The sequence below is a fragment of the Acinetobacter sp. 24-47-66 genome, assembly GCF_056779755.1.
The window spans coordinates 1-57,671 of the sequence record NZ_JBWYIL010000014.1; the positions used below are offsets into that span (position 1 = coordinate 1).

A 57,671-nucleotide genomic window follows, 5' to 3' on the forward strand; every position below is an offset into this window, starting at 1 on the left:
GGCTGGTCGTATGCCTGGTCACATGAACGTTCTTTTAGCTGAAGCAGATGTTCCGTACGAAGACATCTTAGAGATGGATGAGATTAATTCAGACTTCCCAGCAACAGATGTGGTATTGGTCATCGGTGCGAATGACGTCGTTAACCCTGCAGCGAAAGATGATCCAAACTCACCAATTTATGGTATGCCTATTCTTGAAGCACATAAAGCTCGTACCATTATGGTGATCAAGCGCTCTATGGCGACAGGTTATGCGGGTCTTGATAATGACTTGTTCTATAACGACAAAACAATGATGATCTTTGGTGATGCGAAGAAAGTTGTTGAAGATATGACGAAAGCCATTAATGGTACAGGTCACTAATTCATAGCTTGTTTTTAAAAAACCACCTTCGGGTGGTTTTTTTATTTTTCATGTGTAGGTTTTCGCCACATTCCCCAAATTTCAGGTGCATCGTAGGGCAGATCGCGAAGGTGAAAGATCACTTCAAATCCATAATGACGATAGAGTCCAACATTGCTTGGTGTTGCAGTTTCTAAATAACATGGGATACCGTGTTGATCGCTCTTTGTGAGAATAGGTGTTAAGACTTTGCTGGCTAAGCCTTGTCCTTGGTGGTCAGGACTTACACCTATGAGTTGTAAATAATAATGCGCCTCACTGGGATGATGTTTCTGCACCAGATTAATGATGTGAATAAATTTCACCAGTTGTCTTAAACCGATAATCTTCGTTAATTGAGGGAGTAGTTTAACCTGCTGAATGAGGTTTAAATCCCACTGATTTGGCGGAATCCAAAGTGCAGCAACTGAGCGATCGGGATTGGTATAGACTTCATCATATGGTTGAGCGATATCTTTCAATTGAATACTAAAGAATTGCTCTAGTTTTTCATGTTTTTGTTGGAAACTCAGTTTTTCAGCTTGGATCGCCCAGTTGCAAAACTCTTCGTTCCAAAAGGATTGCATTAATGTTTCTACTAATGCATCGTGATCTGTTCTTGTGGCTTTTATCATGGTCATATCAAGGTAAACCAAATTAGTGAGTTCTTTTTTGTTGGCTTTATTGTTATAAATTTAAAATGCACAGTATAAAAAAGCGACCAAGAAGGTCGCTTTAATATGTTTATGCTACAGAATCTGTAGTTGAAGCATTACGCCATAAGTTTTCTAGATCATAAAACTTACGTGCTGTAGGTAACATCAGATGTACTACAACAGTGCCAAGATCAACAAGGATCCATTCTGCATCGCTTTCGCCTTCAATACCGATAGGGCGAAAACCTGCTTTACGTGCTTCATCAGCGACGTTGTTTGCAAGCGCTTTCACGTGACGTGTAGAAGTACCTGAAGCAATGACAATTGCATCTGCAACATTGCTCACTTCGCTAACATCAATCGTTGTGATTTCTTTTGCTTTAACGTCAAGCAATGCTTCTTGAACAACTTTTAAGCAAGCTTGAACGTCTTGTTTTGGAGAATTCAAAGAGAGTTCGTGAGAATTAGAAGCGCCGGGCGATGGTTCTAAATTCATGAGAAGTGTATTTTCCTGACTATAACTCATCTTTCACTATAGCGCTTTCTGCTTGAAAATTCAAACTTTGAACAAATTTTATACCACAATATGATGATATTAAAGAAGTTTATTTTTCCATTCGAAAGAATCTGTTGAATGAGATTGGGGGCGATATTCGGCTGCGACAAATCCTTCATACATGCTATTTGCAATGCATTCAAAAATAGCGGGATAGTCAATTATCCCTGTGAGTGGTTCATGTCGACCTGGTACATCTGCAAATTGGATATGCCCAATGTGTTGCATATTTTCTTTGAGTGACAGAATCAGGTCTTCTTGCATTCTAGCCATGTGATAGCAATCGAATTGCATTTTTAGAGCTGGATGATTAACGTCTTTCAGTAACTCTTTGGCTTGATGCATTGTTTGAATCATGAAGTTGGGCATATCAAAGCCATTAATCATCTCAAAAACGGGTTGAATCCCATGCGCTGTGAAGATCTCGCTGACAAATTTAAGATTTGAGACTAAGGTTTCATAGCAGACCTGATATTCAACATTATCTGGTTGCTTGCCAGCCAAAATATTCACTCGAGGTATATTGAGTGAGCATGCATATTCAATCGCTAAGTCAACAGCTTGTTTGAATTCATCAGTTTTACTTGGGCTACTTGCTAATCCGCATCCGCCTTGCATTAAATCTCCGGCAGGAACGTTGATGAGACACAAGCTAAGTTGATGTTCATTGAGTTCATGCTGAATTTGATTAATACTCAGCTCATATGGAAATTGAATTTCTACATGTTGGAACCCATATTCAGCAGCCAGCGCAAAGCGTTCAATGAGTGGAACTTCTGTAAAGATCATCGATAAATTGACAGCGAGCTTCATATTGAATGCGACCTATTTATTGTTTTGTTCAACTTGCAGAATGACTGAGGCAAGGTCTGATTCAGAAAAGCCGTTGGATTGATGCGCTTTCAATTGTTCTAAGGCTTGTTGAGCGACAGGAATATTAAGGTCAAATTGTCGAGCCAAACTCAAGGCGTTATTTAAATCTTTAGACAGGGTCTGAACTTTCCATTGCACAGGCTCAAACTCGTGCGTTGCCATACGTGGTGTTAAAATTTGAAAAGGTTTAGAGTCGGCGAATCCACCTGCTAAGGCAGGTGCAAGCAGTTGAGTATCAACACCCGCCTGATCTGCTAAAGCAACAGCTTCTGCGATGAGTGTGCTATTTGCAGCAACGATGAGTTGATTACAAATTTTGGTGGCTTGTCCTGTTCCAGTTCCACCCATACAGGTTACACGTTGTGAAAGAACTTGATACATTGGTTGTAAAGATTCGATGATGCTCGATGGTCCGCCAGCAAAAATAACTAAACTGCCATTTTCAGCACCAGCTGTTCCACCTGACACAGGAGAATCTATCCAATGCGCTGATTTAGCAGTTGCACGTTGTGCAAGATTTTTAGTTTTATCCACAGATAGACTCGAGAAGTCCACAATAATCTGCTCGGGTTGAATCAGTGATTCAATTTGAGAAAAAACAGCCTCTACCGCATTGTCATCGGCTAAACAAGTTAGGATCAGATCAAATTGTGCTATCTCAGAGAGTTGAAGGGGATGTGCCCCAAGCTGGATTAACGGCTCACATGCGTTTGGACTTCGGTTCCAGACAGCAGTGTAAAACCCAGCCTGTATCAATCGAGTCGCCATTCTGCTACCCATTAAACCCATACCTAAGAACGCGATTTTAGTTTGATCGTTAATCATTACTGAAGCTAATCCCTGATCTAAGTTTGAAAACCAATTTATTTAAATTGACGTGGTAAAAATTCCAAATCTGGATTTTTATCTTTTTTACGCGCGATTTGACTGTTTTTGCCCAGGAGTAATTTGAGTTGCCAAATTTTCTCAAGACGAAGTGATTTTTGGGGTGCGTGTTCCATTGCATCTAAGACTTGTTTGACTGCGGCTAAGGCATCTGGTGAGCGTTGCAACATTTCTTCGGCAAGCTGTTGAGCTTTTTGCATCGGCTTGTCATCAACATGCGTGATCAATCCAATTACTTTGGCATATTCACCATCAAATACACGTGCTGTTAATGATAATTCTTTGGCTAGGTCGACTCCAATAATACCTTTGATTGAGCGCGTTAACCCCATATCTGGAACTAAGCCCCAACGGGTTTCCATGATCGACATTTGGGTATTGGGGTGAGCAATTCGAATATCAGCCGCTAAAGCCAATTGCATACCTGCACCGAAGCAATACCCATCAATAGCTGCAATGACTGGAACAGGGAGTTCTTGCCAGATTAAAAAAGCTTTTTGAAATAGACTTTGACCAGGCTTAATGAGTTCCCATGCGGCATAAGCACGATTTTGTGGATTATTCAGGTCTGTTAAATCAATACCTGCACTAAATACGTTGGCTTCACCAGTGAGAATCACACAGCGGATAGTACGATCAGATTTAATTTTTTTTGCGACTTGCACCAACTCTTTCAAAAGTTGAAAGCTCATCGCGTTACGTTTGTCGGGACGATTCAGAAAAACCGTCGCAATTCCATTATTTTTTTCTACACGTATTACAGCCATTATTGTGACTCGAGTTTATTGTTTCTTGTTTTAAGCATAACATGTCCAAAATAGACTGTCGTGACAGTAGAGTCATCACGTATTGCCTAATACAGTGCGTTGATCGTCTATTAATGATTCAAAATAGACTCGGCTGCTTCTTTTACTTGTACAATCGCATCTTTTAATTCATCCAGCCGTTTCATCACATTTTCAATAAATTGCTCATCTGCTTTTCTACGCTCTTTACGCAGCGTTGAAACGAACTGTTCAAATTCACCTGTGATGCTTTGTAAATTCGGAGTGCCGACGTAGCGTGTTGCCCCATATAAACGGTGTAATACATGTTCGAGCTGCGGATAATCTTCAAGTTCGATGAGTTGTTCTATTTCAGCAAGTTCATTTGGGAAACTATCTACCAGCATCTTCAATAAATCTTGTGCTAAATCTTCTTTATTCGCTGCCAATTGAACGCACTGTTTCCAATCTAAAACCTGATGATCTAAGGTTTCGATACGTAAAGTTTTTTCTTGGGATTTAATTGGATGAATAAACTTATCACTGCTCCAATGGGTCAGAATTTGAATAATCTGATCCATTTGGATTGGTTTGGTGACATAGTCATCCATGCCGACTTTAAGCAACTTTTGTTTCTCATCTGCTAAAGCATGTGCTGTAAGTGCAATGATCGGTGTGTGACGTCCCTCGATGGTGGATTCTAGTGACCTGATCGCACGAGTCGTATCGATGCCGGACATCACTGGCATTTGAATGTCCATAAATATCAGATCAAACGGCTTTTCATCATTTTGAATCTGTTGTTGTAAAATTTGTAGTGCCTCTTGTCCACTTTGCGCTTTAGTTGTTTGAACATTAATTTCGCCGAGCAAAGCTTCTAAAACGATTAAGTTTGGTAGATGATCGTCTACTGCAAGTACATGTAAATTAAGGGCTTTAAAGTTATCATGAGGTTCTACTTCAAATATTGGCTGATTTTCCAAAAGCTGAATTAATGATGAACGGCTCAGAGGTTGATACAGTGGTCTCGCTTTGTATTCATTCAACATGTTGAGGTCGAGCGCCATCTGATAGCCATATACGGCTAAGTGACCTTGATAACGTCCGCGAATCTCTTTTAATAAAGCCTCTGGATCACCACTGTGATCTACAATCAACCACGTATTTTCAGGTTGATGTGTCAAACCATTTAGACGGCTGAATAAATCTAGAATGGATTGAGCTTCTGTGTGTTCAACACCATAATTTTCTAAATAATGACGTAAAACATTCGCAGTTGCAGGGTGGGCTAAATAGGAGATGACACGCATGTCATGGAATTGCGGATGAATAATTTCATATTCATCAACCGCAAATTTCGCAGTAAACCAGAATGTTGAACCCTTTTCAGTTGGGGCGCGTTCTTGGTTATCTTCAAAGCCAATTTGGCCATGCATCAGATTAACCAATTGTTTTGAGATTGCTAAGCCTAAACCTGTGCCACCAAATTGACGAGTGACGGAAGCATCGCCTTGAGAAAATGATTCAAATAACCGTTTTCGGTCTGTACCACTTAACCCAATACCACTATCTTGAACACTAAAATGCAATAGGCAATGTTCTAGATCGTCATGCTCCATTCGAACACGTACAATAATTTCACCATCAGGGGTGAATTTAATGGCATTTGAAATCAGGTTAGTCAAAATCTGTTTACAACGTAAAGCATCGCCAATCACATACTTTGGAATGTTATCGGCATAGTAGAAGGCCATATCGATATTTTTTTGGGCGGCTAATGGCGACAACATGTCCATAACATCGAAGATCGCTTCTTCTAAATCAAATGATGCGGTTTCTAGTTCAAGTTTACCGGCATCAATTTTTGAAAAGTCCAAGACGTCATTGATCAGTGCTAAAAGATGTGCTGATGATTTGCGAATCGTTTGCAAATACAGGCTTTGATCATTGCTGAGATTCTCTTGGCGCAATAACAAGTGAATAAAACCATCGATACTATTCAGCGGGGTACGCAACTCATGACTGATATTGGCAAGAAAAACAGATTTTGCCTGATTGGATGAAATGGCCTGATCGCGTGCTTGTTTATAAGTAATATTTTGCACTTCAAGTGTATCAAGCGTACGTCTTAAATCGTCTTCGGTCTGCTCGGTATGTTCCTTCAGCTCTAAAAAGCTGAAATGTAGACGCTTCACGACATTCGCAATATCGCGTTGGAGTAACCTTAACTCGCCAGTACTATTGATGACCATGTGTTGGTCGAGTGTGTCTGCATTGAGTCGCTGTAATTGCATACGTATTTCGTACATAGGTGCAATCCAACGTCGTGAATAAAAGTTCAAGCACAGTAATAAGAGTAAAAGTGTCAACAAACCCGTCGTGATCAGTACAATGAAAACACGATATTGAGAGATGGCGAGAGGTTGATTATCTAGCTCGATAACAAGCCATTTTTTACTTTGATCAGGCGTATTTAATGCTAAGCCATAAATATGATTATGTTGATCTTTAATCGGACCAAATGTTTGTACATTGGTCGGGAAGCTAGGCCAAGGTTTTTCATTGCGATAGCCTAACCCAAAATAAGGTTTTTGTTGTTGGTTTAGGACTGCGACACTGAGTAAATACTTTTCATTAAACATCTTTTGTAAGATGCTTTTAGCGCGGTCTTGTTGCGCTTGTGAGGGGTTTTTTTCAAGCGCAATAAGTAGGTTTTCTGTCGTGTATTTATAACGACTTAAAATTGCATTTGCGGCAAAGCGTTGTTCTGATTTTGCGGAATTAGACGTTTCTGTGAGCACCAGTGCAGAGCCGACGCTTGCCAGTACCGCAATGGGTACAAAAATGAGGGCAATCAATTGCCCATAAGCATGGTTTAGTTTTAAGCGATTGAAGATTTTTTTATTCAAATTCGACATGTGCAGAGTGACTCATTCCCCATGTTGGGCATATTAGCACGCTTTAAAAAAATGATGGTGCTTTAATCACCCTCATTAAAAAGCCTTTGAAATTGATGCAGTGAGATACTTTTTTTCATACAATACCTGCACCTCAATATGGGTGCAAATAATGAGTAATACACAAGTAGATTTTCAATCAGACGATTTTTTATTAGACCACTATGTGGGTAAAACCCCATTGGTTAGGTTACAGCGTCTGGCAAGTCATACTCAAGCGACTGTATTGGCAAAACTGGAAGGGAATAATCCAGCGGGCTCTGTCAAAGATCGCCCAGCATATAACATGATCATGCAAGCTGAAAAACGTGGTGACATTAAGCCAGGTGATACGCTGATCGAAGCGACTAGCGGTAACACAGGTATTGCATTAGCCATGGTTGCGGCAATGCGTGGCTATAAAATGAAATTGATTATGCCTGCAAGCTCTAGTCAAGAACGCAAAGATGCAATGCGTGCGTATGGTGCTGAGCTTATTGAATCCGAGAATATGGAAGAAGCTCGTGATATCGCATTGCAAATGGAAAAAGATGGTCTAGGTTTGGTGCTCAATCAGTTTGGTAATCCAGACAATGTCCAAGCACACTATTTGACAACTGGTCCAGAAATTTGGCAACAAACTGGTGGTAAAATTACGCATTTTGTAAGTTCGATGGGAACAACGGGAACCATCATGGGGATTTCAAAATACCTCAAAGAACAAAATCCAGATATTCAAATTATTGGTCTACAGCCATCTGAAGGATCGAATATTGCAGGTATTCGCCGTTGGCCTCAAGAATATTTGCCGACGATTTTTGATGCTTCTCGTGTTGATCAAATTATGGATATTCCACAAATTGAAGCTGAAAAAATGGCTCGTCAATTGGCACGTAAGGAAGGAATTAGTGCTGGTACTTCTTCTGGTGGTGCAGTTTGGGCATCAATAAAAATCGCTGAACAACATCCTGGTGCTGTGATTGCATGTATCGTGTGTGATCGTGGTGATCGTTATCTCTCTACGGGGTTATTCTCTGTAGAAGATGAACAATAAATTCGAGTAAATCTATATGCGCTTACCTGTTTTAGTGTTTGATATTGAAACATTGACCGATCTTAAATCAGGAGCGCATCTATATGGCTTAGATTTACCAGAAGATAGTATTGAACAAGCGCTGAGTAAGTTAAGACGTCAAGAAGCGGGCACTGACTTTCAGCGACTTGCTTTACATGAAATTGTCTGTATTTCAGGACTATGGATTGATGAAAAGGCAGGAATGAAATTATTTTCATTCAGTCGTGAACATTATTCAGAACCTGAAATTTTACAAAAATTTCTATCAATTTTTGATAAACGTAATCCGACTTTAGTCAGTTGGAATGGCTCCCAATTTGATCTGCCTGTTATTATGTATAGAGCAATGTATCATGGGTTGTCTGCGCCAAGTCTGTTTGATCAAGGCGAAATTGATACGCAAAAGCGCTATAATAACTACCAGAATCGTTACCATCATCGTCATATTGATTTGATGGATTTTATGGCAATGTTTAATGCGCGTCACTTCCAAAAACTGGATGATGTCGCCTATATGCTCGGTTACCCGGGTAAGCGCGGAACACCAGGTTATTTTATCCCTGAATATGTTCGTAACAATAATTGGATAGAATTAACCAGTTATTGTGAAGGGGATGTTTTAAACACATGGTTAGTCTATCTGCGCTATGTATTGTTAAAAGGACAGATTTTCCCTGAAGATCATCGTCTGTGGATTCAAGCGACGATTCATTATCTTCAAGGTCAACCCCAGCAAACAGAATTTTTGCGTATTTGGCAAGAAACTGCTGAAAAAACTGACTTCACCGCTTCTGATTTTAAATCAACTCAACATTAGGTTATCTCTTTGAAACAACGTGCCGCACATCGCTCATCTCAACTTCCTCGTTATACATTTACAGTTGAGAGACTTTCACATGAAGGGCGAGGGATCGCACATTTTCAAGGACAGGAACATCCTCAAGACAAATTGGGTAAAAAGGTTTTTATTCGTTTTGCACTGCCAGGAGAAACAGTAGAAGCTCAAATTACCCATCAGGCAAAAAAATTAGAAGAAGCTGATTGTGTGCAGTTGATTGGGGCGCCGAGTCCAATTCGTACACAGCCAGTTTGTCCACATTTTGGAAAATGTGGAGGCTGTAATATGCAGCACATAAAATTAGATGAACAAATTCGTTTAAAACAATCAGTTTTAGAGTCGCATCTCACCCACTTTGCAGGTGCTCTTCCAGAGTCGTGGCTAGAACCATTGCGTTCGTTACGTGAAGATTATCGTCACAAGGCTCGTATTGGCGTTCGCTACATTGCTAAAAAAAATAAATTAGTCATGGGTTTTCGTGAGGCTCAATCTAATCAGCTTACTGAAATTAAAACCTGCAAAATTTTAGATGCAGAGCTAGATGCTGCGTTACCTCACCTCAAGGTACTCCTTGAAAATCTAAAAGCAAAAGCAGATATAGGTCATATTGAATTGGCGAAAGGAGATCAAGAGGTTGCACTTTTGATACGTCATACCAACAAATTACCGCAAAATGATGTCAACCAACTGCGTGAATTTGCGTTAGAAAGATCATGGCAGCTTTATTTGCAACCAGCTGGTGTAAGTAGTGTTCATCGTGCGGATGGTGACCTATCTGAGCGATTACATTACTCACTACCTGATTTTAACGTGACGTTTGGTTTTAAACCGACTGACTTTACTCAGGTGAACCCCACCATTAATCCACAAATGGTGAAGCTGGCATGTGAATTGCTTGACCTGAGCGGAAATGAGCGTGTTCTTGATTTATTCTGTGGTCTAGGGAATTTCTCATTGCCACTTGCACGTTCTGTAACACGGGGTGAGGTCGTCGCGGTGGAGGGAAGTGAGGAAATGGTGATGCGTGGGACAGAAAATGCACTGAAAAACGGCATCACAAACGTAAAATTTTATGCTCAGGATTTAACGCAAGACTTTTCGCAACATTCTTGGGCAAATCAAGGGTTCGATGCACTCTTAATAGACCCACCACGCGCTGGAGCTGAAGAAATTATGCACTATGTGCCAAATTTTGGTGCAAAAAAAATCGTCTATGTTTCCTGTAATCCTGCTACATTAGCACGTGATACAGGGATTTTAGTACAACATGGCTATCAGTTGAAGAAAGCTGGTGTGATGGATATGTTCAGTCATACAGGCCATGTTGAATCTATTGCTTTATTTGAAAAAAGCTAGTGCTAAGTGTTGATTTAATAAAATGAAGATTAGATTTAAAAAAGGAGAAGGGTATGGTCACAGTACGTGAGCAGTTACCTGGACGACTGACTGAGTTGTCTGAGGAAACGACTGTAGAACATGCCGCTGAAGCGCAACTTGGTTTAGCAACTTGGCTAGACCGTGCGCGGATTATTTTAGACGGTGCAGAACTTAAAAAATTAGAAGAAGTCGCTCTTAGTGTTTTAAAAAAAGAACTGACTTCTGATCACCATCATAAAACCAATACCTTCGCGACTGGCTTAGGTATGGCAGATATTTTGGCTCACCTACATGTTGATGAAGATACTTTGTCAGCAGCGATGCTTTATCGTAGTGTGCGTGAGGGCATGACGTCGCTTGAGGAGATTCGTAAAAGCTTTGGTGAAAGTGTCTACAATTTGGTGAAAGGCACTTTGGCAATGGGTAAGTTGTCAGAGCTGATCGAAAAAAATAAACGTTTAGAAGATCACTTCAATAATAATCAGCGTGAACATTTAACTGGGATTTACAAGATGTTGATCTCAGTAACAGAGGATGTTCGCGTTGTATTAATCAAGTTGGCTGAGCGTACGCTGGCTTTGCGTGAGTTGGCAAACTCTCCAAAAGAGCGTCAAGAGCGTGTCGCACGAGAAATTTTGACCATTTACTCGCCCTTGGCGCATCGTCTTGGTATCGCGCAGTTAAAATGGGAACTTGAAGATCTTGCGTTCCGTTATTTAGCACCAGAGCGCTATAAAGAAATTGCATCTTTACTCAATGAAAAACGCTTAGAGCGCGAACAATATATTCAATTCGTGGTCGATAAGCTGAAAAGTGAGTTGTTGAAGCATGGCATTGAGGCTGAAATCTCAGGTCGTGTGAAACACATTTATTCGATTTATCGAAAAATGAAAAGTAAGAACTTAAGTTTCGATCAGCTATATGACATTCGAGCTGTTCGTGTACTGGTTCAGAATGTATCTGAGTGTTATCACGCTTTGGGGATCGTACATCAAATCTGGCGTCATATTCCCCATCAGTTTGATGATTACATCACTAACCCAAAAGCCAATGGCTACCGTTCTTTACATACTGCAGTGATTGCTGAAAATAAATCTTTAGAGATACAAATCAGAACCACTGAAATGCATGAAGAAGCTGAGTTAGGCGTTTGTTCTCATTTCAATTATAAAGAAGGTGCGAAAACTACAGATTATTCATTTAATCATCGTTTGCACTCTTTACGTTCCGTGCTTGAACATTATCAAGAACGAAATGAAGCAGGTGCGCATCCGAATGAAGACGAAACTGAAAATTTCAATCAGCTTCAAGATTTTGAAGATTTTGAAAAAATTTATGTTTTTAGTCGTGATGGTGACATTAAAGAATTACCGCGTAATTCAACCGTTTTAGATTTTGCATATCATGTGCATACTGAGGTTGGTAATAAGTGTTATGCAGCACGTGTGAACCAACGTTATGTGCCACTGACTTATACATTAAAAACAGGTGAACAAGTCGAGATTCTGACCAAGAAAGATCGTGAGCCAAATCGTGATTGGTTGGTGAACTCTTTAGGTTATATCAAGACAGCACGTGCAAGAGACAAGTTGCGCCATTGGTTCAGACAGCAAGACCGTAGTAAGAACTTAGAAGTCGGTCGAGAGATTCTCACCAAGGAATTATCACGTCTTGCAATTCACCCAAAAAGTATTGATTTGAGTGATTATTGTGCTCACTTTAACGTTAAAACAGGTGAGGACATTCTTGTATCCTTGGTGAGTGGAGATATCAGTCTTCATGCATTGATTAATCAAGTCAATCGTCATATGCACTTGGATCAAGATGAGCCTGAGTTAGTGCTGAAGCCAGCATTAAATCCACGGGCGAGTCATACATTATCAGCGCATGGGATTCTGATTGACGGTTTGGATAATGTTGAACTACATATTGCACAATGTTGTCAGCCTGTTCATGGTGAGTCGATTGCTGGATATATCACACTCAATCGTGGCGTGAGTATTCATAAGGTGGCTTGTCCGGATTATGTGCGTATGATCAGCCAAGAACCTGAACGCGCTGTTGAAGCAGATTGGGAAATGCAACCCACAAGAGGGCAGAGTGTCCAAATTGTGGTTGAGGCTTATGATCGTCGAGGACTGCTGAAGGATCTAACCCAAGTGATTTTTTCAGATCAGATTAATATTCGCCAAGTGAATACTATTTCGGAAGCGGATGGTATTGCCAATATGAAACTATTGATTGAGGTCAAAGGTTTGGCTCAATTGTCTCGCTTGTTGGCTCGATTGGAACAGCAACCAGGCATCATTAGCGCAAGACGTTTGGTTCAAGGAAATTAAAAAAAAGCCTGCTTTAGCAGGCTTTTTTATGACTGATCACTCAAATAGAGTTAAATCAGATTTTGCATTTTTTAGAACCTTGATAGATTCCAATATTATCGATGTTTGCTTGCGATGCAGCTTTGATCTGTTGCTGTAATGGAATATTTGCAGCATCAGAAGTATCGCTTTCACCCGCTACAGAGTTTGCAACTTGCCCCATTTTTGTTGCTTTTTCTGAGTTGCCACCGAAAGTAGATAATGCATTACCTGCCATACCCGCCCATTTGCTCAATGATTTAGCTGGCGTTTGGGTTGCAGCAGCTGCAATATTTTTATCAGCATTTTCTAAGTTACGCTTAGCATTGGCTTTTTCAACAGCTAGTGTTGCACAATCCATTGCCTTGAGTTCAGCAGTTGAGTGTTGTTTCGTTGGTAGTTCACCCGAAGCTTGAGCAAGAGTCGTTGTTAAAGCAGTAGCGATAGCTAAAGTTAAAATTTTTTTCATTATATATTCTCATTTGTAACGCATTGTTATAAATGCCCCTGTTGGGGCGAGAGAATATACACAAATGTGACTAATTTGTCATTTCTTTTTACTTAATATTAAATTTGTCACTCTATTGATCAATTGAGGACTGAATCTTGACAGGTGATACATTAGTTCAGTTTTGATGCCAACAGTATGGTGAGTCACGGTTAAGTGATGGCTTTTTAAACGTGCGACACGGTAAATTTCCTGAGCAACGTCTTGGGCGCTGAGACTGACTCCCATATTTTGAATCGTACCCGCATCCATGCCTTTTACCATGGCAGTCTGAACAAATAATGGCATGATGTCTAATACGCGTATTCCATATTTTTGCCATTCAACATCAAGACCTTCTGTAATGCCGCGAACAGCAAATTTACTTGCTGAATAGGACACTAAATCAGCTTGACCATAGATAGCAGAAGCAGAGGACATATTGATGATACGTGCGTGGGAGGCCTGTTTTAAGAAAGGGAGCGCAGCATGACAGCCATTGAGAACGCCGTTAACATTGATATTAAATGTTCGATGATGCGATGAGATATCTGTATTTTCGAATGCCCCTGAATATAAGATGCCAGCATTATTTAATAATATATTTATTTCACCAGCCCATTCGTTGAACTCAGTTAAAGCACTTTGCCATTGGTCGTATTGGGAAACATCTAGCAAACCCGCTTTAGCATTTGGCCCTAAAGATTGAGCCAATTGTTCAGCTTGTTCGAGATTGATGTCATAAATACCGACTTTATAACCTTGCTGATAGAATAGTTTTGCGGTAGCTGCGCCAATCCCTTGTGCTGCGCCACTGATAAAAATACTAGATGTCATCGAAAATCCTTGTTGTTTTACATCATTTTATGTTCCTAGTTGAGCATAAGATTGTTCATTGAATCAACAATATCTTTAAACTCATCATTCACTAGAGATCAACTTTCATGGAAAAACTTTTAAATATCATGCAAGAGCTTCGTGCGAAATGTCCATGGGATCAAAAACAAACGCCTGAAAGCTTGACTCGCTATGCGATTGAAGAAGCTTATGAGGTTGAAGAAGCAGTTCGATCACAAAATACAGCGCATATAAAAGAGGAATTAGGAGATCTTCTGCTGCAAGTTGTATTTCAAGCGCAAATGTATAGTGAGCAAGGAGCATTTAATTTTCATGATGTGGTGGAAACGTTGTGCGACAAGTTGATTCGAAGACATCCTCATGTCTTTCAATCGGCTCAATTTGAACAACTGAATGAACAGCAGGTGAGTGAACTTTGGCAAAAAATTAAGGCTGAAGAGAAAAAAGACAAAACTAAATCACGTTTAGATGAAATTAAAGCGGGTCCTGCCTTAGATCAAGCCGAACAAATTCAAAAAAATGTAGCTCAGATTGGATTTGATTTCGAAAATGTTGAGCAAGCGTATGAAAAGTTAGATGAAGAGTTATCTGAATTGAGAGAGGCGCTCAACCATCAAAATTCCGACGAAATACAAGAGGAGTTTGGAGATTGTTTATTTTCTTTAATCAATGTTGGACGTAAAATCGGCATTTCAAGTGAGATGGCTCTACTTGGAACCATCCACAAATTTAAACAACGTTTTTCATACATTGAGTTGCAGGCAAAAAATAGAAATACGCCCATTGAAAATATGAGTCTCAAAGAAATGGACCAATTGTGGGGTCAGGCAAAAGTGTATCTAAAGCAACATAACAATAACATTCAGGTTCAACATGAATAGCATCATTTCTTTTCTTCTTCTGATATTTACTGCATGTGTGAGTTTAATCAGTTCGGCATATCCACAACAGTTTGATCAATCTTACTTAAAATGGAAAGCAGAGCAAGAAGCTCATGATCAACGACTTAACCGGCAAAGTGCGAACCATTATTTATCTCGACCAGCCGTAAATACATCATCAAAGCAATCAGCTGGTGGTGTCGGGCAATCAACTAAAGTTCGTCTTAATACGGCTTCAATGGTTGAACTACAAATGATTAAAGGAGTGGGTGAGAAGAAAGCTGCTGCAATTATTGAGTATCGGCAAAAGCATGGCAGTTTTAAGTCAGTAGATGAACTTCAAAATGTCAAAGGAATAGGTCCAAAGTTTATCGAAAAGAATCGCAACCAGTTAGCCCTCTAACACATTTTTATAGAGGTCAAATGGCACTAAGGGGTGTTGAAATTTAATCAATTTTGACGGTGAATCTTGGAGAATAAAATTGCCCTTTGATTGTGTTAGAGCTATGATTAGCACAATTATGATTTTACGTTCTGACGTAGGAGACAGCGTCTTTTGCAAACTTTGCACGCGTCAAAGTGCGGTTTATCCACTGCACAATTACCTTCTTCCATTTTAGATGTTATTGATTCTTTAACTAAAGCCGGCTATGAAGCTTACATCGTCGGTGGTGGTGTCCGTGATTTGATGCTTGGACTTGCGCCTAAAGATTTCGATGCTGTAACCAATGCGACACCTTCACAAATTAAAGAAGTATTTGGTCGTCGTTGCCGAATTATTGGTCGTCGTTTTGAGTTGGCTCATGTCTATTCTGGTCGTGAATTAATTGAAGTGGCCACTTTCCGAGCTCCTCCTAAAAAAGCAGTGACTTCTGCTGCAGGGATGATTCTAAGAGATAATAATTGGGGCTCAATTGAAGAAGATTTTGCTCGTCGAGATTTCTCAATCAATGCGATGTATTACCAACCGCGTAAGGGTATCATTCTTGATTTCTGTAACGCTATTGATGATATAAAAACAAAAACATTGCGTTTATTGGGTGATCCAAAGTTACGTTTTGAAGAAGATCCAGTTCGTATGTTACGAACACTGAGATTTGCTGCGAAACTTAACTTTAAAATTGATCCTGCAATTTTAGATGTATTTACACCTGAAGCAGCCTTGCTTTTACGTGATGTATCACCCCATCGTTTATATGATGAATCTCAAAAGTTATTCACAATGGGGCATTTGAATCGTGTGCTCCCAATGTTGATTGAGTTTGGAATCTGGAAACAATTATTTGCAGATATTCCTCCTCATATTGATGCATTTATTGAACGTGCAGCGAAAAATACAGATCAGCGAATTCAAATTGGTAAAACGATCAACCCTGCATTTTTCTATGCGGTATTGTTGTGGAAACCATTCCTTGAGCGTTGTGATTTTTATATGCATAAAGGTGTTGTGGCAGCTGAAGCACGTGCTCAAGCTGGCTTAGATGTGCTGAAGCGCCAAGCGACACGCACGATTATCCCGCGTTTTGCAGAAACCTTTATTCGTGAAGTTTGGGAAATGCAAACTCGTTTGTTGAACCCAAAACCTCAGCAAATTGAAGCACTCTCAGGTCATGCTCGTTTTAGAGCAGGTTTTGACTTTATGTTGCTGCGTGAAAAGTCTGGAGATCAGACGACCAATGGCATGGGTCAATGGTGGGATGCTTATCAGTTGATGTCTTTGGACGAAAAAGAGCGTGTGATTGCGCAGTACAATCGTCAACGGACTAAATCACGACGTAAAGTTGCCGTGATCGAAGATGTTGCGGAAACAAAGCCTCAGCAGATTGAACCGCTAGTTAAAGAAACGGAGTCACGTAGCCGCCGCAGTCGTAAGGCCGCTTCAGCGAATGAGCGAAGAACAGAGCAAAATGCGAGTATCGCTTTGGATAATGGTATTGCAGCTGATCATCCTATTTTGAAGCGTAAACGTGTTAAACGTGATTTAAATACAGTGGTGTTTGGTCCTATCCAATGACAGTACGAACATATATTGGACTGGGAAGTAATTTAGGTGATTCTCAGCAGTTGATGGCAGAAGCCTATACGAAACTGGCAATGCTGGGTGTGGTGAAAGCATCAAGGCTTTATCATAGTCCACCTATGGGTCCTCAAGACCAACCACATTACCACAATGCGGTCGTTCGTTTAGATACGAGTCTAACGGCGCTTGAATTATTAGATGAATTACAAAAAATAGAAAATGAAGCAGGGCGGGTGCGTTTACGTCGTTGGGGTGAACGCACACTCGATTTAGATCTATTGTTATATGGTGATCAAACGATTCAAAATGATCGCTTAACTGTTCCACATATCGGGATATTTGAGCGAGATTTTGTCATACTGCCGTTATTAGATCTGGATGTCGAATTAGAAATTCATGGACAGAAAATTCGAGAAACGAATATTGCAAAACACAGCCAATTGGATGTTTTAGCAGATTCATCTTGGATCAATATTTAAACTTTAAAATGTTCTAAGGAACTGTGTTAGAGGACATCTTATGATCAGTCTGAGCGATTTAAGACAATTCAAACAGCAAGGTCGAAAATTTTCATGTCTGACTTGTTATGACGCCAGTATGGCGAAGGCAATGGAAATTGCTGAAATAGATACCATTTTAATTGGTGATTCGCTTGGGATGACTATTCAAGGCCATGATTCAACGTTGCCTGTGAATGTGGAAGATATGGTCTATCACACCTCAGTTGTACGTCGTGGAAATAACCATGCTTTCATCTTAACTGATCTGCCTTTTATGAGTTATGCCACACTCAATGATGCACTAGTAAACTCGAAAAAAGTGATGCAAGCTGGCGCACAAATGGTCAAGCTTGAAGGTGGTGCTTGGCTTGCTGAAACGGTAGAAGTATTGACTCGCAATGGTATTCCAGTGTGTGTCCATCTTGGACTAACGCCACAATCCGTTCATGTATTTGGTGGCTATAAATTACAAGCCAAAACGCGTGAAGCTGCGGATCAGCTGATTGCTGATTGTAAAGCCGTTGTTGAGGCTGGGGCTGCAGTGTTATTGCTAGAGTGTGTACCTGCACAATTGGGTCAAGAAATTACAGAACTATTTCCGCATGTACCTGTGATTGGTATTGGTGCTGGAGCACAAACCGATGGTCAAGTTCTGGTTGTTCAAGATATGCTGGGATTAAACTTCGGTCGTGTTGCACGTTTTGTACGTAATTTTATGAAAGAACAGTCTGGTGAAACGGCCATTCTTGATGCAATCAAATCGTATCATGTTGCTGTACTAGATCAATCTTTCCCTGCTAAAGAACATACGTTCCAAGTTGAGCTTTAATCATGAAAACTGAAACAACAATCCATGGTTTAACCGCATCACTTCATGCTGCTCGTCAAGCACGAAAGACTATTGGTTTTGTCCCGACCATGGGGAATCTACATCAAGGTCACTTAAATTTAGTACGTGAAGCACGTAAATTATGTGATGTGGTTGTGGTCAGTATTTTTGTGAATCCGATTCAATTTGGCCCAAATGAAGATTATGACAGTTACCCACGCACACTTGATCAAGACAGTCAGTTGTTGGCTGAAGAGGGTTGTGACATTATTTTTGCACCTTCAGTTGAGCAAATGTATGGCAGTCAACCTCGCTTAACAAACATTAGTGTCGGTCAAATTACCAATGATTTATGTGGTGCTCAACGTCCGGGGCACTTTGATGGTGTTGCGGTAGTAGTAACGAAGTTATTTAATATCGTACAACCACATTTTGCATTTTTTGGTCAAAAAGACTACCAGCAGTTGGCTGTGATTAAGACAATGGTACGTGACTTGAACATGCCGATTGAAATTATTGGTGTGCCAATTGCACGTGCTGAAGATGGTTTGGCATTAAGTTCACGTAATGGTTATCTTTCGGCTGAACATCGTCAAATTGCACCAGTCATTTATCAATCTTTAAAAACTGCTGAAACAAATTTAAAACAAGGTCAAGCGCTTACAGAGGTTCTTGCTGAGATAAAATCAACTTTAAGTGATGCTGGCTTTGTCGTGGATTATGTTGAAGCACGTAATCCAATGTTGCAGGCAGTAGAGCAATTTGACCAAGATATTGTGTTATTTGTTGCTGCGAAAATTGGTTCGACACGCTTGATCGACAATTTACAAATCAGTCTTTAAAACAGGATTAAACTCGATGATGATCGTCAGGTGTGGTGCATGAAGCGAATTCTTATTGTTACAGGACAATCCGGTTCAGGGAAGTCATCTGCATTGCAGGTTCTCGAAGATTTAGGTTATTACTGTATCGATAATTTGCCGCTAGCATTACTTCCTGAGATCGTTGGAAAGTTAGATCAAGAAAATAATTTAGAACAATTGGCTTTAGGGGTTGATGTTCGGAGTACACGCGCTGATTTGCAAGAATTTGAGCAAGTTTATCAGCAACTGGAAAAACATGGTGAAGTCGAGGTCATTTATCTCACGACCAAAGATCAAGAGTTAATTGCTCGTTTTAGTGCCTCGCGTCGACCTCATCCACTGGCGAATCGTTTTAAAAGTCTGAATGAGTGCATTCAAGAAGAGAAACAATTACTGTTGCCGATTCAATTAAGAGCAACTGTACAGATTGATACATCAGATAAAAGTGTCCATGATCTTAAAGATACATTATTATCCCGCTTAGGGCAGGTAGATAACTTAATTGTTATTTTACAGTCTTTTGGATATAAGCATGGTATTCCGTTGGATGCTGATTTTATTTTTGATGTGCGGCATTTACCCAATCCACATTGGGATTTAGAGCTTAGAAAATATTCGGGCTTAGATGAGCCCATTGAAAAATTCCTGACATCATTTGACCAAGTGAATATGATGTTTGAGGATTTAAAGCAGTTTTTAGAGAAGTGGTTGCCTGCCTTTGCAGAAGGGCATCGCCATTACATTACGGTTTCGATAGGATGTACAGGTGGTCAGCACCGCTCTGTATTTATTGTGGATAGACTCAAAAAGGCGCTTGAGGCACAATGGTCTATTCAGGTCTTGCATAGAGAAATGAAGCACTGGTCATGATTGACACAACTGTTGACGTAATTAACAAATTAGGATTACATGCGCGTGCGTCAGGCAAGCTCATTGAGGTCACTACCAAATTTCGAAGTTCGATTAAAATTGGTAAGGGCGATAAATTAGTCGATGCCAAAAATATTATGTCTTTGCTCATGCTCGGTGCAGGCAAAGGAACTACATTAAGACTAGTGATTGAAGGGGCAGATGAAGAGAAAGCTTTGTCTGAAGTTCAAGCATTATTCGCAGCAAAATTTTACGAGGCTGAATAATCGTGGCACGTCGATCGCAACGTTTTACTGAAGATGATTTTGAGTCTTTAGAAGGACGTGCAAGTAAAACTGAACAAAAGAAAGCTGTACAACGTATGGCTGCTTTAGGGGCTCAACTTGCTGAGTTACCCAAAAAAAAGATTGAAAGCCTTCCTGTGGAAGAGCGCTTAATTGAAGCTTTATTGGATGTTCAATTGATAACATCAGGTGAGGCTCGTCGTCGTCAATTTTTGCGTATTGGTAAATTATTACGCAATGAAGACGAGAGCATGATCTTATCTTATTTGACACCTCAACAAGGGGCGAAAAAGACAGCACAATTGCACCGCTGGGTCGATCGTATGATTGCACAAGGTGAGCCTGTTATTAAAGAATTTATGAAGACTTACAATGCTGCAGAGCATCATGCAATACGTCAGCATTTACTTCGTATTGAACGTGATATTCAAAAAAACTTAGGTGAGGATGCTGTTGCACAATCTAAGTTAAATTTGCTGAATTACGTTCAGCAAGTTGCACTTATCTCTGATCGTTAATGGTCAAAAAAAAGGTCTGATGTTTCAGACCTTTTTTATTTCTTAGATGCTTAATATTTAGAGTGCAGCACGATCTTTTGCCCAATCTCGCAACACAAACTTTTGCAGTTTACCTGTTGAAGTTTTAGGGATTTCAGTAATCACTACGTCTTTAGGTACCTTGAATCGAGCAAGATGTTGTTTGCAGTATTCAATGATTTCTTCAGGTGTAGCTTGTTGCCCTTGCTTCAATTCAATAAATGCGCATGGAACTTCTTGCCAACGTGGATCAGGTTTTGCAACAACTGCAGCTGTCAGCACGGCAGGGTGTTGATACAGTACTTCTTCCACTTCAAGTGAAGAAATATTTTCACCACCAGAAATAATCACATCTTTCGAGCGATCTGTGATTTTGGCATAACCATCAGGCTGGCATACGGCAAGATCGCCAGTATGGAACCATCCACCAGCAAATGCTTCAGCGGTGGCTTCAGGATTCTTCAAGTACCCTTTCATGACAATGTTGCCACGGAACATAATTTCCCCCATGGTCTGACCATCATTCGGTACAGGCAGCATCGTTTCAGGATCTAGTACTTTCATCCCATCTTGAAGTGGATAAGGTACACCTTGACGTGAATGTAGTTGAGCTTGTTCTTGGATGCTTAAATCACTCCAGCCTGCTTGCGAAGCACATAGCGCTGATGGTCCATAGGTTTCAGTGAGACCATAGACGTGGGTAACATTGATTCCTAGATTTCGCATACCTTCAATAATGGCAGCTGGTGGCGCTGCACCAGCAACCATCACTTCAACTCGATGATTAATTTCGCGTTGTTGCTCTTTTGGTGTGTTGATCAACATGGACAATACAATTGGTGCACCGCAGAAGTAATCGACTTGATGATCCGCGATCAATTGATAGATCTGTGCTGGATCAACTTTTCGAAGACAAACATTTGTGCCACCGTTGGCGGCCATGGTCCAAGCGAAACACCATCCATTACAATGGAACAGAGGCAAAGTCCATAAATAGGTGGCACGGGGTGTCATACCACAAGCAATGATATTACTTGCTGCATTAATATAAGCCCCACGATGATGATAGACCACACCTTTTGGATTCCCAGTTGTGCCTGAGGTGTAGTTTAAGCTGATGGCATCCCATTCATCCTGTGGTAATTGCCACTCAAACTCAGGATTACCTTGTGAAAGCCAAGATTCATACTCAATTTTTCCAATACGGGGCGCTTGTTCATTGAATTCATATTCAGTATCTGCAACATCGATAACATAAATGTCCTGAGGAACTTGTGCTAAAGCTTCCTGTGCTAATTCTGAGAATTCAGGGTCAACTAAAAGTACTTTTGATTCAGCATGTTCAAGCATAAATGCGAGTGTTTTTGCATCTAGGCGCGTATTTAATGTATTGAGTACAGCGCCTGCCATAGGCACTGCAAAATGCGCTTCGATCATGGCTGGAATATTTGGAAGTAATACTGATACAGTATCATTTTTCTGAATACCAAGCTTTTGCAGCTGATCGGCAAATTGACGGCAACGTTGGTACTTTTCTTTCCAGCTAATCCGGCGTGTACCATGAATAATTGCATCTTGCTGAGGGTAGATGTAGGCCGCACGCTCTAAATATCTGAGTGGAGAAAGGGCAACAAAATTTGCCGGCGTTCTAGGTAGTTCGTCATACGGACTTAAATTCATTTTAGTATCCATCTTCATTTTTATAATCCTGAGTAAAAGATAAGCAAAAAAGAAACGGAATACATTTATCCTTTAGTCGAGCAAACGTGACATTTTGTCAATTAGGCGAAAATTCATATTTTTTAATTTCAATTTATTGCGTTTTATTCGTGAAGTTGGTGATATTTATTTGTGCTGATTAATGTAATTGATCTAGAAATAGGGTAAATTTTAAACAGATTTTAAGTTTCAAAATCGAATAATAAAAGCAAAAGGATTTTGCATATGTATATTGTTGGGTGGGGGAAAGATGAAATTAACATCGAACCCAAAGGCTATGCCATGTTTGGCTATGGGATGTGGCATCACCGTGCCTATAAAAAAAGAACTGCGCTGTATGCGAGAACAGTGACCATTCAAAAAGATCGAGATGCTCCATTAATTTTATGTTGTCTAGATTTTGGCTGTATTACTTCAGCAATTCGAATTACTGTAATCCAACGCTTGAATGAAACGTTGAGCGATCGTTTCGATCCACATCGTTTGGTTCTAATGGCAACGCATACCCATTCAGGTCCAGGCGGTTGTGGTTATGAAGCTCTTTATAATATGCCGACACCAGGATTTGTGCCTGAGCACCTTGATGCAGTTGTGGATGCTGTGCAATCCAGTATTCAACAGGCATTATCCAATCGCGATTTTACAGAGATTCGGTTAGCGACAATTGACATTCCTGAGCAAGTCCCTGTGGCATGGAATCGCTCGATAAAAGCGTATAATCGAAATCTCGATACTGCATTCGTCGGTGAATCTGAAGCTTACAAAGCAATCAATCGACAAATGCAAGTCCTTGGCTTTTATCGTGGGGAAAAGCTTCATTCTCTGTTGTCACTGTTTGGTGTGCATGCGACATGTTTGGGCAATCAATTAGACGCTCATGATGGTGATAATAAAGGCTATGCCGCAACACTTTCGGAAGAGACCTTAAGTGCTGCTGGGGTGGATGGACCAGTTTGTATATTTGCGCAAGCAACAGCAGGCGATGTGTCACCACACTTCCATGGAAAGAATCAGACTAAGATCAGAAAAAAGATAAAAGGAGAAGCAGAATACATCTATGCGAGAAACAATGGTCGTATACAGAGTGAGTATGCTTTAGCCGCTTTACTTGAGCAACAGAATCAAAACATCCAATATCAAGATTTGGATGCAGTACTCGAGTATGTTGATATGGCAAATACTGTGGCTGATCCAGAGTTTTCAGGTGGATATAGCAATGCGATAACAAGCCAAGCTTGTCATGGGACAGCATTTATTGCGGGCACACCAGTCGATGGTGTGGGTGCTGCAAAGCCATTGATCATGGCTATGAATTTACTTTCAAAACAATTCAAACGAAGTAAATTGAATTCAAAAGATCCAGCGGAAAGTGCTTATTATCAGAAGCTTTATCATGCTCAAGGACCCAAAAATATTATTTTTGAATCGGGTCAGCATCGGATATTAGGAAAAAAATTAGGTTCACTTCCTGGTGTTTTAGATCCACTCATTGCTGAAATGAATGCTCAAGTTCACGCTGGCGCAATTCAAGAGAGCGATTTAGTGCCACATATTGTGCCAATTCAGCTCATTCGAATCGGTCAACTTTTTTTGGTATGTGCTCCCGGAGAGTTTACAACAACTTCAGGTAAGCGCGTATTAAATACCATTCAGAAAAGTGTATTACCGACATTTCCTAACGCAAAAATTTGGTTTGCATCTTATTGTAATGACTATATGGGCTATGTCACGACATTCGAAGAATATCAAGAACAAGCCTATGAAGGTGGACACACTTTATTTGGTCAATGGACTTTGGCAGCTTTTCAAACCTATTTTAAACATTTGGCTAAACAGATTTGTTTGCCACCTGAACAACGTCAATTATCAAATTGCGTACCTAAAGCAGTACCTCAAAAAGAATTAGAGAAAAGAACCAATCGGGGAAATGTTCAAACCGCCGTTGCACAAAAGGAGTTGGCAACATGAGTAATCTGACACATCATTATTGGTCTAACTGGTCGGGATATTGCCACTCAAACCCGCAACACATCTTATATCCAGATCAATTACATGAATTACAGGATATTGTGATTCAACATCCTAAAGTTCGTGTGGTTGGTGCAGGGCATTCATTTACTCCTTTGGTAAAAACGGATGCGTCTATTATTTCTTTAGACCGATTTTCAAGTGTCTTAAATGCTGATCAGGCTAAATGCCAAGCGACGTTATGGGCAGGTACTCGACTATTCAATTTAGGCCAGCATCTTGCTCCTTATGAACAGTCGCTTATGAATCAGGGTGATATTGATCAACAAAGTTTAGCTGGTGCTGTGTCTACAGGAACACACGGGACAGGTGCAGCGCTATATTCTATTTCAGGCTATGTAGAAGATTTTGAGCTATTACAGGCAAACGGGGAGTTAATCCAATGCTCCAAGACGGAGAACACTGAAATTTTTCAGGCAGGGAGAGTATCGTTGGGATCACTCGGGATATTAACGAAAATAACCATGCAAAACCGCCCTAGATATAAATTGGAAGAGAAAATTCATTTAGCCCCTGTAGAAGAAAGCCTTGATCAATTTCTCCAATTGATGCACCAACATCGGCATTTGGAGTATTTTATTTTCCCTTTTACAGATCAGTTAATTTTTAAAACACTTGATGTTACAGAGGGTGAGGTGAAGCCAAGAGAAACTTCTTGGCCATCTGAGGATCAACTTTTAACATGGTGTTGTGAAATTTCTAAAAAAGCCCCTTTTTTGACGAAATATCTTCAAAAATTAGTCGGTGTTTTTGTGAAGCCAACAGAATTCATTGATTGGTCGGGTGATATTTTTGCAACACCTCGGAATACCAAATTCAATGAAATGGAATATCAAATTCCAATTGAGAATGGTATTCAATGCATCAAAGAAGTGATTGCAACGTTTAGAAAATATCAAATAAATTCTTTTTTCCCTATCGAATTCCGCGTGGTCAAAGGGGATGATATTTGGCTAAGTCCTTTCTATCAGCAAGACAGTATTTCGATTTCAATCCATCAATATTATAAGCAGTCACCTCAAAAAGTATTTGATCTTATTGAGCCGATTTTTCAAAAATATCGAGGCCGTCCACACTGGGCTAAGATGCATCAACTGTCTCACCAAGAGATTCGAGCTCTTTATCCGAAATGGAATGAATTTATGCAAATCAGAGAAGCGCTCGATCCCCATCGAAAGTTTCTCAATCCCTATCTTGAAAAACTATTACTTGGGCAACATGGATGAGAGATGAATAGTTTTTTTAATCAAATGAATGATGATCTGCGGGCACATGGTTTAGGTCAACCTATGCTCTTGATCGATGAGGATGCATTAAACTTTAATATTGCTTATGTAAAACAGCAGCTAGCTTCAGCAAAGCACTTAAAACCGCGGTTGGTCGTTAAATCTTTGGCTTGTTTGCCTTTGTTAAAAAAGCTAAGTTTCGAATTAGACACCCGACACTTTATGGTGTTCCATATTGATCACTTAGAATTGATGTTCAATCATTTTGATCAAGCTGATTTACTCTTTGGCAAGCCGATGCCAATTCGTGCAGTAGAAAGGTTTTATCAAAACCATCACACGCCAATCCAATGCAAGATACATTGGTTAATTGATTCCTTTGCTCGTTTGCAACAATATCATGCCTTGGCTGATCAACTGGGACTTAGCTTCAATATCAATCTTGAAATTGATGTGGGATTACATCGTGGAGGCGTTCAAAATTCTGCTGAATTTATACAAATGCTCAATTATATTCAGCAGCATCAAAAAACGCTAAATTTGAGTGGCTTAATGGGCTACGATGCGCATGTCACTAAACTACCTAAGGTGGTGAAGCGTGCAGAAACAGCTTATGCTGAATCTCAACATATTTATCAAAATTATCAGCACATCTTAAAGCACCAATTCCCAGATTTAAATCATGCTCAGCTGTGTTTTAACGGAGGAGGAAGTCCAACCTTTAGTTTTCACGTGAAACATAGTGTGTGTAATGATCTGTCATTTGGCTCAATGTTGCTTAAGCCCAGCGATTTTGATTCTGAATATCTTTCTTCACTTAAATCTGCTTTATATATAGCGAGTCCCGTACTGAAAGTTTTAGACCAAGTTTCATTGCCAGGAATGCCTTCATTTAAAAAAATAAAATTCTTTCAGAAGCATCAATCGGTTTTTATCTACGGTGGCTATTGGATGGGTCAATATGTTTATCCAGCAAAATCTCATCCTCATTTATTGTATGGACGAAGCACCAATCAGGAAATGATTTGTGTCGATCGTAAAATTGATATCCATCCTGATGACTATGTAATTATTCGACCGAGCCAGAGTGAGGTGGTCATCCCGCAGTTCAATCGCACGTACCTTTATCGAAAAGAAAATGAGTGGAATTCATCTGATTTGGAAACGAGTAGATTTGAACCTTGGGAAAATTTTAGAGAGTAGTGATTAAAAGAAAAAGGGATGAAGTTAATCATCCCTTTTTAGCATTGGTTTGAAATTTATTGGATACCGCCGTAGTGGATGCCCGTTAATTCACTGATTTCTTTTTTCCAAGTGGTTAAGTCATCCAAATTAAATTTACTTAAATGGTCATGCCCACAAGCACGCGCCATTACCTGCATCAATTCGACTGAAGCATTGAAGAAGTTGGCGAGTTGCTGTGCTGATTTTTCAATTTCGAGTCTTCGACGCAAATGATCTTTTTGTGTTGCAATACCGACAGAGCATTCATTTGTATTACACGCGCGCATTCCCAAACAACCAATTGCCTGCATGGCAGAGTTAGACAGGGCAATGGCATCTGCACCCAGCGCTAAGGCTTTAATAAAATCAGCAGGGACACGTAAGCCACCTGTAATGACCAAACTAATGTCACGACGTCCTAAACGATCTAAATGACGACGTGCCCGTGCTAAAGCAGGAATGGTCGGCACTGAAATATTGTCACGGAATAATGTTGGTGCTGCACCTGTACCACCACCACGACCATCTAAAATAATGTAGTCCACACCTATCGCAATCGCAGCATCAATGTCTTTTTCGATATGCTGTGCAGACAGTTTAAAGCCAATCGGAATGCCACCTGTCTGCTCGCGTATATAGTTTGCAAACTCCTTGTACTGTGAAAGTTCAGTCCAATCCGGAAAGGTTGCGGGAGAAATCGCAGATTGTCCTTCTTCTAAACCACGTACTTCTGCAATTTTTCCGACTACTTTATGCCCGGGTAGATGTCCGCCTGTTCCTGTTTTTGCTGCCTGTCCACCTTTAAAGTGAAAAGCTTGGCATTTTTTTACTTTTTCAATGTCATAGCCAAAACGACCAGAGGCCAACTCGTAAAAATATCGTGAATTCGAGGCTTGTTCATCATCTAACATTCCACCTTCACCAGAACAGATGCCAGTACCTGCCATTTCCGCACCCATTGCCAGTGCAGTTTTTGCTTCTTGAGATAAAGCTCCAAAACTCATGTCGGAAACAAATAATGGAATATTGAGTCTCAATGGTTTTTTTGCATTTGGTCCAATAATCACTTCGCTTGCAACGGGGGCATCATCCAGTAGAGGAGCTTTCCAAAGTTGAGCTGTGACCAGTTGAATATCTTCCCATTTTGGAAGTTTGTCAAAAGGCACACCCATGGCTGCGGTAGGACCATGATGACCGAAATTTTTTAGACCATTTCGAGCTAATTCTAAGATGAATCTATTGTGTGGCTCTTCAGGAGCAGGCTGAGAATCTGCGTAGAGTCCTTGATAACGATTACGGTTGAATTGCTGTGGATTTCTTTTTTCCCAAGCTTCGATTTCTTCTAAGTCAACATAGACATGATCATCATGAATCCAAGCTTTAAATTTTTGCAGATTTTTATTGAGATATCTCGGGTTAATGCCAGTTTTATAGAGGTAATGAGAGCCGTGAAGGCCACATACAATTTTGTCGCCTTGAATATGGGCATCGGACATGAGTGCTCCGCGATGCTGACAACGACCATACATGACTACGACTTTTTCTTCATCATGATCTTCAAGACGAAGAACAACAAGATCCACATTGGCTGCTAAAGCATATGCGGGTTTAAGCGGCTGGAGTGTAGACCAAGCAATTAGTGGGTGAGATTTCATATGACCTGCCTAATGATTTCAGTGGGTTATATTTATTTGTTTAAAAGTATGTTGATCATCTAATAGAAAGTATAAAAGATTATTTTTCTATAATTGGGATAATATTGGTTTAAATATTAGATTGGGAATATATTTTAACTATTTTTGTCACAATTAAAACTGCTATCGCCTAATGCTCGATTAACGGTTTATTAAACAACGTGACACGTGTAAAATCTCTAGCGATTTTATTTATCCACCGTTTTTATCTTTTGAGGTTCGCCTCGATCATAATCTCGCGGTGACATGCTCCATTGTACGGGGCATCACTCCTTAAGGATTTTTTATGCCAATTATTACTTTGCCAAACGGCGATCAAAAACAATTTGATCAAGCTGTCTCTGTCATGGAAGTTGCTCAAAGCATCGGTCCAGGTCTTGCAAAAAATACGGTTGCAGGTCGTGTAAACGGCCATCTAGTTGATGCATGTGACTTAATCACTGATGATGCCACGTTGCAGATCATTACGCCTAAAGATGATGAAGGTGTTGAAATTATTCGTCACTCTTGTGCCCATTTAGTTGGTCACGCAGTGAAGCAGCTTTTCCCCGAAGCAAAGATGGTGATTGGACCTGTCATTGAAGATGGTTTCTATTACGATATCTACAGTGAAAAACCATTTACACCAGATGATATGGCTGCCATCGAAGAGCGTATGAAAAAGCTCATCGATCAAGATTATGATGTCATTAAAAAGATGACACCTCGTGATGAAGTGATCAAAGTATTCACTGAGCGTGGTGAAGATTATAAATTACGCCTCATCGAAGATATGCCAGATGAGACTCAAATGGGTCTTTATTATCATCAAGAATATGTGGATATGTGTCGTGGTCCACACGTACCAAACACTAAATTCTTAAAGTCATTTAAGTTGACGAAGATGTCAGGTGCTTACTGGCGTGGTGATGCGAAAAACGAACAACTTCAACGTATTTATGGTACGGCTTGGGCGGATAAGAAGCAGTTGGCTGCTTATATCAAGCGTATTGAAGAAGCTGAAAAGCGTGACCATCGTAAAATTGGTAAAGCGCTTGATCTGTTCCACATGCAAGAAGAAGCACCAGGCATGGTGTTCTGGCATCCAAATGGCTGGACGATCTATCAAGTTTTAGAACAATACATGCGTAAAGTTCAGCAGGACAATGGTTATCAAGAGATTCGCACACCTCAGGTGGTCGATTTTAGTCTGTGGGAAAAATCAGGACATGCTGCAAACTATGCAGAAAACATGTTTACTACACATTCTGAAAACCGTAACTATGCCGTTAAACCAATGAACTGCCCATGTCATGTTCAAGTGTTTAACCAAGGTTTAAAATCTTACCGTGATTTACCAATTCGTCTTGCTGAATTTGGTTCATGTCACCGTAACGAACCATCGGGTTCATTACATGGGATTATGCGTGTTCGTGGTTTCACCCAAGATGACGCACACATTTTCTGTACAACTGAGCAAATTGGTCAAGAAGTTGCTGACTTTATCAAACTGACTTTAGATGTTTATAAAGATTTCGGTTTTGAAGAAGTGCAAATGAAACTCTCAACACGTCCAGAAAAGCGTGTAGGGGATGATAAGCTTTGGGATGTTGCTGAAAAATCTTTAGCTGACGCACTGGATGCAGCAGGTCTCGCTTGGGATTTACAACCTGGTGAGGGTGCGTTCTACGGTCCTAAAATTGAATTTTCTTTGAAAGATTGTTTAGGTCGTATCTGGCAGTGCGGTACAATCCAATGCGATTTTAACTTGCCATTACGTTTAGATGCATCTTATGTCACTGAAGACAACGATCGTGATCATCCTGTGATGCTTCATCGTGCAATTCTTGGCAGTTTTGAACGTTTTATTGGTATACTTATTGAACACTACGCTGGATTTATGCCACCATGGTTGGCACCAATTCAAGCATGTGTGATGAATATTACCGATTCTCAAGCAGATGCTTGTCAGTCAGTCGTCGCTAAATTGCAAGAAAATGGCATTCGAGCGATTTCAGACTTGAGAAATGAGAAAATCGGCTTTAAGATTCGTGAGCGTACTTTAGAGCGTATTCCATACCTATTGGTGCTTGGGGATCGAGAAGTAGAGGAAGGTACAGTGAATGTACGTACTCGCTCTGGAACAAATTTAGGTACTATGTCTATCGATGCATTCGTTGACTTAGTGAAAGTAGCCGTAGCCGAACGCGGCCGGTATATTGTGGAGTAAGAAAGATTAAACAGCCTGACCGTAACCAACAACAAGGTGCTAAAAGCAATCGTCCTGCATTAAATGATGAGATTCGTGCGAAAGAAGTGCGTCTCGTTGGCGCTGACGGAGAACAAAAAGGCATCGTTTCACTTGCTGAAGCGTTGCGTGCTGCAGAAGAAGTTGATCTTGACCTCGTTGAGATCGTTGCGAATGCAGAGCCGCCTGTTTGTAAAATCATGGATTACAACAAGCATTTATTTGATCTGAAGCAAAAGCAAAAAGATGCTAAGAAAAAGCAGCATCAAGTTCAGGTTAAAGAGATCAAGTTGCGTCCTGGTACAGACGTTGGTGATTACAATGTTAAGTTGCGTGCTATTCTGAAATTCCTTGAAGAAGGCAACAAAGTTAAAATTACTCTACGTTTCCGTGGTCGTGAGATGGCTCACCAACAATTGGGTCTTGCTCAATTACAAAAGATTGAAGCTGATGTGGCTGAAATCGGTGTAGTGGAACAAGCACCAAAAATGGAAGGCCGTCAAATGGGTATGTTACTTGGTCCTAAAAAGAAAAAGTAAAACCGATTTAGAGAAAAAGCCCTGCACATGCAGGGCTTTTTTTATATGTTGATTGAAGGAATATAGGTACACCTGAGTTAGTAAAGAGAGGAACGACTGTAGTTGGGGTATAAATCATCAGTTGAATATTTCCATCAGGCAGTACTTTAGTGAAGTCTAATAAACGTATATTTTAAACTTCTCGAATCATTTTGTGGATTGAGTAAAAAATGTAATTATTTCGACAGGTAAACTCGGACTTATGCATAGAAAATTCTAGATGGATGGTAAAGCTGAATAGGTTTAGAGTGTTTACTGTCTTGAAAGATGACCCAAAAAGGATTTTTTATATTGCACATCAGCACATCAGCACATCAGCACATCAGGAAATTCGTTGCTCAAAGCACCTGTAGATTTGATCTATAAAAAAAGCCGATACTTTTTGCATCGGCTTTTTTGTGACTCATCAACTTCGATGTTTTATTCGACATGAACTGTTTTTTCAGTAGACTCTGTATTTTCTAACAGAAGTTTTTTGCCAATTGGAATTTGTCGAGGTAATTTCTCTTCTGGAATGATACGCTCTAAATCGATCACTAATAAGCCGTTTTCATAATCTGCTTGTTGAACTTCAATATGTTCATCTAAGCGAAGCGATAATTTAAATGAACGACGCGCAATTCCTTTATGAAGATATTCGGTTTGTTCAGATTGAATAGCTTCCGGTTTTCCTGTGATTGAGAGAAGTTGATTTTCAAGACTGATATTTAACTCATCTTGACTAAATCCTGCAGTAGCGACCACGATGCGATATCTGTTCTCACCTTTTTTTTCAATGTTATAAGGTGGGTAGTTTGGAGCATCACTTTGCATTGCGTAATCAATAAAATCGTTTAAACGATCAAAACCAATACTACGACGAAACAATGGATGAAGATTTAAGTTACTCATGATTAAAACCTCCTGAGGTCAGCAAAGTCATAAAAATAAGAATGTTGTTCTGTCATGACTATCATCAACAGAACCAGATGATCATCATAAATCTGGCAAGTTTTTATATAGGTTCAGACCGAAATTTTTCAATAATAAATTCAAAAAATTTTTAAAATATTTTATAAATAATTGATTTTTTATAACTTATAAATAAAAAATTTCTATCCTTGTTGTTTGGTTTGAAATGATTTATGGTGGATAAATCAATCAACAAAGGGCATATGGAGCCTGAACTGTAATGATCGATTTATATTACTGGGGAACACCCAACGGATTAAAAATAACAATTGCACTCGAAGAAATGGCTTTAGATTATCAAATCTATCCAATCAATATATTAGAAAATGATCAGTTCCAAACTGACTTTCTTGCGTTTTCTCCTAATAATAAAATTCCTGCGATAGTTGATCAAAATGGACCGAATAATCAATCGATTTCGATTTTCGAGTCTGGTGCAATACTGCAATATTTAGGACGTAAAACGGGACAATTCTATCCTCAGCACGAAATCGCGAGGATTCAGGTTGAACAATGGTTGATGTGGCAAATGGGTGGTCTAGGACCGATGTTAGGTCAAAATCATCATTTTGCTAAATTTGCTAAAGAGAAAATCCCTTATGCGATCGAGCGCTACATTACAGAAACTAAAAGATTATATGGGGTGCTCAATAAGCAGTTAGTTGGGCAAGACTATGTGGCTGGTGAGTACTCTATTGCGGATATGGCAATTTTCCCTTGGTTGATGCGGCACGAGTGGCAAAGTATTCATTTAGCAGAGTTTCCTGAAGTGGAAGCTTATATTCAACGTATCCAACAGAGACCAGCGGTACAAAAGGCGCTTGCACTACTAAAGTAGATCACGGATTTAAGTGTGCTAAACTCTATACATCTAAACCACCATTTGGTGGTTTTTTTATGGAGAACTGCCATGAAGGATTTTTTTTTAAATTTCAGTAAAATTGTTGAATCTAATTCAAAAGTATACTGGGCAATTATTGCTGGTATTTTACTCTGTGTTGCTTCTTATATCGTCGAAATATTTCATGTGCAAAATATCATTGCAGCAATCGAACCAGATTCTAGGGATCAATTAAAACAGGTGATTCCAGCGATAACGAATAAATATACGGTGCTACGTGCCATCATAGTAGTGTTGGCAATTGCTTGGTCGATAAAAGAATATCGCAAAACGCAGAAACTTTTAGCGGCGAACAAGTCCAGTAAATGAATCTGATTTTATTGTTTTTAAGTGCCTTTGGAGCCGCCACTTTATTGCCCTTACAGTCCGAAGCAGTATTGTTGGGGTCATTTGCTTTAAAACAATTTTCGCCGTGGATGCTTATTTTTGTTGCAAGTGTAGCGAATGTGATGGGTTCATGCGTCAATTGGTGGTTGGGCTTAAAAATAGAGCAGTTTAAAACTAAAAAGTGGTTTCCATTTAAGTCAGATCAAATGATTCGTGCTCAACGGGCTTATCAGCAGTATGGTACATGGTCACTTCTTTTAAGTTGGGTGCCTATCATTGGTGATCCAATCACCTTAATTGCAGGAATTTTGAAAGAAAAATTCTGGAAATTTATCTTCGTGGTGGGTATAGCGAAAACAGGTCGATATCTATTTATCTACTGGGTGTATCTTGGTTTGTTCTAAATTTTCGTAGAGTAAAACTCATCAAGATTAATTTGTCTGAATCAAGATTAACGGTGCTTTTGTTTTGCGCAAAGATGCTATAGAATACTCGCTCCCTTACCTGCAGGTCGTATTGTAATGGTGCAAACGAGCCGAACAGGTGTTCAAAAGAGGTTGTTATGCCTAAGATGAAAACTCGCCGTGGTGCAGCAAAACGCTTCAAAGCGACTGCTAACGGTTTTAAGCGTAAACAAGCGTTCAAACGCCACATTTTGACCAAAAAATCTGCTAAGCGTATTCGTCAATTGCGCGGCTGTGTAATGGTTCACGTAAGTGACGTTGCTTCAGTTCGTCGTATGTGCCCGTACATCTAAGGAGATTATAAATGGCTCGTGTAAAACGTGGTGTACAGGCTCATCGCCGTCACAAAAAAATTCTTGCTCGCGCTAAAGGTTACTATGGTGCTCGTTCACGCGTTTACCGCGTAGCGTTCCAAGCGGTAATCAAAGCAGGTCAATATGCTTACCGTGACCGTCGTCAAAAGAAACGTCAATTCCGTGCTTTATGGATTGCGCGTATCAATGCTGGTGCACGTCAAAATGGTTTGTCGTACAGCCGTATGATCGATGGCTTGAAAAAAGCTCAAGTGATCATCGACCGTCGCGTACTTGCTGACATCGCTATGCATGACGCAGTTGCATTTGCTGCTTTAGCTGAAAAAGCTAAAGGCGCATTAGCTGCTTAATCATCGTAGATGAGAAAAAGACCGCTTTTTAGCGGTCTTTTTTTATTTTCATTGTTTACGACTAAATAAAGCCAAGAGATTAGTATGAATAAAATTATGGTCGTCGGTACAGCAGCATCTGGGAAAACAACCTTTGCACGTAAGTTGGCTGCTCAACTGCAAGTCGATCATATTGAACTTGATAATCTCTTTTGGTTGGATAACTGGACCAAGTCAGCTTCAATACAATTTCAAGAAAAATTTATAAATCGTGTTAGGTCTGTGAATAAGGGCTTCGTGATTGATGGTAATTATTCCCTGATTCAAAATTTAATCTTAAATGAGATCGACACTGTGATGTGGTTGGATTTTTCACTACGCGTAAATCTTTATCGTGTGATTAAGAGGTCGCTATACCGTGTGATTAGCCAAAAGAAAATATGGAAAAATTCTAACAATAGAGAACATTGGGCGAAATTATTAAGTAAAGACTCAATAATATTGTGGGTAGTCCAAACACATGGGAAAAATAGACTTAAATATTTGCAGATGATGAATGCCACTCAATATCATCATATAAAGTGGCTACATTTTCATAAAACTGAACAATTAGATGAATTTTTAAAACATCACAGTCCAAAATAGTAAGCGCAGAAACAGATTATTGCAGTGACTAAAATGAGGGCAAACACATTTGATTTACCTGTTTTAGGTGTGGGTTGGTGAGAACTGGAATCATTGTTGAAAAAGCGTTTTCCATGTTGAGTATGTGTTGAGGCTTCATCCAAAGGGGAGTGAATTTCGGGGCTTTTTAAATGAGCAGTTTTATAGTGATTTGCTACTTTAGTAATGAATTTTGCACTCAGGTCATCTAACTTTTGTTGAAATACCTTCAGTTGTTTTTCTTCCTCAAGAGATTCTTGATGATCTTGCTCCAAAAGCTTTCGTTTTTGAATCTTTAAATGTTGTTCTAGATGCATGAAACGCACTAAGGTTTCATTGGCATAAGGTGCTGCATAATCTTGTGGCAGTAATGGTAAGGCAGCTCCAGCGTTGGAGGGTGATTGATCGTCAGTACCATAAAAGATTGCACCACGTTTAACGGATTCCACCCCTTGTGCTAATGCGCGATCGAACAGCTCATTCTCTGTGTAGTCGTGAATATCATTCCAATTAGGTGCTTGAAGATCTGCCTCAACACGTTTGATATGTTGGGTGGATAGATCAAAACGCCAAAATGTTTCAATTCGTGCAGGGAGTGTTTGATTGTTTGGTATGTCGAAGTCTTGTTCAGAGCTATACCATTCGGCAAGTTCTTTACCACAGATCCATGCTGTTTTTACATTACGGTGATGACTGACAATGAAATGGGGATATGGTAAAAGTTCAACATTTGGATTGGGATTTTTTTCATCGATTAATAAACTTGAGTTATGTAGGCTTAAGCGTGTGACACCCTGACGTTTTAAGCTTTCTAACCAAACTTGGAAGTGTTGTGCCAATAAGTGTTGTGTATTTAAATCTCGAAAAAGGAAATGGTGCTGATTAAAAATCGCATGATTTTTCCAGTGTTGAAAACTTAAATCCTGACTTAAAAACTCATTGCCATAAGTCACGAGTGTGAGCTGTTGTTTCCAAATTTGATCTAATGCCATGACATATCTTCTCAATGATCATTGCGCATATCTTAAACTTTTTATAAATGTAATTTCCAATTTAATTCCACATCCAATTTTAACACTTGCTGATCTTCATACGGAGCTATAAAAGCTGTTAGAATGCGCAGTTATATTATTTTTTATATTTGTTGCTTTGAGAGTTACTATGTCACTGGAAGCCCTGACCACTGAAGCGCTCGCTGCCATTGCAGCAGCTCAAGACCTTGCAACACTCGATCAGGTTCGAGTGCAATTTACGGGTAAGAAAAGCCAGCTTGCTGAACAATCGAAAGCACTGGGTAAAATGGATCCGGAAGAGCGTAAGGTCTTTGGTGCGCAGATTCATTCAGTTCGAGAAGCGATTAATGGCGCATTAACTGAGCGTCAAACTGCATTACAAAAAGCTGCACTAGAACAAAAATTAGCAAGTGAACAGATAGACATCACGTTGCCTGGTCGTGGTCAACAGGTGGGTAGTATCCACCCAGTGACCCAAGTACAAGAGCGTATTTGTCAATTCTTCACGAAAGCAGGTTTTTCTGTTGCGACTGGTCCAGAGGTTGAAGATGACTATCACAACTTTGAGGCATTAAATATTCCGGGTCATCACCCTGCGCGTGCAATGCACGATACCTTTTACTTCGATGTAAACCATTTGCTTCGTACGCATACCTCTGGTGTACAGATTCGTACGATGGAAACACAGCAACCACCAATTCGTATTGTATGTCCAGGTCGTGTGTATCGCTGTGACTCAGACCAAACACATTCTCCGATGTTCCACCAAATTGAGGGTTTGTACGTTGCAGAAAATACGAGCTTTGCTGAATTGAAAGGATTATTGGTTAATTTGCTGAATGAGTTCTTTGAAAAAGACTTGAAAGTACGTTTCCGCCCATCTTACTTCCCATTCACAGAACCAAGTGCTGAAGTCGACATCATGGATGAGCGAGGAAAATGGTTAGAAGTATTAGGTTGTGGCATGGTGCATCCAAATGTTCTTCGTTCAGCGGGTATTGATCCAGATAAGTACAAAGGCTTTGCATTTGGTTTAGGTGTTGAACGTTTTGCAATGCTTCGTTATGGCATAAACGACTTGCGTATGTTCTACCAAAATGATGTGCGTTTCTTACGCCAGTTTGCTTAAAACTTTTTATTAAATCCTCTCCTAACTTGAGGAACTCCACAGAATCATTTGGGGTTCTCTCCCTTAGCAAAGGGGGGTAGAGGGAGGATTCTAGAGATTTGAATTACAGGTTTTATATCAATGAAAATTAGCGAAAATTGGCTACGCACATGGGTTAACCCAGCCATCGATAGCGATACTTTATCTGACCAACTGACCATGCTTGGCCTTGAGGTAGATGATTTATCTCCTGCTGCAAAACCATTTACAGGTGTGGTTGTAGGTGAAGTACTTACGGTAGAACAGCACCCAGATGCAGATCGTTTACGTGTAACGACTGTCAACATTGGTTCGGGTGAACCATTACAAATCGTCTGTGGCGCGCCAAATGTACGTGCAGGTATGAAAGCACCTGTAGCGACCATTGGTGCAGTATTACCGGGTGATTTTAAAATCAAAAAAGGTAAGCTTCGTGGTGTTGAATCACAAGGTATGCTGTGCGGTGCATCTGAAATTGATTTAGAAGATAAAATCGATGGTCTACTTGAGCTTCCTGCGGACGCGCCAGTCGGTGTAAACGTACGTGAATATCTGGACCTTGATGACAACGTGATTGATATTAGTATCACACCAAACCGTGGTGACTGTTTCAGTATTCGTGGGATTGCACGTGAAATTGGTGTGATTAACCAACTTCCTGTGACTGCGCCTGAAATTAAAGAAGTTGCTGCAACGATTGCTGATGAAAAGAAGGTCGTTATATCTACTGAAGGTTGCCCACGTTACTTAGGTCGTGTGATCAAAAATGTCAACACTAAAGCGCCAACTCCTGAATGGATGGAGCGTGCACTGGCTCGTTCTGGTATCCGTCAGCACAGTATCTTGGTTGATATTACCAACTATGTATTGATGGAGTTGGGTCAACCGCTTCACGCATTTGATGGTGGTAAAGTTCAAGGTGCGGTACACGTTCGTCAAGCAACTGCAGGTGAAAAACTTGTTCTATTGAATGAGCAAGAAGTTGAAATGCAAGACAACGTGATGGTGATTGCAGACGACCAAAAAGCATTAGCAATTGCAGGCATCATGGGTGGTTTGTCTTCATCGGTGACAGACGCAACGACTGAAATCTTCCTTGAATCAGCATTCTTTGCACCACTTCATATTGCGGGTCGTGCGCGTAGCTTCGGTTTACATACAGATGCGTCTCAGCGTTATGAGCGTGGAGTGGATTTCGAACTTCCAATGATCGCAATGCACCGTGCATCTCAGTTGATTTCTGAGCTTGCAGGTGGTGAATTTGGTCCAATTACTGTAGCAGAAAATCCAACAGTATTGCCAACACGCGAAGCAATCGAGCTTGAGCAGGCGCAAGTTGATCAACTTCTTGGTTATAAAGTTGACTCTGACTTTATTACTGATGCGTTAACACGTCTAGGTTGTCAGGTAACAATTAAAGCACAAGGTCAATGGTCTGTCGTACCGCCATCACATCGTTATGATATGGCAATCTACCAAGACTTAATTGAAGAGGTTGCGCGTATTCATGGTTATGACAACATTCAAATCAGCTTGCCTGTGATTGATGTGAAACTTGCAAAATACCAAGATCAATTTGAAGTTGCACAATTACGTCAAACTTTGGTTGCACTTGGTTACCAAGAGGCAATCAGCTTTAGTTTTGCTGATTTAAAACTTGAAAAACAGTTAAATCCAAGTGTAAATCCTTTGGCATTGGCAAATCCAATTTCAAGTGATTTGGCTGTAATGCGTTCGACTTTACTTTCAAGCTTAATTCCTTGTGTCCAATACAACGTTAATCGTCAACAAAGTCGCGTACGCTTCTTTGAGCTTGGCTTACGTTTTGATTATCAAGAAGCAACCAGTATTCATGATCTTAAGCAAATACCTACACTTGCGATTGTGGCAACAGGTGCGAAGAATCAGGAATCTTGGCATGCTAAACCTCAGCCAATGGATTTCTTCGATTTTAAAGGTGAAATTGAGGCTGTATTGGCGGCTGGGCGAGTTCAAGTAGAATATGTGCGTTCAGAGCGTTCATGGTTACATCCAGGTCAATCTGCTGAAATTTTAGTGGACGGAAAATCGATTGGTTATATTGGTCGTTTACATCCATCGCTTGAAGATGAGCTTGATCTCGCAACGACATGGGTAGCAGAACTCGATCAATCGTCTGTTTTGCAAACTTATGTATCTAATTTTACAGAATTATCACGATTTCCTTCAGTGAGACGTGATATTGCAGTTTTAATTAGTGATAAGATTAATGTTAGTGAAATTCAGCAACTTATCGAAAAAACTGGAGGAGAGTTACTTGATTCTTCTTGGTTATTCGATGTGTATACGGGTCAAGGTGTAGAAGAGGGTAAACGTTCATTGGCGTTTGCACTTTTATGGCAGCATCCGAGTCGCACGCTTGAGGATGCTGAAATTAAATCTGGTATGGATAATATTTTACAAGTGTTAGAAAACACTTACCAAGCGACATTGAGGGCCTCATGACAGCATTAACAAAAGCAGAAATGGCTGATCATTTGAGTGAGCTGACGAGTTTAAATCGTCGTGAAGCTAAACAAATGGTTGAGTTGTTTTTTGATGAAATTAGCCAGGCATTAATTGCAGGTGAACATGTCAAATTATCGGGTTTTGGTAATTTCGAACTGCGTGACAAGCGTCAGCGTCCAGGGCGTAATCCAAAAACAGGTGAGGAGATTCCTATTTCTGCTCGCCGTGTAGTGACCTTCCGTGCTGGTCAAAAGTTTAGACAGCGTGTAGGGACAGAGCAAGTCGATTAATCGCTTGATCAAATAACATTTAAAAAACCTGAGCTCAGCTCAGGTTTTTTATGCTCTTAACTTTATGCGTATTCATAAAATTCAGCGCATAAAAAAAAAGAGAACCAAAGGTTCTCTTTTTTTCGAATAATCTAAACTTTAGATTATTGAGCAGCAGAAGCAGCAGCAGTAGCGTCAGCAGCAGCGTCAGTAGCTTCAGCAGCAGCGTCAGTAGCTTCAGCAGCAGCAGCGTCAGCTTGAGCAGCAACTTCAGAAGAAGCTTCAACAGCAGCAGCGTCAGCAGCTACAACAGCTTCAGAAGCAGCTTCTACAGCTTCAGATGCAGCAGCGTTTGCGTCAGCAGCAGCTTCTTCAGTTTTTTTAGCACAACCAACGAAAGCTAAAGTAGTAGCAACGGCAGCAGCAATAGCAATTTTTTTGAATAACATGGCATCACTCTCATTAAAATAAATTGAGACAAAAAACCCGGTTAGTCTGTTGTGTGCTTTTATTATTCCTAACGTTAGTAAGGTTAATAACGCATGGAGCAGCCTAACTGGTATGCCGACATGCTATCACTGAGTATTTTGAATTACTACTAGGCGAAATGAAAAAATGCTTAAAAAATGAGAAATTTGACCCTATTTTTAACAGAAAATTACAATCATTTTTGCATTTTGAATTGGAGAAATACTAAGTAAATACTTAAAAAATAAAGGGAATTAAAATACAAAATGATAAAAATCACATACTTGCAAGAAAAGTTACATTCAAAAGTTAGTATTGTGTATTTATGTAAATGGAGTCAACCCAAATAAAAGGCCATCAATAAATGATGGCCTTTTGCGTATTAGTTGGCAGCTTTGCGTTTCATTTGATCGAAGAAATCATCATTGGTCTTGGTTTCCTTCATGCGATCAAGTAAGAATTCCATCGCAGCAAGTTCGTCCATAGGATGGAGAAGCTTACGTAAAATCCAAACCTTACGTAGTTTATCTTCATCCATGAGGCGTTCTTCACGACGTGTACCAGATTTCTTGATATTCATCGCAGGGAATACACGTTTCTCAGCAATACGGCGATCAAGCGTAATCTCTTGGTTACCTGTACCTTTGAATTCTTCGTAGATGACTTCATCCATTTTACTGCCAGTTTCAATCAAAGCAGTAGAAATGATCGTAAGTGAACCACCTTCTTCGATATTACGTGCAGCACCGAAGAAACGTTTTGGACGTTCTAAAGCGTGGGCATCAACACCACCAGTTAAAACTTTACCTGATGATGGAATAACCGTGTTATATGCACGTGCTAAACGTGTAATTGAGTCAAGCAAAATAACAACGTCTTTTTTGTGTTCTACCAAACGTTTAGCTTTTTCAATCACCATTTCAGCGACTTGAACGTGACGTGCAGGTGATTCGTCAAATGTTGAAGCAACAACTTCACCACGAACGGTACGTTCCATTTCTGTTACTTCTTCTGGACGCTCATCAATGAGAAGAACGATTAGGAAGCATTCAGGATTATTACGAACAATAGATTGAGCAATGTTTTGGATCAACATTGTCTTACCAGCTTTGGGTGGTGCAACAATAATTGAACGTTGACCTTTACCAATTGGAGCAACTAAATCGACAACACGCGCAGTTAAATCTTCAGTCGAACCATTTCCTAACTCCATCACTAATTGTTCAGTTGGGAATAAAGGCGTTAAGTTTTCGAAAAGAATCTTATTGCGAGAGTTTTCTGGCGTGTCGTAGTTAATTTGATTCACTTTTAAAAGTGCAAAATAACGTTCGCCTTCTTTTGGTGGACGAATCGTACCTGTAATCGTATCCCCAGTGCGCAAATTGAAGCGGCGAATTTGAGAAGGGCTGACATAAATGTCATCTGGACCCGCAAGGTAAGACCCTGCTGCAGAACGTAAAAAACCGAAACCATCAGACAGAATTTCAAGAACACCATCGCCGAAAATTTCTTCACCATTCATAGCATGGCGTTTCAAAATGGCAAAAATAATGTCTTGCTTACGGTTACGTGCCATTCCTTCAAGGCCCATGAACTCAGCAATTTTGATGAGTTCGCCTATCGGTTTTTTCTTGAGTTCAGTTAAGTTCATAAATGGTCGATTGAATTAAAAGGAAGTGTGGAACACAGATAGAATAGAAGCAAAAGACATCCGCAGTGCAAGAAAAGAGCAGCAATTGATTTGCACAATAACAAACTCAGAATCTAGTAAGTTCTTTCGAGGAGAAATGTGTAAACAATTTCTTTAGCCGAGCGGCGATCTTATGTTTTGTGTATTGTAAGAAACGAGGAGAAATTGTCCAAGTGTTTCTTGATCATGCAATATAAGTGAGATATGGCTCTTTGTCAATTTTACCGTCAAAAAAAGCGCCAAAAATTTGACGCTTTCAAAGCCATTAAAATTGAAAGAATTAGATATTTTCTTCAATAAAAGCTGCAAGTTTTGATTTAGGAGCTGCACCAACTTGTTGAGCAACAACTTCACCATTTTTGAACATCAATAAAGCTGGGATATTACGAATATTGTAATTTACAGCAGTTTGTTCGCATGAAGTTACGTCAACTTTTACGATTTTAACTTTACCTTCGTATTCAGTTGCTAAAACTTCAAGTACAGGAGCAATAGCTTTACATGGCGCACACCAGCCTGCCCAAAAATCAACAAGAACTGGCGTGTCAGAATTTAAAACGTCAGCTTCAAAATTAGCATCAGTTGTATTAACGATATTAGCAGACATGGAATTTGCTCCGAATAATTTTTTGAAAACGGTCTATCTATGTATATAAGTATTACATAGACCACTTTAACAAAGTAGGGGATAGGGTTTATTTTCGGACTAAATTCTGTAAATGTCTAATTGATGCTCACGATTTCCATGATCGGTGTAACACAATTGTCATATATGATGATTTTTTAAATAGTCGTTAAATTGACTAAATAAATGGCTTTTAAATTACAGTTATGTGAATTAATCTAGGCACAATTCTGGTTGAACTTAGCGCAACAATGTCTGATTTTTTGATTGATGAAGAACTCCTTGCAGCCATTGATATGGGCTCAAACAGCTTCCACTTGGCGATTGCTCGAGTTGATCATGGTGAGGTAAAAAAAGTCGCATCGATGTCTGAAAAGGTCCAATTGGCCGCAGGTTTAGATGAAAATAAAAATTTGACAGAAGCTGCTCAACAACGTGGTTTAGCATGCTTGGCTCGATTTGTAGGGCGCCTAAGTTCAGTCCAATCGAATCGTTTAAGAATTGTGGCCACCAATGCTTTGCGCCAAGCTAAAAATGGGCATGAATTCATTCAAAAAGCAGCTGAAATTCTGCCTAAACCTATTGAAATTATTGCTGGTCGTGAAGAAGCACGCTTAATTTATTTAGGTGTATCACATACTATGGCGAACAGCGGTCGCCGTTTGGTCATTGATATTGGTGGTGGCTCGACCGAGTTAATCATTGGTGAAGAGTTTGAGCCGATTCATACTGAATCCGTGCAAATGGGATGCGTTGCATTTACGAAGGCCTATTTTGCAGACGGCGATATTAATCCAAAAGCTTTCGATCGTGCGGTGACTGCCGCACGCAAAGAAATCTCGGGTATCGCGACTACTTACCGTGCGGCAGGATGGGATACTGTTGTTGGTTCAAGTGGAACCATTAAAGCTTGTCGTCAAATTGCGGTAAATATGGGTTGGAGCGATGATCAGGAAAACTTGACGCGAGAAGGCTTGGAAAAACTTAAAGATAAGTTACTCAAATACAAGCATATTTCAGACATAGAATTCGAGGGTCTTAAGGAAGATCGTCGTGCAGTCCTACCTGCGGGTATTGCGATTTTATACGCTGTATTTGAAGTTCTTCAAGTTGATAAGCTGGTCTATTCAGATGGCGCCTTACGAGAAGGTGTAATGTACGATTTACTCGGGCGTTTCCAGCATGAAGATATTCGAGATCGTAGCGTACAAGCCTTGATGGGGCGTTATGGTGCTGATCAAAAACAAGCAGAGCGTGTTGTTGAAACGGCTCGACAATTATTTGATAGCGTGGCAGGAACGCTTGGTCTAAATAATGACGATAGTGATTTGCTACGTCGAGCAGCTTATCTTCATGAAATAGGTTTAGCGATTAGTCATAGTGGTTATCATCGTCACGGCGCATATTTGCTTCAGCATTCTGACATTGCTGGTTTTTCACAAATTGATCAAAATCATTTGTCACATTTGGTCGCTCATCATCGCCGTAAATTGCGTGCTGAAGCAAAAAATGATGTGACGAAAGTCGGTGGAATTAAACTTGTCTATCTATGTTTGCTCCTTCGTCTCGCAATTTTGCTGAATCACAGCCGAAGCGATGAGATGCTTCCTGCCATTGAATTAAAGATATTAGATGAGCAACAATGGCAACTGAAAGTTTCTGGTGATGCAAAACAATGGCCTTTGTTGGTTGCAGAGCTGCATGATGAGCAGGTGCAATTTAAACATTGGGATATCGTTTTGAATATTCAGTCGGAACAATTTATTGGCTAACAGAAGCTGATAAGCGAATTTTATTAGTTAACTACGTCATAGTTAATTTAGGGATATTCATCGACTTATGAAAAATAAAGCTGCTCAATCTAAAGCATGGAAAACGGTTCAAATTGCGCGTCATCCAGATCGCCCACAATTTTTAGATTATGTGAGCGAAATTTTTACAGAATTTGATGCACTTCATGGTGACCGTTTATATGGTGATGATGGTGCAATGGTTGGCGGTTTAGCACGTTTTAATGGTCAGGCTGTGATGGTGGTTGGTCAACATCGTGGTCGTAGTACACGTGAAAAGTTACAGCATAATTTTGGGATGAGTAATCCAGAAGGCTATCGCAAGTCTCAGCGTTTACTTGATATGGCTGAACGATTTAATCTTCCAGTTTTCACATTTATTGACACCATGGGTGCATACCCTGGTGTAGGTGCTGAAGAGCGTGGACAAGCAGAAGCAATTGCTACGAGTCTAGCTCAACTCTCAAGTTTAAAAGTACCTGTCATCGCGACTGTTCTAGGCGAGGGTGGTTCTGGCGGCGCATTAGGCATTGGCGTTGCAGATCGTGTGATTATGCTTTCTCACAGTATTTACTCTGTGATTTCACCTGAAGGTTGTGCCTCAATTCTTTGGAAAACTGCTGAAAAAGCTGAGCAAGCGAGTGAAGCACTTGCACTCACTGCAGATAAACTGAAAGAACTTGGTATTGTTGAGTATGTTGTAGATGAAGGTGAGGGTGCTCATCTTCAGCCAGACGTAGTCATGGATAAATTAAAACATGTGTTACAAGCTGCACTTGATGAGCTTGTTCCAATGGATGCAAATGCAAGATGCGAAGCACGTTACCAACGTTTAATGAAGTTTGGCAGCGACAATTCAGGTCTAGCTTCTTAAAACAAATTGCCAAATTTGGTGATGAACACACGTTCTTAGTGGGATGCAGTGGCGGCATGGATTCCATGCTGTTGCTGTATGTCATGTCTCAATTAATTCCCCAAAAAATCCGTGCGATTAATATTAACCACCAGTTGCAATCTGCAAATCAGGAATGGGCTGAATTCGTCCATCAATTTTGTATGGCAGCGCACATCCCTGTGGTTCTCGAGACAGTTCAAGTTGCTGAAGGGAATTTGGAAAAGCAAGCTCGAGCAGCACGTTATCAAGCTTTTAAACATCATTTATCCGACACAGATATTTTAGTACTGGCACATCATCAGCAGGATCAAGCTGAGACCGTATTATTACGTTTGTTCTCTGGTGCTGGAATACAGGGGTTGTCCGCGATGAAATTATTAGATTCACGTGAAGACATCATTATTTGGCGACCATTATTGAATCTAAGTCGTGAGCAGATTTGCCAATGGGTAGAGCAACTCGAATTGCCCTACGTGGATGACCCGACCAATTTTGATACGCATTATGATCGAGCTTGGTGTCGTCATGAGCTTTGGAATATTTTGCAAAGCCGATTCCCTAAAATGCAACAGGCGATTGTGAGAACCAGTGTGCTGATGCAAGATGCGAATGAAATTTTGCAAGAGGTTTTACAACAGGATTTGGCATTCTGTGGCGATGATGATCATCTAGATTTACGACAACTCAATCAATTAAGTTTAGCAAGAAGAAGACAACTTTTATCCAATTGGATGAAAGGACAAGACCAATACCGTCCTGCATTTGAGATGGTAGAGCGGTTGACTGAAGAAGTTATTTTGGCGAAACCTGATGCACAAGCAGCATTGCATTGGAATGGACAATATTATGTTCGTTTCCAAAATATCTTATATCGAGTTCCTAAGGATGAATACTTAGCAGCATCAAATACAACTGATTCAGAAATAAAATTTGAAATCCAGCATGTTGTAAATTTAGCTTCGGGTCAATTTAAGATCTGCCAACATCAGGAAGAGTATGGTCTGCGTATAGAACTTTTAAATCAGCCTTTGACATTGCATTATCGTCAAGGTGGGGAAAAAGTCCATTTGCATGGACGTGTGGGGAAATGGCCATTAAAAAAAGCAATTCAAGAGGCACAAATTTTTCCATGGAAGCGTCATACTATTCAAATTTTAAGCTTAGATAATGTTATGCTTGGTGTTTTCACGCCAAAAGGGTTTTGGCTGGCTGAATCAGAGTATTGTGAAGTCGGTGGTTGGCAGCCAAAGTTAGTTTCATCGCTATAAAATCAAGGTTGAGAGTCGTTCATGAGTGTTGCGTTAAACTGTAATATTTGTTTCATTGGTGGTGGTAATATGGCTCAAGCCCTAATTGGAGGGTTGATTAGTCGTGGTTTACCAACAACGCGTATTACAGTTTCCGATCCTGTAGAACGTGTGAGAGAGTTATTAAAAGAAAAAGAAATTCAAGTTACAGACAATAATGAAGACGCGATCCAAAATGCTGATGTTGTTGTTCTGGCGGTGAAACCACAAGTACTGGCACAAGTCCTTAAACCGTTAAAAGGTAAATTTGAGAATAAGTTAATTGTTTCGATTGTAGCAGGGGCTGAAATTGCAACGATTGCTGCATTAACGGGGACGGAGTTTATCGTTCGTGTCATGCCTAATACACCTGCATTGGTTCAAACAGGTGCCCATGGTTTATATGCACATGACGTTGTTGATCAAGCAAAGCGTGAATTGGCAAGTCAGATTTTAGCTGCAACAGGCTTAACACTTTGGGTAAACTCAGAAGAGCAAATTGATGCAGTAACTGCGGTATCGGGTTCAGGTCCAGCGTATTTCTTCTATATGATGGAAAGTATGATTCGTGCTGGGAAAAATTTAGGCTTGGATGAGAAAACTGCAACAGCCTTAACGCTACAAACAGCTCTCGGTGCTGCGCAAATGGCGATCACCAGTTCTAATACGCCATCTGAACTGCGTAAAAATGTGACATCACCAAATGGTACAACTCAAGCAGCCTTGGAAGTTTTTGATCGAGCGCAAATTTCACAGAATATTCAGGCTGCTCTTGCGGCTGCAAAAAAACGCAGTCAGGAGCTCGCTCAGGAATTAAGTGATAGTTCTAAATAACTAAATTTTAGGAAAATTGAAGTATGGGTGCGAACTCTGCGCTATTTTTTGACATTATCATTAATGTTGCGATTTTATTGGTATTTTTCCGTTTTTTAATGCAATTGGCGGCAGTCAGTCCATATAACCCTGTTGTGCTATCGACAGTGAAAGCAACTAGAATTGTAGATGTGTTTGGACGAATCTTGCCAACTGTGGCACAGGGGCGTGTAAATCTAGCAGCTTTAGTGCTGATCGTATTGTTGTATTTTCTTAAGGTATTTGGCTATAAATATTTAAATGCCTTACCAACAGGCGATGCATTGTACTTTATTGGTTCAACAGTACTTTCAATGTTGCAGGCATTAATTTCAATTCTTAAATATTTGCTGTTCGCTTACATTATCTGTAGTTGGATTTTAATGTTTTCACAAACACGTTCACCTTATATTGAAGTGATTCAAGAATTAGCTGAACCGATGTTGGCACCATTCCGTAAAGTAATGCCAAATTTAGGGATGATTGATCTTTCTCCAATCCTTGCATTCTTTACACTTTATATTGCTGAAATCATGTTGAAATCAATTGGTTAAATCTAAATTGTGGATTTAAACAATTTCATAAAAAAGGACTCATTTGAGTCCTTTTTTACAATCTAAGAATCTTAGAAATTAGTGCGCTTCACCCCAGTTTTTCCCTTTGCCGACTTCAACAACAAGTGGCACAGAGAGTTGAACAACACGTTGCATTGCATCTGCGATTTTAATAGCGATCTCGTCAGCGATCGCTTCATCTACCTCAAACACTAATTCATCGTGAACTTGCAATAATAATTTGGCCTGATCTTTAGGTAGAATTTTATCTACTTCGATCATTGCCATTTTGATAATCTCCGCAGCAGAACCTTGAAGAGGCGCATTAATTGCAGCGCGTTCAGCTGCCTTTCGAATCATCATATTGCGCGCATCGATATCTGGTGTGTATAAGCGTCGCCCTGTAATGGTTTCAACAAAGCCTTGTTCTAATGCGACTTGTCGTGTGCGTTGCATATATTCATAAATGCCAGGATAGCGATGGAAATATTGTTTAATGTAATTTTGAGATTCTTCGCGTGTGAATCCCAATTGACGTGTTAAACCAAACTCAGACATGCCATAAAGTAATCCAAAGTTGACGGCCTTGGCTTGGCGACGTTGATCATTGGTTACATCATCCAAAGCAATATTTAATACTTCTGCTGCAGTACGGCGATGAACATCTTGGCCGTGATTAAACGCGTCAACTAAAGCCTCATCTTGTGAAAAATGTGCCATAAGACGTAGTTCAATTTGTGAGTAATCGGCAGCAAGTAAAACCCGACCTTCAGGTGCAACAAAAGCTTTTCGGATTTGACGACCGATCTCTTCGCGAATTGGAATATTCTGAAGATTAGGATCAGTAGAAGATAATCGTCCAGTTGCGGTTAAAGCTTGATGGTAGCTGGTATGAACACGATGACTTTCGTTATTGGCTTGTTTGATTAAACCGTCAGTATAGGTACTTTTTAACTTAGACAAGCCGCGATATTCTAAAATAAGTGCAGCGATCGGGTGATCAATTTTCTCAAGAATGCTTTCGCTGGTACTGTATTGACCTGTTGAAGTTTTCTTACCACCTTTTAAACCTAACTTATCAAAAAGAATATCACCCACCTGCTTAGGTGAGCTGACATTGAAAGGTTGACCCGCGATTTCAATAATCTGATTTTCTAACTCTAGAATTGTATTAGAAAATTCTTGACCCAATTGATCGAGGAAACTCAAATCGAGCTGAATTCCATTTTCTTCCATCGTCGTCAGAACTGCAGCTGTCGGCATTTCGATTTGATGAAGAATATTGAGAAGCTCTGGGATTTCTTTAAGCTTACGCTCCAATACCTCATACAAACGATAGGTTACATGGGCATCTTCAGCGGCATAATGAGCTGCTGTTTCGATTTCAATTTGATTAAAGGTTTTTTGTTTAGCACCTTTGCCCGCCACTTGTTCGTAAGTAGTGGTTAAGTGGCTAAGATAAACGCGCGCAACGTCATCCATACCATGGCGCGTCGCCACAGCATTGAGCACGTACGAGGCAAGCATGGTGTCAAAGTACCAGCCTTGTAAATGAATTCCATGATTTTCGAGAATATGAGCATCATATTTTAAATGATGACCAATCTTCTCAATCTCAGCGTTTTCTAAAATTGGTTTGATTTGCGCAATAATAGCGTCGCGATCCAATTGCTCTGGAGCACCTTCATAATCGTGAGCAAGCGGAACGTAATATGCATCTTGGGCATCAAATGCCACAGAGAAGCCTACCATCTCTGCAACACGATAATCTAAACTTGTGGTTTCAGTATCGAAAGCAAAACGTTTCTCAGTAGTCAATCTTTGAAAGAGTTTTTCCCAATCCGCTGGTGTTAAAACGGTATGGTAAGTTGCCTCGCCAAGCTGATCATCTACACTAGTCTGAACCGCTTGGTCTTCGATTTTCGATGTTGCAGTACTCGGTTTTGCGACAACTTGACTTGATTGTTTATACGCAGCATTATTTGGATTGTTGGGATGATCTAAAGACTGAAGTTGATTTCTAAACTCAAGTTCGGTGTAAAGCTGACGTAACTCTGCAACATTTGGATCTCGGAGTTTAAGATCATCGTAGGTCAGATTCATGTCTAAGTCACAAACAATACTTGCTAGCTGATGATCTAGCGCAATACCATCTACATTGTCTTTAATATTTTGACCTACTTTGCCTTTAATTTTATCGACATTTTCAAGAATGCCACCAATTGAACCATATTCATTCAGCAGTTTAGCCGCAGTCTTTGCCCCGATACCAGGAACGCCCATGATGCCGTCAGAGGCATCTCCCATGAGGGTTAAATAATCAATAATTTGGTTCGGCCAAACACCAAACTTTTCAAAAACGCCATTCACATCCATGGGCTTGTCTTTAAAACTGTCTTCAAGTGTTACTTTGTCCGTGACCAATTGAGCCATGTCTTTATCGCCTGTGGAAATCAAGACTTGATAGCCTTCTTTTTCTGCGCGTTTTGCCAGCGTACCTATGATATCATCGGCTTCCGCACCAGGTATGGCATGGAGTGGGATACCTAAAGCACGAATTAAATTATGTAAATACGGAATTTGTTGAGCGAGTTCGTCAGGCATGCTCGGTCGATCCCCTTTATATATTGGGGAAAGTTGATGACGGAAAGTTGGTTCAGGTGTGTCAAAAATGACAGCCATGTGTGTAGGTTGAACACGACGCATTAACTTTTGGATAGCAGAAATAGCTCCGCGAATTGCGTTGGTTTGTAAACCTGTTGACGTCGTTAGCGGTGGTAGTGCGTGATAAGCACGAAATAAAAAATATGACCCATCGACCAAGACAAATGGTGGCATTGAAACGTTCCTAATCCAATTAACTTTTTCATTGTACGTGATTTTCAGCAGTTGCGCTGATACAAGATTTGCAATCAAGTGTACAGAATATGCGATGAAAAACGCAAAATGCCAATTCTTGCTGAGGTATCATCAATCTAGCTAAAAAGGAATGATGTGTATGCTGAAGCAATATAGTGAAATAAAAATGATTTGGTTGATGCTACTCATCATAGTAGCGATCAGTACTTGGGTTCTAGCGTTGCCGATCATTATGTTTTTATGTGTTGCTGCATTCCTCATAAGTGTTATGCAATATGCCCATCATATTGAAAAACCGCTTACCAACATTGAGCAACAGACTCATTATTCGAAACAGAATACATCACGATTGCCCTTATATATTTCGTCATTTCTTGCACTAATTGGCAGCTTGTTCGATTGGACATGGTTGGTTGGATTAGGTTTAACACTCTGGATTTATTTTTTTCTAAACTGGTTGCGACAACTTGAGGGTCGATTAATTCAAATCGGTGCTTTGCAGGAAAAGCTAATAAAACTAGATCGAGACGATCAGACCAGCACCACAAGTATTTTACAAGATTCAGAGGGAATCCAGACAAATCAGCAGCATGATTTGGGTTTTGGGATGCAAATCAGACGATGGATCTTTCATGGTAATCCTGTTCTCAAAGTTGCGATTACCGTCCTAGTGATTGGGGTCGTCTTATTATTGAGATATATGGTTGAACATTGGACCTTAAGTCTTTCAATCAAACTTTTGGCTGTTGCTGTCATCGCCGTCATATGTGTTGCCTTTGGTTATCATATACAGAAAAAAAACCGCGGCTTTGGTCTTGCTTTACAAGGACTGGGTTTTGCGGGATTGTTATTAAGTATTCTATTTGCTTATCACTATGATCTGTTAAATCTCATTAATACGATTACGCTTTACAGCTTGAGCATGCTGTCGTTGGTCATACTGATTTTAAAACAGCGGTCAGTGGAGCTTTCCCAGATGGGAGTTTTGGTTGCTTATATTGCACCGTTCACATTACCTCATGCAGATTTTTCCTCAGCTCAATTACTGTCTTATTATCTAGCGGTCAATAGTGTTGTAGGTGTAATTTGTACATTACATCCATGGAAAATACTCACTCAAATAGCGTTGCTGCTCATTGTTGTTATCGGTGGTGGTTATGCCTTTTTGAATGGCGGTGTTGCAGAGAGATTCGTTTTATCCTGTCTAGTTATTGCACATGCGAGTGTATTTATTTGGTTGGGTTTCAGATTTAACCAGCTCGCTACACATCAAAATCAGGCTCATTTAGGTCAGCGTATTATTGACTCCGCATTGATTTATGTCAGTCCCTTGGTCGCATATGCATTTTTACATCTCATGTATTTAGATCAAACATCGGTTCAAATTGCCTTGTGTTTGGGTTTTGCATTGACTCACTTTGCGATTTTTAAAGTTGTGCAGCACGCAAAATTTGATACGGCGATTAAACAAAATTATTTAATGTTAGGTTTTATTTTTCTAAGTTTTATCCCGCCGATCTTGATTCCACAAGCATGGAGTGTGATCGGGTGGATCATTGAAGGACTGCTTATTTTAATGTGGGGCTTGCATCGTGAGTTTAGGGTAGGGCGAACATTAGGTTATGCGTTGTTAGCAGTTGGATTATTTTCGTATTTATACTATTTGATCGAGTTAGCATCAATTCCAAATATCATCCCATGGTTACTAGGTCTAAGTTATATCCTTGCGATTGCGGTCTCCAATGTTGTTATGCGTTATCAAAAACAGCTGACACTGTCAGATAAAATTTTCCTGTCTATTTTTTCTTTTTTTGCGAGTCTTTTACTGCTTTATCAAGGTGTGGAAAGTTTTAGTGAACCGATGAGATTAATCTACACACTTGCATTCACAACTGCGATTTATTTTGCTGCTAATTTAGTCTTACAACCGCGCCAAGTAGTCTCATGGTCATGGTTATTACCAAAATGGTTGGGGCTGATTCCTATTGTAGTGTTCGCAGCTATTATGCTGATCGATCAATACACTCAAGGAGTCATCGTCTGGCAGTCATTTGGTGCGCAAGGCTTGTTTATCTTGGCTTGTTTGGGCCTGAGCTATCTGTGGTTAAAACCAATTTCAAATGCTCAGTATGAAAATGAATGGATCGCCTTTGGTGGACTCGCTTCTTTAGCTTGTGCCAGCGTGGGTGTAGTTTCAATGTCACCTATGATGGGAGCTGTCCTTTTACCTTTGATACTTTATGGCTATAGTGTTTCTAAAACAACAGACTTGAATAAGCTTTGGTTAACTAAGACTAGCCTCATTTTATTGTTGTGCTGGATTGTCAGCTCACAAATTTGGGTGGTAGAACCCTTTTGGAAATATTTTATCCCAATCTTAAACCCTATTGATTTCGTCAGTCTGACTGGTTTGTGGGTGCTTATTCAGGTGCTTCGCAGTCAAATCAGAATGGGGCTAGAGCGAACACTTGGCGCATTCTTGATCTTACTCGCTGTGCTATGGGTAAGTAGTAATGTACTTCTTAGAGCCTTACATTTTTATTTTGCTACACCTTATAACCAGTGGATCATTTGGCAAGATTCTGCAGTGCAATTGGCGTTGACATTATTGTGGGTGGTCATGGCATTCATTGTGATGAAATATGCCGCTATCAACCATAATCGAGTGGTATGGATGTTTGGTGCAAGTATTTTGGCGATCGTGACTTTTAAGTTGGTGTTGTTAGATTTATCCCATATCGGCACTCTAAGTCGAGTTTTATCATTTTTAGGCGCGGGAGGATTAATGTTGATTATTGCGTACATCGCTCCAGCGCCAGAGCAAAAACGAGTAGAAGAGACTAATGCTTGATCCTGAGATCAAGCATTAACCTTAATTCATTATAATTTAGGCTCTCTTTTGATTTCCTTAGCATTGGCGTATTGGTCTATTTCCTCATCTGTTAACGAGGGTTGTGGAGGGCGATCAACAAAACCCATTTTAGGTACAGGAATTTCAATATGGTGATCAACAAAACCGTTTCGAATCCGCTCTTGCATTTCATCACGCACTTTTAAAAAGTTTTCCTGTTGGCACCAAATGGCGAATAACAATTCGATTGAAGATTCACGGAATGCGGTTACCGTTACAGCAGGTTTGGGATCTGCTAACACTAAAGGATAGCTGTTTGCCACTTTTAATAAAACTTCTCGTACTTTAATGATGTCTTCATGAAAGTTGATTGCAAGTGTAATGGGGATGCGCCGTATCGGGAATTTAGAAAGGTTGTGTACGGGAGCACGAATTAATTGCTCATTAGGTAAACGGACATAGACATTATCTTGAGTCAGTAATTTGACAGACAGTAAATCAATGGAGATCACTTCACCTTCGATGGTATGTCCACGAATTAACGTAATTTGAATGGTGTCACCAATTTCAAAAGAACCTTCACCAATCAAGAATAAACCGCTGATCAAGTTCGTCGCAGAGGTTTGAGATGCAAAACCCAGTGCTACGGTCAAAATACCAGCGGCACCTAGAAATACACTTAATTTAAAACCTGCTTCTTTTAAACTCGCCATCACAAAGATGAGGAAAATAAAATAAAAAATACCGCGCCGCCATACCAAACGCTGATGAGCATTAAATTTGGCGCCGATCGTTCTCACAAAAGTATTGGAAACGACTCGAGCAAAAAGGAATCCAATAAAGCAAAGCACAATCGCAATAATAATTTCAGTTAGGCGATCCGTATTGATATTGGTAAATATACTTTTGAGGCTATCAGCAATGGTGCCGGTAAGACTATCTGCCATATGCCCCCCTTAGAAGAATGAATCAAACATGTTAAATAAAGTACTACCTGGGGCACGTGCTGGATTGACATAAATTACATCACCAGCCAATGGTGGGGTGCGATTTTCAATACGAATACGTGCTGGTCGATCCATCCCTTCGTGAATGACTTTAATTTGTGACGTCCATAATCGCTCTGTACTTTCACTATAAAACAAAGGCAGGGCAGGAACAGGTACATTCATTCGATCGAAACGGAGTTGATGTCCACTGACATTGTGAAAGTCAATTGGAGTGACTGCACGAAATGCACGTGGACGAAGTTGTTTGAGTTCTGTTCGACCATCAACTGAAGTGGCGTAACACATTTCACCACTGCGTTGATCAGGTCCGAACCATGTATCTTTAGGCATAATGACCGGTATATCGAATAATGGGGTCTTTTGACTTTCGACATAACCTGAAAGCCACAGAGGGGTACTAATATAAAGCGTGCCACGTTGACCAGCTGGAATGTATATTGGGTCTACAGGACGGATCACCACAGATCGATCTGCAAGACGTGGTATCAATTGAATTTTAGGGTGAGTTTCCCTGAACATGTAACGTTCAACATGTACTGGACGAGGAAATGAAAAATGGGGGTCATCCATTTCCTGCCACTTTTGTTCGTAGTCGTATTGAATTTGAGGACGGTAGTACTCCATGCGCCATTCTTGTAAGCCACGAGTGAGTCGAAAGAGCAATGAACCAAATTGCCAAGCACGCACTTGATTGAGTTCAAAATGCTGCTCACCCCACCATCTTAAAGTCGAAGGGTTTTGCTCAAGTTTCTGATCTAGTGACAATAGGGAATATCCTTAAATAAATTCATTAAAAAACTGTCTTCACGCTGTCAAATGCTTAGAGTACACTCGAGGTAATTTTAATCATGATTATCATCCCTTATGCAAGTACTTAAACAAATACAAATACCGTATAGTTTTGCAAAAAAGCATGGCGTTTTGTTGCGTTATGAAGGGGATCAAGTTTTTATTGTCCGTCGTCAAGATACTGCTTTGGTTGCTTTGCAAGAAGCACGCCGTTACGTGGGGCATACAGCCAAATATCAATTGGCGACTGAACAAGATTTTAGTCAGTTACTCAGTTCAAGTTATGCTGGCGAGACAGGCGAGTCTCAGCAAGTGGCTGCTGGTTTAGAAGATCATCCTGACTTGTTAAGTTTAGCCGATCAAGTACCTGAAGCAGAAGATCTGATGGATCAGGAAGACGATGCTCCGATTGTTAGATTGATTAACGCATTATTGTCCGAAGCCATTCGAGTGAGTGCATCAGATATACATATTGAAGCTTTTGAAAAAAAGTTATCGGTTCGTTTACGTGTTGATGGGCAACTTCGAGAAATCGTGCAACCACGTCGTGAACTTGCCCCATTGTTAGTTTCACGTATTAAAGTAATGGCAAAACTTGATATTGCTGAAAAGCGAATTCCTCAGGATGGTCGTATCTCTTTACGACTGGCAGGTCGTGAGGTGGATGTCCGTGTTTCGACTTTACCCTCTTCACATGGTGAGCGCGTAGTAATGCGTCTTTTAGACAAGCAAGCAGGTCGTTTAAATATGACCCATTTGGGTCTGATGAAAGATGATTACGAGCGATTAACCCAATTAGTGCATCGTCCTCACGGTATCATTCTCGTGACCGGACCGACAGGTTCTGGTAAAACGACGACACTTTATGCTGCACTCTCGGATTTAAATGACGGATCTAAGAATATTTTGACCGCGGAAGATCCAATTGAATATCAACTTGAAGGTATTGGACAAACTCAGGTTAACACTAAAGTGGATATGACATTTGCGCGTGCATTGAAAGCGATGCTTCGTCAAGATCCAGATGTGGTAATGGTGGGGGAGATCCGAGATTTAGAAACTGCAGAAATTGCTGTGCAAGCATCCTTGACGGGTCACTTGGTATTGTCGACGTTGCATACCAATACTGCGATTGGTGCAGTGACGCGTTTAAAAGACATGGGAATTGAGCCATTCCTTCTATCGAGTTCTTTAATTGGTGTGATTGCGCAACGATTGGTTCGTACTTTGTGTTCGCATTGTCATAGTTGGCGTGCCGCGGATGATTTTGAAAAAGAAATTTTTAAGAATGTCCATGATGGTACTGCACTCAATCTGCCTCAACCAGAGGGATGTGAACATTGTGCGCATACAGGTTTTAGTGGTCGTACCGCCATTTATGAAATCGTCCCTGTTGATGATGGAATGCGCCGTCTGATTCATGGGAATGCTGCAGAGTTTGAAGTTGAAAACTATGCTCGTCAGCAGTCAGGTTCGATACGTGATGATGGGTTACGAAAGGTGCTTGAAGGTAAGAGTACATTAGAGGAAGTACTTCGAGTAACAAATGAAGCGGCGGAGTGATTCAGAGATTATTTAATAATTCTCGATAAAACGAAGAAGCGCTGATTTGAA

Annotated in this window: 53 protein-coding genes; 35 read left to right on the forward strand and 18 right to left on the reverse strand. The window is 40.2% G+C overall.

Annotated elements, in window-relative coordinates; genetic code table 11:
- On the forward strand, positions 1 to 364 hold a 364-nt coding region (locus AC1M84_RS11870; RefSeq protein ID WP_481595056.1), incomplete at its 5' end, for an NAD(P)(+) transhydrogenase (Re/Si-specific) subunit beta.
- Positions 365 to 405: 41 nt separating this feature from the next.
- Here AC1M84_RS11870 and AC1M84_RS11875 read toward each other — a convergent pair.
- The 6 genes from AC1M84_RS11875 to AC1M84_RS11900 all read right to left on the reverse strand — a co-directional run bounded on the left by AC1M84_RS11875 (position 406) and on the right by AC1M84_RS11900 (position 7,034).
- Entirely contained in the window at positions 406 to 1,023 is a 618-nt protein-coding gene (locus tag AC1M84_RS11875; RefSeq protein WP_481590354.1) for a GNAT family N-acetyltransferase, read from the reverse strand.
- Between the two features lie 103 nt (positions 1,024 to 1,126).
- Positions 1,127 to 1,534, reverse strand: coding sequence for a ribosome silencing factor (rsfS, locus tag AC1M84_RS11880; protein ID WP_035265319.1), 408 nt, complete (start codon positions 1,532 to 1,534; stop codon positions 1,127 to 1,129).
- Between the two features lie 99 nt (positions 1,535 to 1,633).
- Positions 1,634 to 2,407 carry a hydroxypyruvate isomerase family protein gene (locus AC1M84_RS11885; protein ID WP_481593321.1) on the reverse strand — a complete coding sequence of 258 codons (774 nt, stop codon included), beginning with the start codon at positions 2,405 to 2,407 and terminating at the stop codon, positions 1,634 to 1,636.
- 12 nt (positions 2,408 to 2,419) lie between these two features.
- Complete coding sequence (locus AC1M84_RS11890; RefSeq protein ID WP_481595057.1) at positions 2,420 to 3,292, reverse strand: NAD(P)-dependent oxidoreductase; 873 nt, start codon at positions 3,290 to 3,292, stop codon at positions 2,420 to 2,422.
- A gap of 38 nt (positions 3,293 to 3,330) precedes the next feature.
- The gene (locus AC1M84_RS11895) at positions 3,331 to 4,119 is read right to left on the reverse strand and encodes a crotonase/enoyl-CoA hydratase family protein (RefSeq protein ID WP_481595058.1); all 789 of its coding nucleotides are present in this window, start codon (positions 4,117 to 4,119) and stop codon (positions 3,331 to 3,333) included.
- Positions 4,120 to 4,229: 110 nt separating this feature from the next.
- Positions 4,230 to 7,034, reverse strand: coding sequence for a GacS-like sensor histidine kinase (locus AC1M84_RS11900; protein WP_481595059.1), 2,805 nt, complete (start codon positions 7,032 to 7,034; stop codon positions 4,230 to 4,232).
- A 151-nt stretch (positions 7,035 to 7,185) separates the two neighbouring features.
- Between AC1M84_RS11900 and cysM the strand changes: the two genes are divergently transcribed.
- Genes cysM through AC1M84_RS11920 form a run of 4 tightly spaced genes read left to right on the forward strand, consistent with a single transcriptional unit; the run spans position 7,186 to position 12,681 of the window.
- Complete coding sequence (gene cysM, locus AC1M84_RS11905) at positions 7,186 to 8,106, forward strand: cysteine synthase CysM (RefSeq protein ID WP_179998626.1); 921 nt, start codon at positions 7,186 to 7,188, stop codon at positions 8,104 to 8,106.
- A gap of 16 nt (positions 8,107 to 8,122) precedes the next feature.
- A complete protein-coding gene (locus AC1M84_RS11910) occupies positions 8,123 to 8,944 on the forward strand; it encodes a 3'-5' exonuclease (RefSeq protein ID WP_481595060.1) in 822 nt (273 codons plus the stop codon).
- Positions 8,945 to 8,953: 9 nt separating this feature from the next.
- Positions 8,954 to 10,321 carry a 23S rRNA (uracil(1939)-C(5))-methyltransferase RlmD gene (gene rlmD, locus AC1M84_RS11915; protein ID WP_481595061.1) on the forward strand — a complete coding sequence of 456 codons (1,368 nt, stop codon included), beginning with the start codon at positions 8,954 to 8,956 and terminating at the stop codon, positions 10,319 to 10,321.
- Between the two features lie 53 nt (positions 10,322 to 10,374).
- A complete protein-coding gene (locus tag AC1M84_RS11920) occupies positions 10,375 to 12,681 on the forward strand; it encodes a RelA/SpoT family protein (protein WP_035265331.1) in 2,307 nt (768 codons plus the stop codon).
- A gap of 55 nt (positions 12,682 to 12,736) precedes the next feature.
- On the opposite strand, the gene AC1M84_RS11925 is transcribed toward AC1M84_RS11920, so the two are convergent.
- Positions 12,737 to 13,168, reverse strand: coding sequence for a hypothetical protein (locus AC1M84_RS11925; protein ID WP_035265332.1), 432 nt, complete (start codon positions 13,166 to 13,168; stop codon positions 12,737 to 12,739).
- Positions 13,169 to 13,246: 78 nt separating this feature from the next.
- Positions 13,247 to 14,023, reverse strand: a complete 777-nt coding sequence (locus tag AC1M84_RS11930) for an SDR family oxidoreductase (protein ID WP_481593324.1) — start codon at positions 14,021 to 14,023, stop codon at positions 13,247 to 13,249.
- A gap of 107 nt (positions 14,024 to 14,130) precedes the next feature.
- Here AC1M84_RS11930 and mazG point away from each other — a divergent pair, with 107 nt between their 5' ends.
- The 9 genes from mazG to yjgA all read left to right on the forward strand — a co-directional run bounded on the left by mazG (position 14,131) and on the right by yjgA (position 20,809).
- Positions 14,131 to 14,925 (forward strand): nucleoside triphosphate pyrophosphohydrolase, encoded by a 795-nt coding sequence (gene mazG / locus AC1M84_RS11935; protein WP_180028508.1) that lies wholly within the window; start codon positions 14,131 to 14,133, stop codon positions 14,923 to 14,925.
- Entirely contained in the window at positions 14,918 to 15,328 is a 411-nt protein-coding gene (locus AC1M84_RS11940) for a ComEA family DNA-binding protein (RefSeq protein ID WP_035265336.1), read from the forward strand. Before mazG ends, AC1M84_RS11940 begins: the two co-directional genes overlap by 8 nt.
- Positions 15,329 to 15,481: 153 nt before the next feature.
- Complete coding sequence (pcnB, locus tag AC1M84_RS11945) at positions 15,482 to 16,939, forward strand: polynucleotide adenylyltransferase PcnB (protein ID WP_481595062.1); 1,458 nt, start codon at positions 15,482 to 15,484, stop codon at positions 16,937 to 16,939.
- Positions 16,936 to 17,424: a 2-amino-4-hydroxy-6-hydroxymethyldihydropteridine diphosphokinase gene (gene folK / locus AC1M84_RS11950; protein ID WP_035265339.1), complete on the forward strand. Its 489-nt coding sequence runs from the start codon at positions 16,936 to 16,938 to the stop codon at positions 17,422 to 17,424. Before pcnB ends, folK begins: the two co-directional genes overlap by 4 nt.
- A gap of 40 nt (positions 17,425 to 17,464) precedes the next feature.
- Complete coding sequence (panB, locus tag AC1M84_RS11955) at positions 17,465 to 18,274, forward strand: 3-methyl-2-oxobutanoate hydroxymethyltransferase (RefSeq protein WP_035265341.1); 810 nt, start codon at positions 17,465 to 17,467, stop codon at positions 18,272 to 18,274.
- A 2-nt stretch (positions 18,275 to 18,276) separates the two neighbouring features.
- Positions 18,277 to 19,116 (forward strand): pantoate--beta-alanine ligase, encoded by an 840-nt coding sequence (panC, locus tag AC1M84_RS11960; RefSeq protein ID WP_035265343.1) that lies wholly within the window; start codon positions 18,277 to 18,279, stop codon positions 19,114 to 19,116.
- A gap of 39 nt (positions 19,117 to 19,155) precedes the next feature.
- The gene (gene rapZ / locus AC1M84_RS11965; protein WP_035265345.1) at positions 19,156 to 20,007 is read left to right on the forward strand and encodes an RNase adapter RapZ; all 852 of its coding nucleotides are present in this window, start codon (positions 19,156 to 19,158) and stop codon (positions 20,005 to 20,007) included.
- Positions 20,004 to 20,273 carry an HPr family phosphocarrier protein gene (locus AC1M84_RS11970; protein WP_035265349.1) on the forward strand — a complete coding sequence of 90 codons (270 nt, stop codon included), beginning with the start codon at positions 20,004 to 20,006 and terminating at the stop codon, positions 20,271 to 20,273. Before rapZ ends, AC1M84_RS11970 begins: the two co-directional genes overlap by 4 nt.
- Before the next feature lie 2 nt (positions 20,274 to 20,275).
- Positions 20,276 to 20,809 (forward strand): ribosome biogenesis factor YjgA, encoded by a 534-nt coding sequence (gene yjgA / locus AC1M84_RS11975; RefSeq protein ID WP_035265351.1) that lies wholly within the window; start codon positions 20,276 to 20,278, stop codon positions 20,807 to 20,809.
- Positions 20,810 to 20,866: 57 nt separating this feature from the next.
- Here yjgA and AC1M84_RS11980 read toward each other — a convergent pair whose 3' ends face one another.
- A complete protein-coding gene (locus AC1M84_RS11980; protein WP_035265353.1) occupies positions 20,867 to 22,507 on the reverse strand; it encodes an acyl-CoA synthetase in 1,641 nt (546 codons plus the stop codon).
- A gap of 264 nt (positions 22,508 to 22,771) precedes the next feature.
- Here AC1M84_RS11980 and AC1M84_RS11985 point away from each other — a divergent pair, with 264 nt between their 5' ends.
- Genes AC1M84_RS11985 through AC1M84_RS11995 form a run of 3 tightly spaced genes read left to right on the forward strand, consistent with a single transcriptional unit; the run spans position 22,772 to position 27,003 of the window.
- Positions 22,772 to 24,514 (forward strand): neutral/alkaline non-lysosomal ceramidase N-terminal domain-containing protein, encoded by a 1,743-nt coding sequence (locus tag AC1M84_RS11985; RefSeq protein WP_481595063.1) that lies wholly within the window; start codon positions 22,772 to 22,774, stop codon positions 24,512 to 24,514.
- Complete coding sequence (locus AC1M84_RS11990) at positions 24,511 to 25,800, forward strand: D-arabinono-1,4-lactone oxidase (protein ID WP_481595064.1); 1,290 nt, start codon at positions 24,511 to 24,513, stop codon at positions 25,798 to 25,800. Before AC1M84_RS11985 ends, AC1M84_RS11990 begins: the two co-directional genes overlap by 4 nt.
- Before the next feature lie 3 nt (positions 25,801 to 25,803).
- Positions 25,804 to 27,003, forward strand: a complete 1,200-nt coding sequence (locus AC1M84_RS11995; RefSeq protein ID WP_035265356.1) for an alanine racemase — start codon at positions 25,804 to 25,806, stop codon at positions 27,001 to 27,003.
- 56 nt (positions 27,004 to 27,059) lie between these two features.
- On the opposite strand, the gene AC1M84_RS12000 is transcribed toward AC1M84_RS11995, so the two are convergent.
- Positions 27,060 to 28,679 carry a glutamate synthase-related protein gene (locus tag AC1M84_RS12000; RefSeq protein ID WP_035265359.1) on the reverse strand — a complete coding sequence of 540 codons (1,620 nt, stop codon included), beginning with the start codon at positions 28,677 to 28,679 and terminating at the stop codon, positions 27,060 to 27,062.
- Positions 28,680 to 29,004: 325 nt separating this feature from the next.
- On the opposite strand from AC1M84_RS12000, the gene thrS reads away from it, so the two are divergent.
- Together thrS and infC are read left to right on the forward strand one after the other, a co-directional pair.
- The gene (gene thrS, locus AC1M84_RS12005; protein ID WP_092768341.1) at positions 29,005 to 30,927 is read left to right on the forward strand and encodes a threonine--tRNA ligase; all 1,923 of its coding nucleotides are present in this window, start codon (positions 29,005 to 29,007) and stop codon (positions 30,925 to 30,927) included.
- A gap of 5 nt (positions 30,928 to 30,932) precedes the next feature.
- A complete protein-coding gene (gene infC / locus AC1M84_RS12010; protein ID WP_081403231.1) occupies positions 30,933 to 31,484 on the forward strand; it encodes a translation initiation factor IF-3 in 552 nt (183 codons plus the stop codon).
- A 459-nt stretch (positions 31,485 to 31,943) separates the two neighbouring features.
- On the opposite strand, the gene AC1M84_RS12015 is transcribed toward infC, so the two are convergent.
- Positions 31,944 to 32,414, reverse strand: a complete 471-nt coding sequence (locus AC1M84_RS12015) for an Hsp20 family protein (protein ID WP_481595065.1) — start codon at positions 32,412 to 32,414, stop codon at positions 31,944 to 31,946.
- A gap of 280 nt (positions 32,415 to 32,694) precedes the next feature.
- Here AC1M84_RS12015 and AC1M84_RS12020 point away from each other — a divergent pair, with 280 nt between their 5' ends.
- From AC1M84_RS12020 to AC1M84_RS12045, 6 genes are all read left to right on the forward strand, one after another.
- Positions 32,695 to 33,312 (forward strand): glutathione S-transferase family protein, encoded by a 618-nt coding sequence (locus AC1M84_RS12020; RefSeq protein WP_481595066.1) that lies wholly within the window; start codon positions 32,695 to 32,697, stop codon positions 33,310 to 33,312.
- Positions 33,313 to 33,384: 72 nt separating this feature from the next.
- Positions 33,385 to 33,684 carry a hypothetical protein gene (locus tag AC1M84_RS12025; RefSeq protein ID WP_092768345.1) on the forward strand — a complete coding sequence of 100 codons (300 nt, stop codon included), beginning with the start codon at positions 33,385 to 33,387 and terminating at the stop codon, positions 33,682 to 33,684.
- Complete coding sequence (locus AC1M84_RS12030; RefSeq protein WP_481591523.1) at positions 33,681 to 34,106, forward strand: YqaA family protein; 426 nt, start codon at positions 33,681 to 33,683, stop codon at positions 34,104 to 34,106. Before AC1M84_RS12025 ends, AC1M84_RS12030 begins: the two co-directional genes overlap by 4 nt.
- A gap of 158 nt (positions 34,107 to 34,264) precedes the next feature.
- Complete coding sequence (gene rpmI, locus AC1M84_RS12035; RefSeq protein WP_004278281.1) at positions 34,265 to 34,459, forward strand: 50S ribosomal protein L35; 195 nt, start codon at positions 34,265 to 34,267, stop codon at positions 34,457 to 34,459.
- 11 nt (positions 34,460 to 34,470) lie between these two features.
- Positions 34,471 to 34,830 carry a 50S ribosomal protein L20 gene (rplT, locus tag AC1M84_RS12040; RefSeq protein ID WP_004867327.1) on the forward strand — a complete coding sequence of 120 codons (360 nt, stop codon included), beginning with the start codon at positions 34,471 to 34,473 and terminating at the stop codon, positions 34,828 to 34,830.
- An 84-nt stretch (positions 34,831 to 34,914) separates the two neighbouring features.
- Entirely contained in the window at positions 34,915 to 35,454 is a 540-nt protein-coding gene (locus AC1M84_RS12045) for a P-loop NTPase family protein (protein WP_481593335.1), read from the forward strand.
- Here AC1M84_RS12045 and AC1M84_RS12050 read toward each other — a convergent pair.
- Positions 35,439 to 36,464: a hypothetical protein gene (locus AC1M84_RS12050; RefSeq protein ID WP_481588721.1), complete on the reverse strand. Its 1,026-nt coding sequence runs from the start codon at positions 36,462 to 36,464 to the stop codon at positions 35,439 to 35,441. The two genes, AC1M84_RS12045 and AC1M84_RS12050, sit on opposite strands and share 16 nt — an antisense overlap.
- Before the next feature lie 169 nt (positions 36,465 to 36,633).
- On the opposite strand from AC1M84_RS12050, the gene pheS reads away from it, so the two are divergent.
- The 3 genes from pheS to AC1M84_RS12065 all read left to right on the forward strand — a co-directional run bounded on the left by pheS (position 36,634) and on the right by AC1M84_RS12065 (position 40,409).
- The gene (pheS, locus tag AC1M84_RS12055) at positions 36,634 to 37,614 is read left to right on the forward strand and encodes a phenylalanine--tRNA ligase subunit alpha (protein WP_035265373.1); all 981 of its coding nucleotides are present in this window, start codon (positions 36,634 to 36,636) and stop codon (positions 37,612 to 37,614) included.
- Positions 37,615 to 37,734: 120 nt separating this feature from the next.
- Complete coding sequence (gene pheT, locus AC1M84_RS12060) at positions 37,735 to 40,116, forward strand: phenylalanine--tRNA ligase subunit beta (protein ID WP_481595067.1); 2,382 nt, start codon at positions 37,735 to 37,737, stop codon at positions 40,114 to 40,116.
- The gene (locus AC1M84_RS12065; protein WP_035265376.1) at positions 40,113 to 40,409 is read left to right on the forward strand and encodes an integration host factor subunit alpha; all 297 of its coding nucleotides are present in this window, start codon (positions 40,113 to 40,115) and stop codon (positions 40,407 to 40,409) included. The genes pheT and AC1M84_RS12065 overlap by 4 nt, the downstream gene beginning before the upstream one ends.
- A 143-nt stretch (positions 40,410 to 40,552) precedes the next feature.
- Here the strand turns inward: AC1M84_RS12065 and AC1M84_RS12070 are convergent, their stop codons facing one another.
- The 3 genes from AC1M84_RS12070 to trxA form a co-directional block, all read right to left on the reverse strand.
- The gene (locus tag AC1M84_RS12070; protein ID WP_035268570.1) at positions 40,553 to 40,837 is read right to left on the reverse strand and encodes a hypothetical protein; all 285 of its coding nucleotides are present in this window, start codon (positions 40,835 to 40,837) and stop codon (positions 40,553 to 40,555) included.
- 401 nt (positions 40,838 to 41,238) lie between these two features.
- On the reverse strand, positions 41,239 to 42,507 hold the full coding sequence (gene rho / locus AC1M84_RS12075; RefSeq protein ID WP_035268567.1) for a transcription termination factor Rho: 1,269 nt from the start codon (positions 42,505 to 42,507) through the stop codon (positions 41,239 to 41,241).
- Positions 42,508 to 42,826: 319 nt separating this feature from the next.
- Positions 42,827 to 43,153, reverse strand: a complete 327-nt coding sequence (gene trxA / locus AC1M84_RS12080; protein ID WP_035268564.1) for a thioredoxin — start codon at positions 43,151 to 43,153, stop codon at positions 42,827 to 42,829.
- Positions 43,154 to 43,422: 269 nt separating this feature from the next.
- On the opposite strand from trxA, the gene ppx reads away from it, so the two are divergent.
- The 5 genes from ppx to AC1M84_RS12105 all read left to right on the forward strand — a co-directional run bounded on the left by ppx (position 43,423) and on the right by AC1M84_RS12105 (position 48,548).
- On the forward strand, positions 43,423 to 44,943 hold the full coding sequence (gene ppx, locus AC1M84_RS12085; RefSeq protein ID WP_481595068.1) for an exopolyphosphatase: 1,521 nt from the start codon (positions 43,423 to 43,425) through the stop codon (positions 44,941 to 44,943).
- Positions 44,944 to 45,010: 67 nt separating this feature from the next.
- Complete coding sequence (locus AC1M84_RS12090; RefSeq protein ID WP_035268558.1) at positions 45,011 to 45,835, forward strand: acetyl-CoA carboxylase carboxyltransferase subunit alpha; 825 nt, start codon at positions 45,011 to 45,013, stop codon at positions 45,833 to 45,835.
- Positions 45,772 to 47,124: a tRNA lysidine(34) synthetase TilS gene (gene tilS, locus AC1M84_RS12095; RefSeq protein WP_481595069.1), complete on the forward strand. Its 1,353-nt coding sequence runs from the start codon at positions 45,772 to 45,774 to the stop codon at positions 47,122 to 47,124. The genes AC1M84_RS12090 and tilS overlap by 64 nt, the downstream gene beginning before the upstream one ends.
- A gap of 21 nt (positions 47,125 to 47,145) precedes the next feature.
- Positions 47,146 to 47,976 carry a pyrroline-5-carboxylate reductase gene (gene proC / locus AC1M84_RS12100; RefSeq protein ID WP_179998602.1) on the forward strand — a complete coding sequence of 277 codons (831 nt, stop codon included), beginning with the start codon at positions 47,146 to 47,148 and terminating at the stop codon, positions 47,974 to 47,976.
- Between the two features lie 23 nt (positions 47,977 to 47,999).
- On the forward strand, positions 48,000 to 48,548 hold the full coding sequence (locus AC1M84_RS12105; protein WP_481595070.1) for a YggT family protein: 549 nt from the start codon (positions 48,000 to 48,002) through the stop codon (positions 48,546 to 48,548).
- 78 nt (positions 48,549 to 48,626) lie between these two features.
- On the opposite strand, the gene polA is transcribed toward AC1M84_RS12105, so the two are convergent.
- The gene (gene polA / locus AC1M84_RS12110) at positions 48,627 to 51,386 is read right to left on the reverse strand and encodes a DNA polymerase I (protein WP_481595071.1); all 2,760 of its coding nucleotides are present in this window, start codon (positions 51,384 to 51,386) and stop codon (positions 48,627 to 48,629) included.
- Positions 51,387 to 51,546: 160 nt separating this feature from the next.
- On the opposite strand from polA, the gene AC1M84_RS12115 reads away from it, so the two are divergent.
- A complete protein-coding gene (locus AC1M84_RS12115; RefSeq protein ID WP_481595072.1) occupies positions 51,547 to 54,258 on the forward strand; it encodes a DUF2339 domain-containing protein in 2,712 nt (903 codons plus the stop codon).
- 29 nt (positions 54,259 to 54,287) lie between these two features.
- Here the strand turns inward: AC1M84_RS12115 and AC1M84_RS12120 are convergent, their stop codons facing one another.
- On the reverse strand, positions 54,288 to 55,205 hold the full coding sequence (locus AC1M84_RS12120) for a mechanosensitive ion channel family protein (protein WP_035268545.1): 918 nt from the start codon (positions 55,203 to 55,205) through the stop codon (positions 54,288 to 54,290).
- A gap of 9 nt (positions 55,206 to 55,214) precedes the next feature.
- Positions 55,215 to 56,033 carry a hypothetical protein gene (locus AC1M84_RS12125; RefSeq protein ID WP_092768367.1) on the reverse strand — a complete coding sequence of 273 codons (819 nt, stop codon included), beginning with the start codon at positions 56,031 to 56,033 and terminating at the stop codon, positions 55,215 to 55,217.
- Positions 56,034 to 56,132: 99 nt separating this feature from the next.
- Between AC1M84_RS12125 and gspE the strand changes: the two genes are divergently transcribed.
- A complete protein-coding gene (gspE, locus tag AC1M84_RS12130; protein ID WP_481595073.1) occupies positions 56,133 to 57,620 on the forward strand; it encodes a type II secretion system ATPase GspE in 1,488 nt (495 codons plus the stop codon).
- The last annotated feature ends 51 nt before the right edge of the window (positions 57,621 to 57,671 follow it).

Coding starts and splice junctions, on each gene's coding strand:
- AC1M84_RS12050 (WP_481588721.1), bottom strand. CDS start 36,464: ATGGCATTAGATCAAATTTGGAAACAACAGCTCACACTCGTGACTTAT.
- AC1M84_RS12105 (WP_481595070.1), top strand. CDS start 48,000: ATGGGTGCGAACTCTGCGCTATTTTTTGACATTATCATTAATGTTGCG.
- panB (WP_035265341.1), top strand. CDS start 17,465: ATGATCAGTCTGAGCGATTTAAGACAATTCAAACAGCAAGGTCGAAAA.
- pheS (WP_035265373.1), top strand. CDS start 36,634: ATGTCACTGGAAGCCCTGACCACTGAAGCGCTCGCTGCCATTGCAGCA.
- pheT (WP_481595067.1), top strand. CDS start 37,735: ATGAAAATTAGCGAAAATTGGCTACGCACATGGGTTAACCCAGCCATC.
- AC1M84_RS12090 (WP_035268558.1), top strand. CDS start 45,011: ATGAAAAATAAAGCTGCTCAATCTAAAGCATGGAAAACGGTTCAAATT.
- AC1M84_RS12000 (WP_035265359.1), bottom strand. CDS start 28,679: ATGAAATCTCACCCACTAATTGCTTGGTCTACACTCCAGCCGCTTAAA.
- AC1M84_RS11890 (WP_481595057.1), bottom strand. CDS start 3,292: ATGATTAACGATCAAACTAAAATCGCGTTCTTAGGTATGGGTTTAATG.
- AC1M84_RS11895 (WP_481595058.1), bottom strand. CDS start 4,119: ATGGCTGTAATACGTGTAGAAAAAAATAATGGAATTGCGACGGTTTTT.
- polA (WP_481595071.1), bottom strand. CDS start 51,386: ATGCCACCATTTGTCTTGGTCGATGGGTCATATTTTTTATTTCGTGCT.
- AC1M84_RS11980 (WP_035265353.1), bottom strand. CDS start 22,507: ATGAATTTAAGTCCGTATGACGAACTACCTAGAACGCCGGCAAATTTT.
- proC (WP_179998602.1), top strand. CDS start 47,146: ATGAGTGTTGCGTTAAACTGTAATATTTGTTTCATTGGTGGTGGTAAT.
- rapZ (WP_035265345.1), top strand. CDS start 19,156: ATGAAGCGAATTCTTATTGTTACAGGACAATCCGGTTCAGGGAAGTCA.
- rho (WP_035268567.1), bottom strand. CDS start 42,507: ATGAACTTAACTGAACTCAAGAAAAAACCGATAGGCGAACTCATCAAA.
- AC1M84_RS11930 (WP_481593324.1), bottom strand. CDS start 14,023: ATGACATCTAGTATTTTTATCAGTGGCGCAGCACAAGGGATTGGCGCA.
- AC1M84_RS11885 (WP_481593321.1), bottom strand. CDS start 2,407: ATGAAGCTCGCTGTCAATTTATCGATGATCTTTACAGAAGTTCCACTC.
- AC1M84_RS11990 (WP_481595064.1), top strand. CDS start 24,511: ATGAGTAATCTGACACATCATTATTGGTCTAACTGGTCGGGATATTGC.
- tilS (WP_481595069.1), top strand. CDS start 45,772: ATGCGAAGCACGTTACCAACGTTTAATGAAGTTTGGCAGCGACAATTC.
- AC1M84_RS11875 (WP_481590354.1), bottom strand. CDS start 1,023: ATGACCATGATAAAAGCCACAAGAACAGATCACGATGCATTAGTAGAA.
- ppx (WP_481595068.1), top strand. CDS start 43,423: ATGTCTGATTTTTTGATTGATGAAGAACTCCTTGCAGCCATTGATATG.
- AC1M84_RS12025 (WP_092768345.1), top strand. CDS start 33,385: ATGAAGGATTTTTTTTTAAATTTCAGTAAAATTGTTGAATCTAATTCA.
- AC1M84_RS11900 (WP_481595059.1), bottom strand. CDS start 7,034: ATGTCGAATTTGAATAAAAAAATCTTCAATCGCTTAAAACTAAACCAT.
- AC1M84_RS11920 (WP_035265331.1), top strand. CDS start 10,375: ATGGTCACAGTACGTGAGCAGTTACCTGGACGACTGACTGAGTTGTCT.
- thrS (WP_092768341.1), top strand. CDS start 29,005: ATGCCAATTATTACTTTGCCAAACGGCGATCAAAAACAATTTGATCAA.
- rsfS (WP_035265319.1), bottom strand. CDS start 1,534: ATGAATTTAGAACCATCGCCCGGCGCTTCTAATTCTCACGAACTCTCT.
- AC1M84_RS12120 (WP_035268545.1), bottom strand. CDS start 55,205: ATGGCAGATAGTCTTACCGGCACCATTGCTGATAGCCTCAAAAGTATA.
- panC (WP_035265343.1), top strand. CDS start 18,277: ATGAAAACTGAAACAACAATCCATGGTTTAACCGCATCACTTCATGCT.
- AC1M84_RS11995 (WP_035265356.1), top strand. CDS start 25,804: ATGAATAGTTTTTTTAATCAAATGAATGATGATCTGCGGGCACATGGT.
- AC1M84_RS12020 (WP_481595066.1), top strand. CDS start 32,695: ATGATCGATTTATATTACTGGGGAACACCCAACGGATTAAAAATAACA.
- AC1M84_RS11940 (WP_035265336.1), top strand. CDS start 14,918: ATGAATAGCATCATTTCTTTTCTTCTTCTGATATTTACTGCATGTGTG.
- folK (WP_035265339.1), top strand. CDS start 16,936: ATGACAGTACGAACATATATTGGACTGGGAAGTAATTTAGGTGATTCT.
- AC1M84_RS12070 (WP_035268570.1), bottom strand. CDS start 40,837: ATGTTATTCAAAAAAATTGCTATTGCTGCTGCCGTTGCTACTACTTTA.
- AC1M84_RS12115 (WP_481595072.1), top strand. CDS start 51,547: ATGCTGAAGCAATATAGTGAAATAAAAATGATTTGGTTGATGCTACTC.
- mazG (WP_180028508.1), top strand. CDS start 14,131: ATGGAAAAACTTTTAAATATCATGCAAGAGCTTCGTGCGAAATGTCCA.
- gspE (WP_481595073.1), top strand. CDS start 56,133: ATGCAAGTACTTAAACAAATACAAATACCGTATAGTTTTGCAAAAAAG.
- AC1M84_RS12065 (WP_035265376.1), top strand. CDS start 40,113: ATGACAGCATTAACAAAAGCAGAAATGGCTGATCATTTGAGTGAGCTG.
- AC1M84_RS12030 (WP_481591523.1), top strand. CDS start 33,681: ATGAATCTGATTTTATTGTTTTTAAGTGCCTTTGGAGCCGCCACTTTA.
- trxA (WP_035268564.1), bottom strand. CDS start 43,153: ATGTCTGCTAATATCGTTAATACAACTGATGCTAATTTTGAAGCTGAC.
- AC1M84_RS11970 (WP_035265349.1), top strand. CDS start 20,004: ATGATTGACACAACTGTTGACGTAATTAACAAATTAGGATTACATGCG.
- AC1M84_RS11925 (WP_035265332.1), bottom strand. CDS start 13,168: ATGAAAAAAATTTTAACTTTAGCTATCGCTACTGCTTTAACAACGACT.
- AC1M84_RS11910 (WP_481595060.1), top strand. CDS start 8,123: ATGCGCTTACCTGTTTTAGTGTTTGATATTGAAACATTGACCGATCTT.
- AC1M84_RS12015 (WP_481595065.1), bottom strand. CDS start 32,414: ATGAGTAACTTAAATCTTCATCCATTGTTTCGTCGTAGTATTGGTTTT.
- AC1M84_RS12045 (WP_481593335.1), top strand. CDS start 34,915: ATGAATAAAATTATGGTCGTCGGTACAGCAGCATCTGGGAAAACAACC.
- rpmI (WP_004278281.1), top strand. CDS start 34,265: ATGCCTAAGATGAAAACTCGCCGTGGTGCAGCAAAACGCTTCAAAGCG.
- rplT (WP_004867327.1), top strand. CDS start 34,471: ATGGCTCGTGTAAAACGTGGTGTACAGGCTCATCGCCGTCACAAAAAA.
- AC1M84_RS11985 (WP_481595063.1), top strand. CDS start 22,772: ATGTATATTGTTGGGTGGGGGAAAGATGAAATTAACATCGAACCCAAA.
- cysM (WP_179998626.1), top strand. CDS start 7,186: ATGAGTAATACACAAGTAGATTTTCAATCAGACGATTTTTTATTAGAC.